This window comes from Pseudoalteromonas sp. PAR1 (assembly GCF_947311895.1).
Classification (GTDB): Bacteria; Pseudomonadota; Gammaproteobacteria; order Enterobacterales; family Alteromonadaceae; genus Pseudoalteromonas; species Pseudoalteromonas lipolytica_C.
In genome coordinates, this window is the sequence record NZ_CAMZMY010000007.1 from 115,344 (window position 1) to 173,014 (window position 57,671).

At 42.4% G+C, this 57,671-nt stretch carries 43 protein-coding genes and 1 riboswitch (2 of these 44 cut by a window edge); of the genes, 27 read left to right on the forward strand and 16 right to left on the reverse strand.

Features of this window, described 5'->3' with window-relative positions; all coding sequences use genetic code 11:
- From QL229_RS07895 to QL229_RS07905, 3 genes are all read left to right on the forward strand, one after another.
- Positions 1-515: the 3' portion of a PQ-loop domain-containing transporter gene (locus QL229_RS07895; protein WP_135923013.1), read on the forward strand. The gene continues 100 nt to the left of window position 1, outside the view; only the last 515 of its 615 coding nucleotides appear in the window; the start codon falls outside the window, past its left edge; its stop codon occupies positions 513-515.
- A gap of 75 nt (positions 516-590) precedes the next feature.
- A complete protein-coding gene (locus QL229_RS07900; RefSeq protein ID WP_281546729.1) occupies positions 591-1,412 on the forward strand; it encodes a hypothetical protein in 822 nt (273 codons plus the stop codon).
- Positions 1,409-1,891 (forward strand): pilin, encoded by a 483-nt coding sequence (locus QL229_RS07905; RefSeq protein ID WP_175082627.1) that lies wholly within the window; start codon positions 1,409-1,411, stop codon positions 1,889-1,891. Before QL229_RS07900 ends, QL229_RS07905 begins: the two co-directional genes overlap by 4 nt.
- Before the next feature lie 50 nt (positions 1,892-1,941).
- Here the strand turns inward: QL229_RS07905 and QL229_RS07910 are convergent, their stop codons facing one another.
- Positions 1,942-4,452, reverse strand: a complete 2,511-nt coding sequence (locus QL229_RS07910) for a zinc-dependent metalloprotease (RefSeq protein WP_281546730.1) — start codon at positions 4,450-4,452, stop codon at positions 1,942-1,944.
- Between the two features lie 263 nt (positions 4,453-4,715).
- Between QL229_RS07910 and QL229_RS07915 the strand changes: the two genes are divergently transcribed.
- The 5 genes from QL229_RS07915 to QL229_RS07935 all read left to right on the forward strand — a co-directional run bounded on the left by QL229_RS07915 (position 4,716) and on the right by QL229_RS07935 (position 12,752).
- On the forward strand, positions 4,716-5,888 hold the full coding sequence (locus QL229_RS07915) for an efflux RND transporter periplasmic adaptor subunit (RefSeq protein ID WP_135923011.1): 1,173 nt from the start codon (positions 4,716-4,718) through the stop codon (positions 5,886-5,888).
- Positions 5,889-5,897: 9 nt separating this feature from the next.
- Positions 5,898-9,035 carry an efflux RND transporter permease subunit gene (locus QL229_RS07920; protein WP_135923010.1) on the forward strand — a complete coding sequence of 1,046 codons (3,138 nt, stop codon included), beginning with the start codon at positions 5,898-5,900 and terminating at the stop codon, positions 9,033-9,035.
- 131 nt (positions 9,036-9,166) lie between these two features.
- Positions 9,167-9,251: riboswitch (cyclic di-GMP riboswitch) on the forward strand.
- Between the two features lie 109 nt (positions 9,252-9,360).
- Positions 9,361-9,930, forward strand: coding sequence for a chitin-binding protein (locus QL229_RS07925; RefSeq protein ID WP_135923009.1), 570 nt, complete (start codon positions 9,361-9,363; stop codon positions 9,928-9,930).
- 275 nt (positions 9,931-10,205) lie between these two features.
- The gene (locus tag QL229_RS07930) at positions 10,206-12,284 is read left to right on the forward strand and encodes a S9 family peptidase (RefSeq protein ID WP_281546731.1); all 2,079 of its coding nucleotides are present in this window, start codon (positions 10,206-10,208) and stop codon (positions 12,282-12,284) included.
- Positions 12,285-12,350: 66 nt separating this feature from the next.
- Positions 12,351-12,752 (forward strand): hypothetical protein, encoded by a 402-nt coding sequence (locus QL229_RS07935; protein ID WP_135923007.1) that lies wholly within the window; start codon positions 12,351-12,353, stop codon positions 12,750-12,752.
- A gap of 42 nt (positions 12,753-12,794) precedes the next feature.
- On the opposite strand, the gene QL229_RS07940 is transcribed toward QL229_RS07935, so the two are convergent.
- Positions 12,795-13,268 carry a Dps family protein gene (locus tag QL229_RS07940; RefSeq protein WP_054552310.1) on the reverse strand — a complete coding sequence of 158 codons (474 nt, stop codon included), beginning with the start codon at positions 13,266-13,268 and terminating at the stop codon, positions 12,795-12,797.
- A gap of 366 nt (positions 13,269-13,634) precedes the next feature.
- On the opposite strand from QL229_RS07940, the gene QL229_RS07945 reads away from it, so the two are divergent.
- Positions 13,635-13,844 carry a hypothetical protein gene (locus QL229_RS07945; protein ID WP_054562952.1) on the forward strand — a complete coding sequence of 70 codons (210 nt, stop codon included), beginning with the start codon at positions 13,635-13,637 and terminating at the stop codon, positions 13,842-13,844.
- A gap of 4 nt (positions 13,845-13,848) precedes the next feature.
- On the opposite strand, the gene QL229_RS07950 is transcribed toward QL229_RS07945, so the two are convergent.
- Both QL229_RS07950 and QL229_RS07955 read right to left on the reverse strand, forming a co-directional pair.
- Positions 13,849-14,454 carry an alpha/beta hydrolase gene (locus tag QL229_RS07950; RefSeq protein ID WP_281546732.1) on the reverse strand — a complete coding sequence of 202 codons (606 nt, stop codon included), beginning with the start codon at positions 14,452-14,454 and terminating at the stop codon, positions 13,849-13,851.
- 8 nt (positions 14,455-14,462) lie between these two features.
- Entirely contained in the window at positions 14,463-14,999 is a 537-nt protein-coding gene (locus QL229_RS07955; protein ID WP_281546733.1) for a YaeQ family protein, read from the reverse strand.
- A 272-nt stretch (positions 15,000-15,271) separates the two neighbouring features.
- On the opposite strand from QL229_RS07955, the gene QL229_RS07960 reads away from it, so the two are divergent.
- From QL229_RS07960 to QL229_RS07980, 5 genes are all read left to right on the forward strand, one after another.
- The gene (locus QL229_RS07960; RefSeq protein WP_281546734.1) at positions 15,272-17,656 is read left to right on the forward strand and encodes a TonB-dependent receptor; all 2,385 of its coding nucleotides are present in this window, start codon (positions 15,272-15,274) and stop codon (positions 17,654-17,656) included.
- 36 nt (positions 17,657-17,692) lie between these two features.
- Positions 17,693-18,370, forward strand: a complete 678-nt coding sequence (locus tag QL229_RS07965) for a response regulator transcription factor (RefSeq protein ID WP_199527233.1) — start codon at positions 17,693-17,695, stop codon at positions 18,368-18,370.
- On the forward strand, positions 18,370-19,596 hold the full coding sequence (locus tag QL229_RS07970) for a HAMP domain-containing sensor histidine kinase (RefSeq protein ID WP_206769165.1): 1,227 nt from the start codon (positions 18,370-18,372) through the stop codon (positions 19,594-19,596). The genes QL229_RS07965 and QL229_RS07970 overlap by 1 nt, the downstream gene beginning before the upstream one ends.
- Before the next feature lie 108 nt (positions 19,597-19,704).
- Positions 19,705-20,658, forward strand: a complete 954-nt coding sequence (gene ylqF / locus QL229_RS07975) for a ribosome biogenesis GTPase YlqF (RefSeq protein WP_138558098.1) — start codon at positions 19,705-19,707, stop codon at positions 20,656-20,658.
- Positions 20,659-21,079: 421 nt separating this feature from the next.
- Positions 21,080-24,529, forward strand: a complete 3,450-nt coding sequence (locus tag QL229_RS07980; RefSeq protein ID WP_199527201.1) for a PAS-domain containing protein — start codon at positions 21,080-21,082, stop codon at positions 24,527-24,529.
- Here QL229_RS07980 and QL229_RS07985 read toward each other — a convergent pair.
- From QL229_RS07985 to QL229_RS08020, 8 genes are all read right to left on the reverse strand, one after another.
- Positions 24,513-25,802, reverse strand: coding sequence for a HAMP domain-containing sensor histidine kinase (locus QL229_RS07985; RefSeq protein WP_281546735.1), 1,290 nt, complete (start codon positions 25,800-25,802; stop codon positions 24,513-24,515). The genes QL229_RS07980 and QL229_RS07985 overlap by 17 nt on opposite strands.
- Positions 25,803-27,179, reverse strand: a complete 1,377-nt coding sequence (locus QL229_RS07990) for a sigma-54 dependent transcriptional regulator (protein WP_281546736.1) — start codon at positions 27,177-27,179, stop codon at positions 25,803-25,805.
- Positions 27,180-27,235: 56 nt separating this feature from the next.
- On the reverse strand, positions 27,236-29,686 hold the full coding sequence (locus QL229_RS07995) for an ABC transporter permease (RefSeq protein ID WP_281546737.1): 2,451 nt from the start codon (positions 29,684-29,686) through the stop codon (positions 27,236-27,238).
- Positions 29,686-30,438, reverse strand: coding sequence for an ABC transporter ATP-binding protein (locus QL229_RS08000; protein ID WP_281546738.1), 753 nt, complete (start codon positions 30,436-30,438; stop codon positions 29,686-29,688). Before QL229_RS08000 ends, QL229_RS07995 begins: the two co-directional genes overlap by 1 nt.
- Positions 30,435-31,712, reverse strand: a complete 1,278-nt coding sequence (locus QL229_RS08005) for an HlyD family efflux transporter periplasmic adaptor subunit (protein ID WP_281546739.1) — start codon at positions 31,710-31,712, stop codon at positions 30,435-30,437. Before QL229_RS08005 ends, QL229_RS08000 begins: the two co-directional genes overlap by 4 nt.
- A 160-nt stretch (positions 31,713-31,872) precedes the next feature.
- On the reverse strand, positions 31,873-33,378 hold the full coding sequence (locus QL229_RS08010; protein WP_281546740.1) for a beta-lactamase family protein: 1,506 nt from the start codon (positions 33,376-33,378) through the stop codon (positions 31,873-31,875).
- A gap of 162 nt (positions 33,379-33,540) precedes the next feature.
- Positions 33,541-34,203, reverse strand: a complete 663-nt coding sequence (locus QL229_RS08015; RefSeq protein ID WP_054552322.1) for a response regulator transcription factor — start codon at positions 34,201-34,203, stop codon at positions 33,541-33,543.
- 112 nt (positions 34,204-34,315) lie between these two features.
- The gene (locus tag QL229_RS08020) at positions 34,316-36,607 is read right to left on the reverse strand and encodes a TonB-dependent receptor (RefSeq protein WP_199527208.1); all 2,292 of its coding nucleotides are present in this window, start codon (positions 36,605-36,607) and stop codon (positions 34,316-34,318) included.
- Positions 36,608-36,902: 295 nt separating this feature from the next.
- On the opposite strand from QL229_RS08020, the gene QL229_RS08025 reads away from it, so the two are divergent.
- From QL229_RS08025 to QL229_RS08085, 13 genes are all read left to right on the forward strand, one after another.
- Entirely contained in the window at positions 36,903-38,204 is a 1,302-nt protein-coding gene (locus QL229_RS08025) for a GntP family permease (RefSeq protein ID WP_054552324.1), read from the forward strand.
- A 9-nt stretch (positions 38,205-38,213) separates the two neighbouring features.
- A complete protein-coding gene (locus tag QL229_RS08030; RefSeq protein WP_063527829.1) occupies positions 38,214-39,401 on the forward strand; it encodes a homoserine O-acetyltransferase in 1,188 nt (395 codons plus the stop codon).
- 4 nt (positions 39,402-39,405) lie between these two features.
- Positions 39,406-40,167 (forward strand): 3-hydroxybutyrate dehydrogenase, encoded by a 762-nt coding sequence (locus tag QL229_RS08035; RefSeq protein ID WP_281546741.1) that lies wholly within the window; start codon positions 39,406-39,408, stop codon positions 40,165-40,167.
- 9 nt (positions 40,168-40,176) lie between these two features.
- Positions 40,177-40,884 (forward strand): CoA transferase subunit A, encoded by a 708-nt coding sequence (locus QL229_RS08040; protein WP_063527828.1) that lies wholly within the window; start codon positions 40,177-40,179, stop codon positions 40,882-40,884.
- 11 nt (positions 40,885-40,895) lie between these two features.
- Positions 40,896-41,555 carry a 3-oxoacid CoA-transferase subunit B gene (locus tag QL229_RS08045; RefSeq protein ID WP_281546742.1) on the forward strand — a complete coding sequence of 220 codons (660 nt, stop codon included), beginning with the start codon at positions 40,896-40,898 and terminating at the stop codon, positions 41,553-41,555.
- Positions 41,556-41,783: 228 nt separating this feature from the next.
- Positions 41,784-43,025 carry a porin gene (locus QL229_RS08050; protein WP_281546743.1) on the forward strand — a complete coding sequence of 414 codons (1,242 nt, stop codon included), beginning with the start codon at positions 41,784-41,786 and terminating at the stop codon, positions 43,023-43,025.
- A gap of 18 nt (positions 43,026-43,043) precedes the next feature.
- On the forward strand, positions 43,044-44,003 hold the full coding sequence (locus QL229_RS08055; protein ID WP_281546764.1) for a tripartite tricarboxylate transporter substrate-binding protein: 960 nt from the start codon (positions 43,044-43,046) through the stop codon (positions 44,001-44,003).
- 9 nt (positions 44,004-44,012) lie between these two features.
- Positions 44,013-44,477 (forward strand): tripartite tricarboxylate transporter TctB family protein, encoded by a 465-nt coding sequence (locus QL229_RS08060; protein ID WP_063700962.1) that lies wholly within the window; start codon positions 44,013-44,015, stop codon positions 44,475-44,477.
- Between the two features lie 3 nt (positions 44,478-44,480).
- A complete protein-coding gene (locus QL229_RS08065) occupies positions 44,481-46,019 on the forward strand; it encodes a tripartite tricarboxylate transporter permease (RefSeq protein WP_138558111.1) in 1,539 nt (512 codons plus the stop codon).
- Positions 46,020-46,033: 14 nt separating this feature from the next.
- Positions 46,034-47,656, forward strand: coding sequence for a sensor histidine kinase (locus tag QL229_RS08070; RefSeq protein ID WP_281546744.1), 1,623 nt, complete (start codon positions 46,034-46,036; stop codon positions 47,654-47,656).
- A gap of 36 nt (positions 47,657-47,692) precedes the next feature.
- Positions 47,693-48,421 (forward strand): response regulator, encoded by a 729-nt coding sequence (locus QL229_RS08075; RefSeq protein WP_135922982.1) that lies wholly within the window; start codon positions 47,693-47,695, stop codon positions 48,419-48,421.
- Between the two features lie 209 nt (positions 48,422-48,630).
- Positions 48,631-50,718 carry an elongation factor G gene (gene fusA, locus QL229_RS08080; RefSeq protein ID WP_135922981.1) on the forward strand — a complete coding sequence of 696 codons (2,088 nt, stop codon included), beginning with the start codon at positions 48,631-48,633 and terminating at the stop codon, positions 50,716-50,718.
- A gap of 398 nt (positions 50,719-51,116) precedes the next feature.
- Positions 51,117-51,515, forward strand: coding sequence for a hypothetical protein (locus tag QL229_RS08085; RefSeq protein WP_135922980.1), 399 nt, complete (start codon positions 51,117-51,119; stop codon positions 51,513-51,515).
- Between the two features lie 70 nt (positions 51,516-51,585).
- Here the strand turns inward: QL229_RS08085 and QL229_RS08090 are convergent, their stop codons facing one another.
- The 4 genes from QL229_RS08090 to QL229_RS08105 form a co-directional block, all read right to left on the reverse strand.
- Entirely contained in the window at positions 51,586-54,348 is a 2,763-nt protein-coding gene (locus tag QL229_RS08090) for an ExeM/NucH family extracellular endonuclease (protein ID WP_281546745.1), read from the reverse strand.
- Positions 54,349-54,473: 125 nt separating this feature from the next.
- The gene (hemB, locus tag QL229_RS08095; protein ID WP_235383731.1) at positions 54,474-55,490 is read right to left on the reverse strand and encodes a porphobilinogen synthase; all 1,017 of its coding nucleotides are present in this window, start codon (positions 55,488-55,490) and stop codon (positions 54,474-54,476) included.
- Positions 55,491-55,503: 13 nt separating this feature from the next.
- Positions 55,504-57,360, reverse strand: coding sequence for a diguanylate cyclase (locus tag QL229_RS08100; RefSeq protein WP_281546746.1), 1,857 nt, complete (start codon positions 57,358-57,360; stop codon positions 55,504-55,506).
- A 1-nt stretch (position 57,361) separates the two neighbouring features.
- On the reverse strand, positions 57,362-57,671 hold the end of the coding sequence (locus QL229_RS08105) for a TatD family hydrolase (RefSeq protein ID WP_281546747.1). 473 nt of this gene lie beyond the right edge of the window; 310 of the gene's 783 nt are visible here — the last part of the coding sequence; its start codon lies off the right edge, out of view; the stop codon is at positions 57,362-57,364.

Here is a 57,671-nt window from a genome sequence, read left to right on the forward strand (position 1 = left end):
CGTTATTAATGATGAGCTTTGGTGTTGCGCAAAGCGTGTATTTCATTACTTATAATCTGTTCTTTCAGCGCTTTTATATGGCACTACCATTTATTGTTACTGGTACGCTAAGCGCACTGATCCTTTACTACTTTGCTCGCTATAACGCAGCTCGTGCGCAGCGGTTACAATTGGTTGGATTGCTATTGCTGTCGATGATCCCTTTTTCTTTATTACTTAGCCCATCTCTTGAAACTGCAACAGTACTCAATTGGTTAACCTATGTGGGGTTAGTCATGAGCTCTATTCGTGTTATGCCGCAGACTTATAAAACCATTAAAAGCGGTGATATTAGTAATTTAAGCGCCCGCTACTTTAGCCTGCAATTTGTTGCTGGAAGCTGCGGCCTCGCTGCCGAGCTTGCTATGGCGACACCGAGCGTGTCTCACATACTGACCTTTGTAATGATATTACTGACTAATGCTGCACAACTAGGGTGTATTCAGTATTATAAATCGCGCCCTGCAATGGCTTAAATGTCTAAGTAATATTCCGTTTATTAACTTGTTGCTTTATGGCACAGTATCTTATCGCTATCGAAAGGATAAGATATGAATTGGAATCAATTAGGCTATTTATGTCGATTATTATCGCCAATGAGTGGCCTAAATAAAGCACAGCAAGAAGCGCTTAGCGCCCCGCAACACTTAGAAATTTATAATGATGGACAAAAGAATAGTCCATTAGCCACTAAGCTTGCAAAAAACCTTAAAGAAGCTGAAGGTGAGCAGCAGCGAAGGTTAGCGTTAAGTTATGCAGCGTTATCATCAACACTAAAAGAGCACTCTTTCGACTATAAAACCAAGTTGCTTTATCTGGGTGTACTTTTCTCCGTTTTCATCCTTGTTAACTTTATTTACCAGCAATTTGTTATTCCTTCGTTCTCAAATGTGTTTAGCCAATTTGATGTGCAAGTTACAGAGCACATGGCTAATTTAGCTAGGTTCTGGCTGGTAGCAAGTATTGCGCTCGGCTTGTTCTTGATGGTTATTATATTGACTGTAAATGCGCTTCGACAGTTTGCAAATCTGACTTTACTGAGTGCTTCATCAGCCCAATTAGGGCTAATAATCCCCAAACAAATTAGGCACAATTATGACGCTTTAGTCGCGTTAATTGAGTTTCCATTGTATGGAACACTACAGAACGATAATCGTGAGTTATCTCATTTAAAAACATGTCAAAGTAATGGCTTGGATATTGCCGAAGAGCTAGAGCTCCTCGTCGCCAATAAACTTGAAGGCCTACGCGATGAAATCACAGCGCATATCAACAGACTCATTACTGCATTTAGTATTTTATTGGTGATATTAATTGCCCATTTCTTAATGGGAGCATATGAGCCTCTATTCTTAATGGGAGAGATAGTATGAAAAATAAAGGATTTACGCTGATTGAGTTAATGGTTGTAGTCGCCATCATCGGCATTTTAGCTTCTGTTGCATTACCACAATACAGTCAATATATTCAGCGCAGTGAACTAGCGGATCCCTTAGCTATGGCGTCAACTATTCGAGAAGACGTTACAACCTTTTATTTGGAGCACGGCCGCTTTCCAAAAAACAATGAGCAAGCAGGTGTCCCTGCAAGTAAGTTTTTAATTGGTAATCGGGTTACGGGGATCACTGTTGAAGACGGAGCGATTCATATTAGTTTGGGTAATAAAGTATCGATGCCTTTGCAAAATACAGTGTTAAGTTTTCGCCCTGCCGTTGTTGTCGGAAGCCCAACAAGCCCTATCGCTTGGCTTTGTGGTTTTGATAAACCTGTAACGGGCATGCAAGCGGTTGGTGAGAATAAAACGACTGTGCCAAAAGACATATTACCCTCGTCGTGTATTGATAGACGTTAACTTTAAAAACAAAAGGCTGCCAATTGGCAGCCTTTTTTGTGTTGCTTTGCTTATGCTTCGAGGGCTTTACTAATTAAGCGATCGATATATTGCTTATGCGCTTTAGCTGCGGTGTCTGCACCCCATGGCACGCTCATATCAGCAATTTGATTTAACTGATAAAGCGCAGCTGCTTTGGCTAGGTTGTCGTGCTTACTCGCTTTACCTAAACCAGCAATCGCGATTAGCTGATTCACATATTCAACTTGTAGATTGTGACTTAAGGTATTTGCTTTTTTGCTGTCTACAAAAATGCTTGCTGTTAAGTCATTCATAAATTGGTTAAGTGAATACTCGTTGCCATACATAGCGCTATCTGAAATACGCAGCATGACAGCCGGGTGTAATAACTGAGCAAGTACCAGCTTTTGCATGCCTAAAATCATGCCATGTGGTTTAGGGTCTTCGTTTTTACCATAATGGTTAAAACCACGACGTTGTTGTAGCAGGTAGTTATAAATTGGCTGCATGCTTGAAAGCACATTTGGTGAGAACACTTTGTCAGCTAAAATTTGCATTGCATGTTGCTGACGCTCAAGTGGCACTGGCGTAAATGGTGCGCCATTTTTGTCATCGCCCACCACATTTCGCTCTACATAAACACCACCAATTTGACGAGATACTACGCCAGCTTGTGTGCGGTAGCTTCTAAATAAAATGTTGGCTGAGGTAACAAGTTGTTGGTATGACTCACCATCAACAGTGGCTTTGTCTTTAAGCTCAGTAAACAGCTTATTGATAAGCTCCATACGATCATCAGCATAAGCGGCAGGGTTAGATGACATATCGCCAATCATCACACGAGGGTCGATATGACGCCCTGGAGCACGCATGTCATCAGCATCATTACCAAAAGCTAAAGCGTGCTCAGATGAACGAGCGAGAATTTTTTCAAGGCGCTGTTGTTCGGCATCTTTATCAGCTAAAGCTGGGCTATAGCCGTATTCAATCGCCCAGTCGTCATAAGGGCCAGGTTTTGTTTGGAATATATCACCTTGCTGCATGCCAATAGGGGCAATGTTTGCTGGTGCATAATCCATCACCGAGCCAGTTACGATACCTTGGGTTTTACTTTTATCGTGAACTTCTTTTTCATCCCACAAAATTGACGATTTCATATTGTGGTTAAGGCCAAGGGTATGACCTACTTCGTGTAACACCAGTTGAGTTAAGCCTTGGCGTAAAATTTCTTTGTCTTCAATGCTTGCACCTGTGCCTAAGCCTTTAGCAAGTATCATGTTTTCTTGAATACTGTGACCCAGTGAACAATGCAGTTCTGAGGTGCTTGGGCTGCTTTGAAGTGTTGCTGCACCTTGCGTGTATAAGGTGTCGTACATCCAGCGGTTTTTCATGAAAACATACTCTAACATGATGTCAGAGCCTAAGATCTCACCGGTTAATGGGTTCGCAAGAGCAGGGCCATAACCGCCAAATGGAGGGCGTGGTGATGCAGTCCAGCGCAATACATTGTAGTTAATATCGCCAGCATCCCAATCAGCGTCATCAGGTTGTATTTTTACTTCGATAGCATTTTTAAAGCCTGCTTTTTCAAATGAGCTGTTCCAAGCTAATACTGCATCACGAATAGTATCTCGCCACTCAACTGGCGTAGTATTTTCAATCCACCAAGTAATTGGTTTAACTGGTTCAGAAAGTGCGGCTGATGGGTCTTTTTTCTCTAGGTCCCAGCGCTTGATTACATCTTCATACGGTGCCCAGTCTGCAGATGTCATATTATCGAATTGATTGGTGAAATAACCAATTCGTGCATCATCTAAACGTGGTTGATAGTTGTTGCTTGGCAGTGCGACAAATGAGTGTTGTACTTTAATTGATACATTACGTGGATCGCTTACTGCACTTGAGCCACGTACTTTTGGCTCGGCATTAGTAAACACGTAATCAACAACAACATCGAGATTATTTGGGTAAGGGCGTTGCGTGGTGATGCGTGATTTTTTGTCGTCTAATTTTCCAAGTTTAAAGCGTTTGCTAGCATCTTTATCTTTTGGATTTACCCAAGGTGATACCTTATGCAGTGCTTCACTTAAAAAAAGCTTATCAACGTTAAATGCTATTTTGCCGTTTTCTTCTTTTTCAATTTTAATACTAGCAAGTACAGCTTCGCTTATGTTGGCATCGGCAGCGCGAGCAAGCGCTGAGTTTTCGTCAAATTTGTAGCGAGGAGTTTTACTTACAATATCAATACGGTCAAAATATTTACGAAATTCAATTAATTTTGTTTCACGGTATGCCCCTCTGAAATGACCCGCATCTGTAACACCGTCAACTGTGTGGGCAAAGTATACAAAGGGTGTATCAAGCTGAGATTGGTCTATAACCATTAGGTTATTACCGGTCTTGTCATCTTGGTAGAGAGTAAAGATACCAGCATATTCACTTTTATCTTTGATCATTTCGGCAAGTGTTTCTGGCTTTTTTTCTTCTTTTTTAGCTGCAATAGCATGGCCATTCATGGCAAGCGCTAGGCTTAATGCCAAAGCAATATTTGTTATTTTCATTCTAATTGTTCCTTTAATTATTTCTCAAATCAGTTTAATGAAATAAACCCATGATAAAAGGTTATTTGTTAACAAGTGTAAGGGCTGCTTTGTAATTCTTTGATATTATTTTACTTTTGTTTGTAACAAATTGTTCTTAATTGGCGTTTTTTAAATTTGTTGCCAATTTTGCCTGTTTTGTAACAGTTACTTACAAATGTCACATTAATGTTTCTGTCAGCTTTGGTATGATATGGGCAGTTAAAATATTAAAGGTGTAAGTTATGAGCACGAGATTACTAAAATGGATATTGCCAATCGTTGCTTTAGCGGTCGGTATTATTGGCTTTATGGGTATCAATGCTATTGCCCAAGAACCAAAAGACAAGGAAGTGGTAGATGTTCGACCTCTTGTCCAAGTTGAACCTGTTGCCAGCGATGATCATCAAGTGGTTATTAATAGCTACGGTGAAGTGAAGCCACTTGAAAGTACATTATTGGCATCGCAAGTCGCAGGCGAAGTGACCAGTTGGCACCCAAACTTTGTACCCGGTGGAATTGTCGCTCGTGGTGAAGTGTTATTCACTATCGAGAAAGACAACTACGAAGCCGCTGTACTTCAAGCTGAAGCATCATTAGCAAGTGCTCAAGCAGCTCTGATTGAAGAGCAAGCACAAGCTAAAGTTGCATTGGATGAGGCAAGACGCTATCCAGAGCGCGAGCGCACGGACTTATTCTTACGTAAACCTCAAGTTTTAAGCGCGCAAGCAGCTGTTAAATCAGCGCAAGCAGCACTTAAACGTGCTGAGCGTGACCTTGCGCGTTGTGAAGTGAGAGCACCTTACGATGCGTTAGTGATCAGCCGTGAAATTGGTGTCGGTCAATACATAAATGTAGGTAGCCAGGTTGCTGAGCTAAATAACATTGAAAGTGCAGAAATCATTGTACCAATTGCTGGCTTTGACAGCGTGTTTTTACCTAAGCGCTTAAAAGGCGTTAAAGCGACCATTATCAATAAAGGCTTAAACAGCTTTACTCGTGAAGCAGAGATTGACCGCGATCTAGGCGTTGTAGATAACGCGACACGTATGAGTAACTTAGTGGTTCGTGTTGAAGACCCATACGGTTTAAAGCATGACGTACAACCAATTAAATTTGGTGCTTATGTACAAGTTAACTTTGCAGGTGCCATGTTACAAAATATCTATCGTTTACCGCAGTCTTTGGTAAATAACCAAACAGTGTGGATTGTAAATGATGAGAATAAACTTGAACCACGAAAAGTAACTGTAGTGCGTGAAGAAGGTGAGTACTTCTACATTAGTGATGGCCTTGAAGTGAATGACCAGCTTGTTCTTACTTTACCTGAGTACCCTCAAGCGGGTATGGAAGTAAAGATTGCTGGTATGAAAGAAATGACAAGCGATGCAGAAACTGCAGCGGTTGAAAAGCTTTAAGGTAACACTATGACTGATACAAACACAGAAAAGCAGTCAGGCCTGATAGCCTATTTTGCTAATAACTCGGTCGCTGCTAACTTAATGATGGTGTTTATCATCATCATGGGGATCATTAGTTATTTCACTATTCAGCGTCAGATGTTCCCGAATGTTGAAATTAACTATATTGAGGTGCAGGCGAATTATCCGGGTGCATCACCACAAGAAATTGAAGAAAGTATTCTGATCAAAATTGAAGAGTCACTAAAAGATGTTACCGAAATTAAGCGCGGTGTTTACCGCTCGTTTCGAAATAGTGGCCGTGCCAGTCTTGAGATAAACACAGATGCTGAGCTCACTGATGTGCTCGACAAAGTGAAGTTACGCGTCGACAGTATTGCCACGTTCCCTGCGGGAATGGAGCCTGTCACCATTAGTCAGGTTGAATTTCGTCAAGACGTGATTGGTATGACGCTCGTTGGTGATATTCCGCTGACAGAGTTAAAGCCTGTAGCAAATCAAATTGAAGATGAGTTGCTGCAATTATCAAACGTATCGCTGGTGCAAAACGATGTGCCGTTAGATGAAATAGCGATTGAAATTGACCCAGACTCACTGCGCCAATACAACTTAACGTTAAGTGATGTCGCTGGTGCTGTTCGTCGTTATTCAGCCAACATCTCTGCCGGCCAATTACGCACTGATGCAGGTATTATCTCTGTTCGTGTTGAAAACCAATATTACAGTGGTGAAGAGTTCCGCCAAATTCCAGTCAAGGTGGGGGCTAATGGTGCGAAGGTATTGTTGCAAGATATCGCTGTAATTAAAGATCAATTTATTGAAGGTGAACGCTACTTTAAATTTAACGGCGAAAATGCGGTTTATTTGTCTGTAAAAGCAACCAAAGAACAAAACATGATCCCGGTTGCAGATTCAGTGAAAGCGTATATTGATAAGAAAAACAAAGAGCTGCCTGCGGGCTTGCGTCTTGAACCTCTTATGGATATGACCTATTACCTTAACGCACGGTTAGACATGATGAAAACCAACCTAATTCAAGGGGCTATCTTGGTTGCCATTATGTTGTCTATCTTCTTACGCTTTAAGTTAGCGCTTTGGGTAATGATTGGTTTACCTGTGTGTTTCTTGGGCGCAATGATGATGATGCCATTATTTGGTATCAGTATTAATATCGTGTCGTTATTTGCATTCATTATGGTGCTGGGGATCGTGGTCGACGATGCCATAGTCATAGGGGAAAGCGCCTACACCGAAATTGAGAAAAAAGGCGGTGGTGTTGTCAATGTAGTGAATGGTGCAAAACGTGTTGCTACCCCAGCTACATTTGGTGTATTGACTACGATTGCTGTGTTTGCACCGTTTACATTATCAAGCGGGCCAGAAAGTGCATTTTTCTTTGGTATCGCGGTGGTGGTTATTCTGTGTCTAATATTCAGTTTGATTGAGTCGAAGCTTATATTACCTGCTCATATCGCCCACACTAAATTTCCGCCTATTAATCCAAACAGCTGGCGTGCTCGTTTTAATAAGCGCTTTTTTAAGTTTGTAAATGGTCCTTATAAAGCATTTATCGTACGTTGTGTTGAATGGCGCTGGCTTGTTTTATTTTCTTTTGTGGGCTTATTAATTATGACGTTTGGTTTGATTTCATCAAATCAAGTGCGTGTTGTTCCAACCCCAAAAGTACCGCATGATTTCCCGCAAATTCGTTTAGAAATGAATGAAAATGCGTCGGATATTCAAACCATTAACGCAATTCGAGAAATTGAAGCGATGGTGGTTAATGTTGATAAAGAAACCGAGCGTGAATTTGGTCAAAAACTTATTCGTGACATTTTAGTCTTTAACCAAGGGCGTACTGAAGCGCAGCTTTTAGCGCCACTTGTTGATGAAGATCTTCGTCCATACAACGCATTTGAATTATCTCGTCGCTGGCGTGAGCAAATGCCAAGTATTGCCGGTGTCAAATCATTACAAATTTACGATGATGTGAATGGTGGCGGCATGGATGGTGAGTTTGGTTACTTACTGTATGGGCCTGACATCGATACATTGAACGAGGCAGGTCGTCGCTTTATTCAATTACTGCAACAGCAAAAAGGCTTATTTGATATTAGCTCAACCATCGACCCGGCGAGCAAAGAAGTGCAATTAAGCTTAAAACCTGTGGCATATGATTTAGGGTTAGATCTTGCCAATATCGCAAACCAAGTTGGCGCAAGCTTCTACGGTGGTGAAGCGCAACGTGTTATTCGCCGTGGCGAAGAAGTGCGCGTAATGGTGCGTTACCCTAAACTGACACGTGAAGCATTTGCATCTCTTAAACATGCAGTAATTACAACACCTGAAGGTAAAGAAGTACTATTAGGTGATGTTGTAGAGCTGACTGAAAAGCCAGGTATTAGCTATATTCGCCGCGAAGGAGGTTATCGAACTGTGTATATTTATGGCAGTATCGATGAAGAAGCGATTGAGCCAGGTGAAGTTGTTAAGCAAGTTAAAGAGACTCTTTTACCGCAACTTAAAGAAGAGTATCCATCAGTAAAAACTGAGCTAGGTGGCTCAATTGAAGAGCAGCAAGCACAAGCTAATGAGCAAATTATGTTCTTCATTGGTGGTATGATTTTAGTGTATATCTTGCTTGCAGTACCGCTTAAGAGCTATTCGCAACCACTCATTGTAATGTCGGTTATTCCATTTAGCTTAACCGGTGCAATTTGGGGTCACTTATGGTTTGGTCTAGACATTAGTTTAATGTCGGGCTTTGGCTTAATCGCTGCTGCAGGGGTGGTGATCAATGACTCACTGGTCATGACTGACTTTGTAAACCAAGCGCGTCGCGAAGGGCTTTCTACACGTGAAGCAGTTATAGAAGCAGGGTGTGCACGTTTTAGAGCAATCACACTGACTTCAATTACGACCTTTGCCGGTGTATTACCAATTATGTTTGAAACCAGCTTACAAGCTAAGTTCGTAATTCCAATGGCAGTAGCACTTGGTTTTGCGGTAATGTTCGCAACCTTAATTACATTAGTACTTGTTCCATGTTTGTACATTGTGATGAGTGATGTGGGCAATGGTGTTCTTAATATCTTCCGTGCAGGTTATAGAGTGGTTACCAGAACAAAGCCAGCTCATAATTAGTACAGACTAGCTATTTAAAAGCCAACCAAACGGTTGGCTTTTTTGTTACTAAAATATAGTAACTATTTGCTATATATAATGTTTGATTACATTCTTTTGTTTGATTTGTTTTCTGGTCGCGATTATACTCATTTTGTTTTTGGCAAACTAACTGAAAGGTTAGGACGCAAAGTTTCCGGTCTAAGGTTTTAAGACTATGATAGCGGGACCGCTGATAAGCACATAATCTACGTGCTTTGGTTCTTTTGCCTCAAACTTTACATAAATATTTTGTTCGATTGTTACTATAGTACCTATTCGTTGCTCTTAGGGTGATATTTTGTTTATGCATACGTCAATGGCCTCTGGAAGATGGTTGCCAATTGGTTGCTTAAATCATCATACCCAACTTTTTGTTGGTGATAAGGTGATAGTGACCTTTTATGACATGCAAGGAGAGCTAGTCGATTTATCATTCGAATATGCAATTGTGAGCTCAGATGATGGAGAGCCTCATAATTGGCCTCGCTCTGTGGCTGAACATATTAATGTGCATATTCCGTTGGTTAAAGCGGGCAAAATGACAGAGCAAGGTTTGGTGGTTGCATACCGTTCAAACCAAATTTATGCCCTAGAAGGTTCGGGTATAACGCATGTAAAAGTGGCGTTTAATTGCATCGCTAAATGTGAAGAGCGAGTACAAGATAGATTAAACGAGTATGACTATGTCTACCCACAAGCATGCAATGATTACAATGCAGGTGTAAAAGTACTTCAACCTAAAACGGGTCATATTTACATGTGCAAGCCATGGCCGTTTAGTGAGTTTTGCCGTGTTAAAGATTCACATAACCCACTCTTTGAACCGGGAGTTGGGAAAAGTTGGGCTATGGCGTGGCAACAAGTGTCACATTAACAGTTTCCCCCTAAATGCTATTTTAGCATTGCTTAGCCCACTCAATTTGAGTGGGCTTTTTTAATACCAACCCGCAATAATACTTAATCATTTTGAGGGATTAAACCTGTCGCTAACTGCGTTAAAAATTTCTCATTTAGAACAACTAAATAACGAAATTTTTGCCTTGTTATCAACGAGGTTTTATTGCCTCAAAATAGACTGCTTAATTAAGCTGATTGGTATAATTCTGTGATAAACTGCCAGCAATTCGTTTTTTACTTTGGTTTTTCCCTGTGTCATCAAAATCGTATTCTTTGTCTTTATTAGCGCATCCACCTGTTGCCAAAAAACACCCTCATCAATTAACTGCTCACCAACAGACTCGCACCGATAATTATTATTGGATGCGTGATGATGAGCGTGAAAATGAGGATGTATTAGCGCACCTAAATGCCGAAAACGATTATTGCGACAAGCAACTAGCAGACATAAAACCTCTGCGCGAACAATTATTTAATGAGTTAAAAGACCGTATTGTAAAAGACGACAACACGGTACCTGTGAAAGATGGTCAGTATTGGTATCACTCAGAAGTACGTGGCGATGATGAATATGCGCGCCATTATCGCAGCAGCTCAATAGAAGCGCGCGATAAGCACTTGTTGTTAGATGTAAATCAATTAGCCGGCGATTACGAATTTTATGAGTTGGGCGAAGTGGCTATTAGCCCTGACGAACAGCTACTTGCTTACTCAGAAGACACCGAAGGTCGCCGTATATATACCGTGCGTTTTAAAAATATTGCCAATGGTGAGATGTTTAGTGATGTTATCGAAAACACCGAAGGTCAAGTGGTATGGGCTAATGACAGTAAAACCGTTTTTTATGTGAAAAAAGACTTACAAACTTTGTTGGGTTTTCAGGTTTACCGCCATGTTTTAGGCACCTCGCAAGCTGATGACGTATTGGTTTATGAAGAACAAGATAAAAGCTTCTTCATGGGGCTTGGCAAAAGCCGCGATGAAAGCCTTATCATTATTGACCTTGCGACCACAGAAACAAACGATACTTGGGTGCTAGATGCTAATAACCCAGAGGGGGTGTTTAGCGCTTTAATGCCACGCGAAGAAGGCCATGAGTTCGATGTCGATAAGCTAGGTGATACCTTTTACATTGTGACTAACTGGCAAGCGAAAAACTTTCGCTTAATGACTGCGACACAAAGTACCGTTGGCGATAAAAGTCTTTGGCAAGAACATACCCCGCATCGCGAAAACGTGTTGTTAGAAGGGGTTGAGATATTCGATGACTACCTTATCCTCACTGAGCGAGAGCTTGGCCAAACACGTTTTGTGGTAGTTAATCAGCACGATCAGCGCCTTACTTTAGAGTTTGATGATCCTTGTTATTATGCCGCAATTGCAATGAACCCAGAGCCGAATGTGAGCACTGCACGCATTTACTATTCGAGCTTAACAACGCCGGGTTCTTTGTATGATGTCGATTTAAAAACCGGGAACAAAACCTTATTAAAGCAACAGCAAGTACTCGGCGAGTTTGACCCGCAAAACTACCGTTCAGAGCGTTTAATGATCACCGCAAGAGATGGCGAAAAAGTACCGGTGTCTTTGGTTTATCGTATTGATAAATTTAATAAAGATGGCACTAACCCACTACTGCAATATGGCTATGGTGCGTACGGAATTACCATCGATCCTAGCTTTTCAAGCAGCTCATTAAGTTTGCTAGACCGTGGCTTTGTTTATGCGATTGCGCATATTCGTGGTGGCGAAATGCTAGGCCGTCACTGGTATGAACAAGGTAAAAAGCAATATAAACAAAACAGCTTTAGTGACTTTATTGATGTTACGCGTGCTCTTACTACGCTAGGCTATGCACACCCAGAAAAAGTATTTGCCTCTGGTGGTAGTGCTGGAGGGTTACTGATGGGGGCTGTAGTAAATCAAGCTCCTGAGCTTTATTTAGGTATCGGTTGTCATGTGCCATTTTTAGATGTGCTAACCACTATGCTTGATGAGAGTATTCCTCTTACTACGAATGAATATGACGAGTGGGGCAATCCAAATGACCCTGCGTTTTATGATGTGATTCAGGCATATTCGCCGTACGATAATATTAAGCCGCAGGACTACCCTAATATTCTCGTAACTACCGGCTTTCATGACTCTCAAGTGCAATACTGGGAGCCAATGAAGTGGGTGGCAAAACTGCGTGAATTTAAAACTGATGACAACATTTTGGTGTTTAAAACCGATATGGATGCAGGCCATGGCGGCGCATCTGGTCGTTTTAAAAGCCTTGAAGAAAAGGCATTAGAAATGGCGTTTTTTATTGCTTTATTACCGAATTAAGGCTTAGATAAATAAGTAAATAACGTTTATAAGCGTAAACTTAAGTTGTATTTCAAAGGGGTAAGCATGTTTAAAGCCCATGGTGATTGGCGCTATTTTGTTGAGCCGCCAGTGATTTATGTGGAAATGAGCGGCAGCTTTAACAAAGAGGCGGTTGCTTCATTTAGCATTGAAGTCGGTCAAGAAATCATGAAATACCCTGAACAATCAATTCAGTATGCGGTAGTGAATTTGGAGCAATTTGAATTAGCGACGGCTGATAGTATTGAGATTGCAAAGGCTTACTTTCAGGCCGTAAAAGCGCGGGGCTACAAACGTGTTGATTATATTAAAGCAAATATCATTGCCCGCAATTTGTTAGAGGTAGTTTGGTCGGGGGTAGAAATGGATATTTATTTTCACCCAGATGCCGAGAGTCTTTTTCAAGCAAGGCCCGAGTACGAAAATTTAAGAAAGTGGTTAAAGTAAAAAAGCCCTCAATTGAGGGCTTTTTAGTCTCTGTTCTAAACATTAACCAAGGTAAGCTTTTAACATCCAAACAAGTTTCTCTTGTTCTTTAATGTAGTCGCCCATTAATGATGCTGTACCTTCGTCGTCCGCATCACCTGCTTGCGCTAAGATTTCACGCTGCATCTGAATAAGCGTGCTGTAACCCGCTAAAAGATTTTCAACAGCAGCAGTACCTTCAGTGATATTTTTAGCTTCACTGATCTTGCTTGCTTCAATGTACTCAGAGAATGCATGCACAGGTGTACCACCTAAGGTTAAAATACGCTCTGCAATCTCATCTACTTTCTCAAGTAGTAAGTTATAAATTTCTTCAAATTTAAGGTGTAATTCAAAAAAGTTTCGACCTTTGATATTCCAATGAAAACCACGTGCGTTCATGTATTGAATTTGGTAGCAGCTTAGTAAAGAGTTTAGTGAATTTACGATGTCTTCACTTTTTGCGCTGTTTAAACCAATTGCATTTACCTGTGACATAGATTGCTCCTTAAAAAAACCGTTAATTGTTTACTTTCTAGTGCTTGGTGTTAAGTATTAGCCATCTTGGTTAATCTGTAAAATGGTTTAATTCGAACACCGTGATAGGTTTTAGCTATCAAAGGCGGTTTTTACCCGCTAGTGCACTATCAACATAACATTGAATTACCTGTTATATAGACTTGGGGTAACTGAGCAAAAAATCTACCTTATTTTGCAGATATGCAAAAATTAAGCAGAAAGTATGATCTAAAACAAAGTTTGTATTAGCTGATAAACACGCCGATTTAGAACTTGATTTAGGTCAAAAAAGCAACGAAATAGAAGCGCATAATGACCTTACCGCATTTAATCAGGAGAATAAAAATGGACGGTAAAACAGTTAAAGAAAGTAAAGCTGAAATAGTTGTTGTAGTGATTGCATTACTTGCATTTGTTATCGGTTTAGTAGGTCATTTAGCCGGCGCTAGCTTCGCAAACTTTGATACCTTTGGTTACATTGCTGCACCAGTACCACTGATTTTAGGGATCATTGTATTAATCTCATACAAAGTGGCTGCAAGTGCTGAAGATTAAAGTATCACTCACTTTGATTTATAAGCTTAATAATGTAATCCATCACTTGGCGTGAGTAGATCATACTGGTGTGACTCAAATGAAACACCTTATGCTCTGCCATGCCATTGAGCTTGGTTTCATCTATCAAAACCGTACCATCAGAAACACTGCCTTTGGCAATCAGTGGCATTAGCCCTATTGGTAAGTCGCCAGCAATACTATAAAGCTTGGCATTAAACGGCCAATCGCCATTCTCTGATAATAAAAATTCCACACTGTTTTTTAACAGCATTTCAAAGCCTTTTTGCTGCATTTGCTTAGCAATATGGCTGCCTTTATGTGGAGTGCCTAAGGTGATTACCTTTTCGACATGGCGACTTTGTAGTGAATTGGCTTCAAGGTAAGCGCGGGCGACTAACCCCCCCATTGAATGGCAAACCAAGGCGGTTGGCTTACCATTAATAAAGCGATCAATCTTATTGAAAATTGCAGCTCTATCGGGGGAGAGTGTATTGTAGGTCAAATTGAGTATTTTAAGCCCTGACTTTTCGAGACGCGCACACAGAGGGCGCATCACAAAGCCTGACATATAAAGTCCGTGTAATACTACAACCTGCCTAATTGCCATCGCATTCCTTACATTAACTGTTGCGGTTTAATTTCGATATTTGCTGTATCTGAGCTAACCCATACTTCGCCATCTTGAACTGTGATGGTGAGCTTAATATTGCGATCGGCTAACTCTGCTAGTGCTTGGGTAGCAGTATAATCGAGACTAAAAATACTCAAGTTTTTAAAATCATACAACTTAGGCTGATGTTTTTGCCACCAAATTGCTTGGTTATTTTCACCGTAAGTATATAAAACAACTTGCTTGGCTTTATTGCAGGCTTTTTTCAGACGTTTTTCATCAGGTAAACCTAGCTCAATCCATAATTCAATTTCTTCGCTGTAGTTAATGTGCCAAAGCTCTGGCTCGTCATCGGCGCATAAGCCTTTCGTAAACTCTAAGCCTTCACGAGCATTAAGTGCAAAAGCTAACAAGCGGATCATCAAGCGTTGTTCGGTTTCTGATGGATGTTGTGCCAGTGTTAAATTGAAATCTTGATAAATGTGGCGGTCCATATCGCTTAGCGATAATTGCGCTTTAATAATGGTTGATTTAAGAGCCATAACTGCTTACTTGAAAAAATTTGCGCCATTATAGCGCAATTAATCTTACCGACGCTTAAATATCTCCAGCGAAACTTTTGGTTAATCCTTATTTATTATCACGAGCAGCTTTCATAAACCTAAATTACGTCGGTGACATTTTAGTCACATTTACTTTGCTAACGTCTAAAGTTGATTAATTCGAATTCAATAATTAGGGCTATTTGGGAGGATGAAAGTATGTGCAAGTTATTGAAATCAAGATCATGGTTGATGCCAAGAGGGACGCAATTATGAAAGAACAATTTAGACAGATACTCTGGTCATTTGCATGGCTATTGTTGAGTAGTTTGGCATTTTACTCTTACGCAGTAGAAGAGCCAGGGGCAATAACGGTTATTGTTAAAAATCAGACTACAGATCGACCACTTCCAAACGCACAAGTCATACTTAAGGAACGAGAAACCTCAGCAATACAAACCTTACAAACTGATCTACAAGGGCGTATTGTTGTTGAGCAACTCGACCCGGGCCTTTACTCAATAAAGATTACAAAAAGTGGCTTTGCGGCTTTATACGAACCAAGTATTCGTGTTGTAACTCGTAAAAATACGAAGGTTGAATTTGACCTTAGAGAACAAGCCATAGAAGTAGTTGAAGTAAGAGCCCAACAAGCTGATACATTTACTTCAGGCTCTAGCACCTATCTCGACAGAGAATCTCTGCGAAGTGCCGTGGGAGGAGGTGCAGATCCACTACTTTCTCTAGATGGATTGCCAGGTGTCGCATCTGACAGTGAATTTGCAAGTTTTAGTGTGCGTGGTCGAGGCCCAAGAGATAATTTACTCTTTGTTGATGATTTTCCTTTTGATAAAGCTATTCACTTTGATGCGACGTTAGGTGAAGAGGAAGATGTAGGCGGCGGTGGTCGCTTTTCTATATTTGCCCCCAATGTGATAAATGGAGCAGAATTTTCACCTGGCGGGTGGCAAGCAGCTTATGGTGGTCGTGCAGGGTCTTTACTTAAGCTAGAAGTGGCCGATGGTAACCCTAGCCCATCTGCCAGTTTTCGCTACGACCTTGCTGGTTATGAAGTTGGTTATGACGGCCCTATAAATATCACTGATGAAGCAACTATGCTTTTTTCTGCAAGGCGGTTAGATTTTGGTGCCTTGTTTGAAACTATCGAAGAGCTAGATATTGGTGAACCTGTTTTAAGGGATATTATTTTTAAATCAGTGATACCCATTAATCAAAATAACACTTTTGAAGTGTTACTCATGGATACGCATGAGAAATATACTCGTGGCGTTGAGCATGTTTCTGAATCACCTAATTTTGAAGATACTGCATTGCAAAATGCCGAGCAAGATAGTGACTTGTATGGTTTAACATTGACCACGTTACTTGGTGAAACCGCTGTTTTGACTAATAAAGTTTACTACCGAAAAAGTGATAAATTGAGCTCTGAAGGTGAGGCTTATCCAGATCTTGTGCCCGAGGGAACGCCAGCTTCTGAATACCCTATTCGAGAAGACATTATCACTATATCTGAAGGTGAAACAGAAATTGGTTGGAGAAGTGATTTCGAGGTAGAAAATCAATTAGGGATGTTGAGCGTCGGTGCCCGAATTACGCAAATTGAACTAGATTACAGCACCTTTTTAGATGGTGAATGGAATCGGTATGTTTATGATAGTGACGATTATAGACCAGACCCACAGCAAAAGTTTATTGTACTAACCCCTGAAAGCCTTAATTCAGTCACGTCTTTGAAAGAAGTAAACTATACAGGCTACATAGAACAAATTTTTGAAATGGGTGATTGGGATTTTGGTACAGGTTTACGATTTGAACGAGATGGGTTTGCTGATGAAAGTTTTATATCACCTCGATTCAGCATCAACTGGATGCCAAGTCAAAAGGTAAGGTATTTTGCAACGGCGGGGTTATTTCATCAGTCACCGCGATATTTAGAACTTGCAGCTAACGAGACTAATAATCTTAAAACTGAAAAAATTACCCATACGAGTGTTGGTTTTAAATATTTCCCTAATGCCAACTGGTCATTACTAACGGAAGTTTATTATCAGCAACTTAGCGACTTAGTGGTTGACCTAGACCGTACCAGTGGAACTTATGCAAATGATGGTGATGGTACTTCATATGGTGCTGATTTTGTGCTTAATGCTACTATTTTCGAAGGTCTTTACGCCAGTGCAACCTATTCTTACAATGATGCGGTCGTAGACCGAAAGGATGGTTTTGGTGACGTAGCTGCTGAATTTAGTCGTGAACATGTTGCCACGTTAGGGCTGACATGGGAGATAAGTGACCGTTGGAAGCTTGCTGGACGATATAAATACCTTTCTGGCAGACCAGATGACATATTTATTGTACATGAAGATGTTTTGGGACCAGGACAGCCTTTGCGTTACTCTAAGGAAATTACAGAGCGTAATGTTGGCCGTAAAGAAGGATCAGGCTCATTGAATGTTCGTGTAGATTACCGACGTGCCTTTGGTCCTATTGATGTTACCGCCTTCCTTGATGTTATAAATGTCACGGCAGCTTCATCAGCTGATGACACTGAGTTTGATTACCGCCGAGGAATTGAAGTCGTTGACGATAGCGAAGCTGAACCGCTGATCGGATTGCGATTAGATTACGCTTGGTAAGGAAGAAAAATGCTAGATGCTTTGAATACTGAGCCGATCAGAGCTTTGATTGTTGAAGATAATCGTGACATTAGTGCGAATATTGCTGCGTATCTAGAAAGGCACTGTTATCTCTTGGACTTTGCTTATGACGGTATAAGTGCAATGCAACTAGCGATGAACAACAAGTTTGATGTCATTGTTTTAGACTTAATGCTTCCAGGGATGGATGGCTTACACTTTTGTCAAAAGTTGCGAGCTGAAGCTGACGTTGAAACACCTGTACTTATGCTCACTGCGAGAGACACGCTTGATGATAAACTGAGAGGGTTTGCAGTCGGAGCCGACGATTATTTGGTAAAGCCATTCGCATTGCAAGAGTTACATGTGCGCCTGCAAGCTCTTTATAAGCGGAGTCACGGCAATACCAACAAGGTATTGACTGTGTCTGATCTAACGATGAATAAGTCCACCTTGCAAGTACATCGTGCAGGCCAGCTTATTGAGCTTAATCCTGCAAGTATGAAGTTATTGCAGCGGTTAATGGAGGTATCTCCTTCTGTTGTTACACGCGATAGTCTCGAAACTTTATTATGGGCAGATGAGCCTCCCGATGGTGACGCGCTTCGTTCGCACATGTACAAGTTAAGACAGGCAATTGATAAACCATTTGATACGCCATTGATTCATACTGTGCACCGTATTGGCTATCGAATTGCAAAGGACGTGCAATAATGTATCGGCATAGTTTGCACAAACGTGTCGCTATCGCATTTGCAATGTGTGTGGCTGTGCTCAGTATTGCATGGGGGTTTGCTTTCTTTGCTGCAATAAGATTGAGTGAAGATCGTGTGCTAACCCAGCAATTGCAAGTTGCATCAGATAACTACCCTGCTATTACTACAAATCTTAAGGCGTACGATAAAGTAGATAACTTACCTCAATCACTTCATGCGTGGGCGCAAACAAATCCAGCAGTAGGCTTGTATGAATTTGATAGCGAAGAATTACATGTTGCCGTAATTGATACAGGCAATGAGCAGTCACCTGGGTTTGTAGTGTTTGATGTCGCGCAGATTGAGGCTTCTTCGTCAGAGGATTGGTGGTTATTACTTATTATTAGCAGCCTTGTAGGAACATTGGGGTTATTAGGCTTTGGGCTTGGAATTGTTGTGATGCGTCGAGCTTTGGCTCCCGTAACTCAACTTGCTAAAGCTGTGGCCGACATTGATCCTGAGCAATTATCAAACGAAGAGTACAAGCGTATACATGCTAACCGATATACAAATGATGAAGTTGGCATGCTCGCAAATACAATAGAGCAGGCTTTTGAGCGAGTGAGTGCATTCATCGCAAGAGAACGCTATTTTACAGACTCAGCAAGCCATGAATTGCGCACGCCAGTGACAGTCATTACCGGCGCCCTAGAGCTTTTAGAACAAAGCCAATTGACTCCTGCCGATATGAAGGTGCTAGATCGTGTAAGGCGGGCAACACACGACATGAATACAATGATCGAAATGTTTTTGTGTCTTGCTCGTGAAACTGATGATGGCTTGTATGATGAGCAGTTTTTAGTAATGCCACTGGTAAGAAAAGCAGTAGAGCAGCAACGCTATTTGTTAAACGGTAAGCTCGTAGGTGTTGAACTTGATGAGCTCGCCAATCCCATAATTTATGGGCATGCACAGGCATTTTCTATTGCGGTTAATAACCTGGTGCGAAACGCGTTTGAGCATACCCTTACAGGACAGGAACCGATTGCAATTTTGATTAAAGAGCATGAATTATTAATCACTAATCAGTTCAGTGGCGGTGATACCCAGTATACGGCGACTGAAACAGCTTCTCACGGCTACGGCTTAGGTTTAGGTATTGTGCAACGCTTATGTGAGCGCAATGGTTGGTCATTCTCACTGCATGCAGATACAGCGCATGTAGTCGCTCGTCTTTCGTGGTGATGGAAGGCATGATTTTATTTTTAAACAATCCTGCTTGATGTAGTAAACTATACCTATCAGCAAAATCCCCATGGCGTTAGCCTTTAAAATAAAGAGCTTAATAATCTAATGAGTAGAGCAGGAATACAGTGGTTCCCGGGTCACATGAACAAAGCCCGCAACGAAATTAAAGAAATCATGCCACAGATGGATGTGATCATTGAGGTACTTGATGCCCGTATTCCTTACAGTAGTGAAAACCCAATGGTTACTGCGCTTCGTGGCGATAAACCGGTGATCAAAATCATGAACAAGGCGGACTTAGCTGATCCTAAGTTGACGCAAGCTTGGAAAGACTACTTTGAGCAGCAAAGTGGCGTGAAAGCGATTGATTTTGGTAATGATAAAGCGGGTGAAGTACACCGTATTAATGAACTTTGTAAAAAATTAGTGCCGCATAAAGTGGGTGCTGATAAACAAATTAAAGCCATGATCATGGGTATTCCCAATGTTGGTAAATCAACACTTATTAATACCTTAGCTGGCCGTATTGTGGCAAAAACAGGTAATGAGCCTGCGGTAACAAAAGCGCAGCAACGTATTAAGCTTGACGATGGCATTATGCTTTACGACACGCCGGGCATGTTGTGGCCTAAAGTAGAAAACGAAAACTCAGGTTATCGTTTAGGAGCAACCGGTGCAATTCGTGATACCGCTATCGATTACGAAGAAGTGGCTAGTTACACCGCTGAATATTTACTGCATGCATACCCAGAGCTTTTAAAAAGCCGTTATAAAATTGACGAGCTACCAGAGTCTGACTGGGAGTTTGTTGAAATGGCAGGTAAAAAGCGTGGCTGTATCCGCGGTGGTAATCAAATCGATACTTACAAGATGTCTGAAATTCTTATTAACGAATTACGCGATGGCATTATTGGTCGTATTACCATGGAAACACCGGCCATGCGTGAAGAAGAAGAGCAAATGGTTGCACAGCTTCGCGCTGCTGCAGAGGCAAAAAAAGCCGCAAAAGAAGAAGAGAAAAAACAACGCCGAGCGCGTGCGCGTAAGAACCGTCGATAAAGTTAACGCATTAACTTTTAGACATAAAAAAAGCCCTGCAAGGGCTTTTTTAGTTTCATATCTACCGTCACCGATATGAGCAATGTAGCAAGTAAAATAGTAGGGCGATCACCTGTTGCCAATATCAAGGGGCGTTGCGATTAGCAACAGGCGATCTTAGCTTTATCGTGGGCCACACGTGTTTCAGGGTCGAGAAACAAATCAGTTTATTCCGAACAAGTCATAACACTTTACTGTCTTGTTGATAGTGATTATCAATTAGATTTACGTGTCTGTCAACACTCAATTGAAAATAATTCTCATTTCTTTGTGTTTGTTTTTTAAACTTCAGCAATACAATGCATTAGCACTAAAGTTAGGCTGTAAATTACGCGCAATAAAAACTATGCTGGTGCTATAACAATTAAAATAAAAACACACGATGTTCTCAATTTGGTCAATAAGCCTTCTTGCAATTGTATATCTGGCAATTTTATTTGCGGTTGCAGGCTGGGCTGATAAAAGAAAAGTATTGCCTTTTAAAGGCTTAACCTATGGTTTATCGCTTGGAGTTTACTGCACCTCTTGGGCGTTTTTTGGTACCACAGCACAAGCTGCATATAATGGCTGGTGGCTAGCACCGACTTATGCCGGCACTATTTTGCTATTTATTTTTGGTTGGCAAGTGTATTGCCGTATAGCGCATATTTGTAGGCAGCAAAAAATAACCTCGATGGCAGATTTTATTGCTACGCGATATGGTCAGTCGTCGAGCTTATCTGGGCTCATTTCATTGATTTCAGTGATTGCCATTGTGCCTTATATCTCTTTGCAGCTAAGTGCTACCGCACAAAGTATTAATTTATTAACTAACCGTTCAATGATGCAAAGCCATGAAGTATGGGCCGATAGTACTTTTTATATCACGCTTGTATTAGCACTGTTTGCTATTTTATTTGGTGCAAGGCGCTTAAAGCCTAGCGAACATAACCCCGGTCTTATTGCAAGTATTGCCTTTGAATCTGTGGTTAAGTTATTGGCATTTTTAGCTGTGGGTTTGTATGTGTGTTTTGCGCTATTTGATAGCCCTGTGGCACTGTACGATAAAGCCTATGAACTAAATATTGATCAGCAAGTGGCTGCTACACAAAGCCCGACCTATGTGTATGTTGCCCATACTTTACTTGGTATTTTGGCGACCTTATGTTTGCCAAGGCAGTTCCACATGAGCTTTATCGAGAAAAATAACGATAAAGAATTGGCCTCGGCACGTTGGCTATTCCCGATTTACTTATTACTTATCAACCTGTTTATTCTACCAATTGCATACGCTGGATTAATTTACTTTCAAGGTCAAGAAGTCGGTTACGACACCTTTGTATTGGCGCTACCTATGGCTGCTGATGATGCCTTTGTGGCGCTATTAGCGTTTTTAGGCGGCTTTTCAGCGGCAACCAGTATGGTGATTGTGTCATCCATTGTGCTTTCAGTGATGATCACCAATGACTTTATTAATCAATTTATTTTACGCCGCTCACAGCTCACATCGAGTAGTCGCGGACTTGATAAAAACAACCTATTACATGCGCGTAAAATCGTTATCGTACTGATTTTATTGCTTAGTTATTTTACTCACCGGGTTCTTGGCGAAAGTACAACCCTTGCCAATGTGGGTTTAATGTCGTTTACCTTAGTCGCACAATTTTCACCGGCCATGATCATTGGCTTATGGTGGCGACAAGCATCCTGTCGCGGTGCACAATTGGGCATTTTAAGTGGCTTTATCATTTGGGGTTACACACTCTTACTGCCAAATATTGCTGGAGGTTTAGGTCGCGATAGCTTATGGCTTGTGGATGGGCCTTGGGGAATTAGCTGGCTCGCGCCTACCGATTTATTTTCTTTAGGCATGGAAAGTATCAGCCAAGCCTTGTTGCTGTCGTTAGGTGCGAACTGTTTAGTGTATTTTTTAGTGCCGCTATTTAGTCGTGCAACCTTGGCAGAACGCTTACAGAGCAATAAGTTTGTATCGCAGCTGAGTGATTCACGGGTGAGTAATCATCTGCAGCCCTTGAGCTATCACGACCTAGGTGCACTTTTGCAGCGATTTGCCGAAAAAGAAGCGGCGCAGTCTTTGGTTAATCATTACTTTCCTGATGATAAAAGTAAGTGGAAGCGTCCCGCCAATGTTGAGTTAGAGCTACTGGTTGAGCGCGAGATGTCAGCGGTGATAGGTGGTGCATCGGCGCGGCTTATTTTAGATGTAGCCAAAGATGAGCAGCGTCAGCCGCTAGAGCAGGTTGCTGAATTTGTAGATGAGGCAAGCCAAGTACTCAAATTTAATCGTGATTTACTGCAATCAACAATCGAAAACATTCAACAAGGGATCAGTGTAGTTGATAGTGAGCTGCGGCTGGTAGCCTGGAATCAAGGCTACAAAAACATGTTCGCCTACCCAGATGATGCGCTCTACATAGGCCGCCCAGTTGCTGACATTATTCGTTTTAATGCCGAGCGAGGCTTATTTAGCGGCGAGAGCATGACCAGCGAAGTTGAAAAACGCTTAGCCTATTTACGCCAAGGCAGTGCTTATAAATACCAGCGCTCGCACAATGATGGTCGCGTGTTTGAAATGCAAGGTAATCCACTGCCAGGTGGCGGCTTTGTAACAACCTATACCGACATCACCGAGTTCGTAAAACAACAAAAAGCGTTAACCGAAGCAAATGTTAGCCTTGAAGAAAAGGTAGCAGCACGCACCTTGGCGCTAACACAGGCAAACCAAGAGTTGTCGATGGCAAAGCAAGTGGCAGAGCAAGCAACGGTCAGTAAAACCCGGTTTTTTGCGGCTGCCAGCCACGATTTATTACAGCCTTTTAATGCCGCGAGTTTATTTTGTTCTTTAATGAATGAAAAGGCCCAAGACACCGAGCTTAAAGAGCTGGCGATGAATATAAAAAATTCACTGGGCAGTGCAGAAGAGTTGTTATCGAGTATTTTAGAGTTAACCAAACTTGACTCTGGCTCGTTTAAAGTACAAATGAGCGAATTTGCAACCAGTTCTCTTGTTGAACCACTTCGCAATGATTACGAAGCTTTAGCGCGTGAAAAAGGTTTGAAATTTATTGTTGAAACCTGCGATGTGCGCCTGCATACCGACAAAGCGCTATTACGCCGAGTACTGCGTAACCTTTTGAGTAATGCGATTCGTTACACTGAGCAAGGTGAAGTGCGCTTAAAAATGCAGTACGAAGATAATCATGTGTCGTTTATTGTTGAAGATACCGGTATTGGTATTGCTGCTAATGATCAGCAAACGATTTTCCAAGAGTTTAAACAGCTTGGTGCAAAACCAAGTGCTGAAGGCTTAGGTTTAGGGCTGGCTATTACCAAACGTATTTGTGATTTGCTTAAAATCCCCCTAGTGATGGGATCTGAACTTGGTAAAGGTACGCAATTTACCCTGACTTTACCTTGTAAAGTCAGCGCTGCACCAGCGCAAGCCAAAGGTGCAGAGGCATCACAAGAAACAGAGCTGGGGCAATTGCGTATTTGGTTGCTTGATAACGACCGCAACGTGTTAGAGGCATTAAAACAGTTACTTGAGAACTGGGGCTGCGAAATCTCAACGGCCACTAACTTAGCGGAGCTTGAGCAGCTAAAGGCAAGCCAAGCCCTGCCGCAATTGTTGATTATTGATTATCAGCTGGATGATGGAGTAACAGGCCTTGAAGTAATTGAGCAAGCCGCACTAACACGCTTACCAGCTATCGTTAATACCGCAAATCATGATGAAGGCATACGCGAGTTAGTGCTCGATGCGGGCTATCCATTGCTTTATAAGCCTCTGAAAGCGCCCGCCTTAAAACGCATGATTAAGCGACTGACTTAGTCACAGTAATTGTAGCTTGTGTGCCTTGCTGGGGTTTTGAGTTTATTGATAACTCAAAACCTTGGTTGCGCACAAGTTCTCGGGTGATCACCAGCCCTATACCTGTGCCATTTGCTTTGGTTGAGTAAAATGGCACGAACAAGTTATCGGGGTTTTGAATACCACAACCTTGGTCGCTAATTGCAATACTTAAGTTATTACCTTGTCTCGACCAAGTGAGGGTTGGGGCTGAGTTGCTACCTGCTTCAAAGGCATTTTTTATCAAGTTGATTAACGCTTGTTCTAGCTGACCTAGGTCGGCATTAAAATGTAACTCTTCGCTGCTATTTATCACTAGTTCAGGAAAGATAGCGCTTAAACGTGTGTTTAATTGCTCGCTACTTATTGCCTGCTTTTGTGCGGGTGGTAGCTTGGCAAACGCACTGTAACTGGCCACAAAATCAAGCAAGTGCTGAGCGCGTTTTTCTATTACTTGCAGCATATCTTGGGCGAGATCATCGTGACTGCTAATTTGCCCTTGGCGTTTAAGAGTTTGCAATGACTGACTCATTGAATAAATCGGCGTGAGTGAGTTACGCACTTCATGATTTAACACTCGAATTAACCGTTGCCAAACAAGTTGTTCATTATCGCGAAGCTGTTGCTCAATTGAAAAGAAGGTTAGTAATTCAAAGTTTCTGCCAGTCCGCCAAAAAGTCTGCGATGAGATTTGAAAGCGTTGTTTAAACGGTGAATCACTGTTTTGTTGCCACTCGCCATCATGCAGGGCGATGCCTAAGTCGCTGGCCGATTTACCCTCAATCTGGTGATGGTTAATACTGTTTTTAAACGCCTTATTACTAAAATAAATCAAGCTATGGGGGTCTAGGATAACGATGGGTAAGTCCAGCATGCTGGCAAACTCAAAAACAAACTCTTCTGTTTGCATGTAATGGCGTTTGTTCTTGGCTATTTTATTGCTGAGCTTGGCAAAATCTTGTTTAAGTGCTGCGACTCGCCCACTTTGATAAGACGCTAAATGCCAACTATTACTTTCGTCATTTGCCAGTGCATCTAGTTGCAGACCAAAGCGTTCAACCACATCGGTGATCACACGGTAGCTTTTAATTAAAGCAAAAGCGCTTATCCCGATAAACGGCAATAATAGACTGATACTGGCAAACCAATCTAGTTTTAAGCTGAGCGAAAGGGCAATACCAAGCGTTAATAGCAGCGCTATAACCATATAAAAATAGCGTCGAATACGCTGCTCTAACGACAACTTGCTACTCATTTAGCGTTCTACTTCTTTTAAATCGAGCTGATGTTTATCAATGCGACGATAAATCGCCGATTTACTTAATCCTAAAAATTCTCCTGCGGCGATAACATTGCCATTAAATTGCAGCAGCGCTTTTTGAATCATTTGTTTTTCAAGTTCTTCAAGGGGCAATAGTGGCAAAGCCTGTTCGGCATTGCTATTCGGTTGCTCGCAACTTGGTTGATCTAAAATGAGGTCATTGGCTTGAATATTGTTGTTATCGCTCATGATCACCGCGCGTTCAATACAATGGCTTAGCTCACGAATATTACCAGGCCAACTGTAATTTTTTAGCGCCTTTAGGGCATCATTACTGAGCGCCATATTTGCGCGTTGATATTTTTTACCATGCACTAACAACAAGTGTTCAGCTAAGGGAGCGATGTCGTCTTTTCTGTCGCGAAGCGGTGGAATGTGCAGTTCAATGGTATTGAGTCTAAATAGTAAGTCACGGCGGAATTCACCCTGCTCAATGGCCGAAGCTAATTCACTATTGGTAGCAGAAATAATGCGAACATCGGCGGTTTTGGTTTGGCTTGAACCTAGCACTTCGAATTCTTTGCTTTCTAGCACACGGAGCATTTTACTTTGTAGCTCGAGGCTTAACGTTGCAATTTCATCTAAAAATAAGGTGCCGCCTTCGGCAATTTCAAACCGTCCTAAGCGGTCTTCTTTGGCATCAGTGAAAGCGCCTTTCTTATGACCAAATAATTCGCTTTCGAATAGCGTTGGGGCAATGGCGCCAACATTCACGCTTACATAGCGTTTATCAGCTCTGAGTGAATGCTGATGAATATAATGTGCCAATAAGCTTTTGCCTGTGCCATTTTCGCCGGTAATTAAAATACTGGCATCGGTTTTTGCAGCGCGCTCAGCTTTGGCGAGTAACAGCTGCATGATTTCTGATTGGGCTATGTAATGTGCTTGTGAGTCACTGGTAAGTGCCTTTAAGCACGCGTTGTCGTGATTACTTTGCTTAAGTTTTAGTTGTTGTTGCACAACGGCGGTTAAGCGTAGGTTATTCCACGGTTTTTCAACAAAGTCGACAGCCCCTAATTGCATGGCTTTTACGGCAACATCTATGCTAGCCCATGCGGTCATTACAATGACAGGTATGGTTGAACCTAATTGATTTAGTTGCTTTAAAAAGCGTAATCCCTCTTCACCTGAGGTAGTGTCGAGCTTGTAGTTCATATCGAGCAAAATCAGGCTAATGTGCTCGGTTTTTAATAACTCAAGCGCATGTTCAGGGCCTCCGGCCTCAAGGCATGGTAAGCCTAGTTGTTGTAATGCAACAATAGCAGCCAGACGTACATCAGCTTGATCGTCTATGACTAAGATTTTGTCCATGATGTTTTCTTATTATCCTGTTGAGGTGGCTTAAACTTAAGCCACCATTTGTGCTGTTAATCGTTACGCAGTGCAGCCATAGGTTTTGCTTTAAGTAGTAAAACCAAAGGTCTAAAGCAAGCAAATAGCGCAATACATAAGGTAATACTCCAAGCGAGTAATTGCAGTCTTACATCAAGCACCAGCCACGACATTAGCTGCCCTTGTAACATGTAAAAGCCCACCATTACCGCAGCGAGCGCAACTGCAAAGCCAATGAGCACAGGAATAATGGCTTCAACACTCATCAGCTTGAATAAGCGCGCTTTTTTCGCACCTAATGCCATGCGAATACCAAACTCATAACGGCGCAGACCAAGGTTATAGCTCAGTACCCCAAAAATACCGATTGCTGCTAATAATAGAGTAAATAACGCTAAGGTACTACACAGAACCACAGTCAGACGGCTCATATACAGTAAATTGTCGTACTCTTGCTGTAAGTCGTTAAACTGCCACATGGTTAAGTCGCTGTTCTTTTCTTTCAGCGTATTAAGTATTTGTTTATTAGTCAGCTTAACGCCATCAGTAGCTTTAATAGTAAACATGTAGCTATATGGTGTCGCTGGCCACCAAATGTGACGACCAAACGACTCATCGTAGTATTTAGGGTGATTAAAATCTTCGGTTACACCCACCACTTCATACATCTTTTCTTCTAAGCCTTGGTAGCTCTTGCCGATAATATTTCGATAGTCTTGGCCTGGTAATAAGTTTTCTGCCACGCTGACTGATACCAGTATCTCGTTAGTTTCACCGCGTATAGCTTGCTCGGTAAAGGTGCGGCCAGCGAGAATTTTGGTATTAACTAACGCAAAGTAATCAGGCCCTACCCACTGACTAGGGAAGAAAACTGAGCTTTTGCCGTTTACATCTGTCAGGGTGTTGGCGTTTTGTCTTTGCGAAACAGGGCTGTGACCCAGTGCAACATCATCAATGCCTTGGCTATCAAGCAAAACCTGCTTATATTGCAGCATATGTTCGTAGCGCTCAGCCAATGACATCTGATTATTTGGCTGGAACAGGTTGGCAAAATACAGGTTTTCGGTATCACTACCGAGTGGACGGTTTATCGTGCCCATGGCTTTACTGACTACCATCACAGAAAAACTAACAAGCAGCGCGGCAACAAACATTTGTGAGCCAATTAAAATCCGTACTGTGCGGCCTGATACCTGCGAAACTCCGCCTTTACCACTGTTCTGCATTTGCGTATTTAGGGTTTTGTAATTTACCAAACGCGCTGTAATTACAGAGAAAATATAAGCAAGAGCAATACATAGTATGATGGCAACAATGACCAACGTGCTATCAACCGCCAAGCTGTTAACCAGTGGTAATCGTCCTTCTGCTAATACTTTAAATAAACGTATGCCCCATACCGATAAAAACAGTGCTATGCTTACCGATAAAGTCATTAAAATCAGTGACTGTAAAAAGATACTTTTAAATAACGTGCTGCGTTTAGCGCCTAACACTGCCTGCAAGGCGAGGGTTTTATGTTGAGCAAGAGCGCGCGAGAAGAATAAAGTGCTTACATTAAGTACCGCAATAATCAGTAGCCCTACTGCACCGGCTAACATCATTAAGCTTAAGTCATCGTTATTACCCAGCTCAACGTCACGATAGGGGGTTACTTCAGGTTTTACATCGGTGATACCACCATTGTTTAGCCACTCTGATTTAACCGTATCAATTTGCTGTTTTAAATCGACTTTAACTTGATCTATGGTGACCCCAGGCTTTAAAACTGCAATCAGTTTTAGGTTTTTAAAAGTGTTTGTCCATGGACTTTGCCAATCGTCATTGTGAAAGAAACGGCGGTCCGCACTTGATGGAAACCATACTTCAACATCACTTGCTTTAAACATGTAAGGTGGGCTGAATGAATCATCAACAACACCGACAATACGGTGAACATAATCGGTTTCACCCGCCATGACTGAAAGTGTTTTACCAATAATGTTCGGGTCGCTGTTGTAATGCTTGCGCCAGAAGTTAGCAGAGATAACAACCCGATCATCAGGTGTTTCTAGCGTTTCTCCAAGGTCAAAACCCTGTCCCATTAAAAATGGCGTGTTTAATAAGTCAAAATAGTTGCCGCCAACATACAGCACAGGCTCTTTTGGCTCGCCATCGAGGTTTGCAAAAATTTGCTCACCCGCATTGATCATCATACTTTGTTCAAAGCTTTGATTATGCTTAAGCCAATGCACCATCGACTGATAGCTTTGAAAGCCGGTGGCATCGTAGTCATCATAAGTAAGTGATTGCTCAACCACTACCATGCGGCTTTCATCGTACACATCAAGGGGCTTTAAAAAGTAGCTGTTAACAAGGCTAAGCACTACAAACAAGGTGGCAAGTGTTAAAGCAAGCGTTGCGATAACCGCAGTGACAAAGCCCGGTGCATTCATTAATGATGCCCACGCTAAGCTCAGTTGGGCGCGTGTTTTGGTTAATTTCATTACATCACCTCGGCGCTTTCGAGTACTTGCTCTGTGGTGTCGCTGCTAGGTGCTTGGCGAGCTTCTGAGTAGGAAACAATTTCACCATCTAGCAATTTAAGTTGCGTTTTAGCACGTCCGGCATAACGTAAGTCATGGGTTACCATACAAATGGTGGTGCCTTTTTTATTCAGCTCATCAAGCAAGTCCATGACGGCATCACCATTTTTTGAATCTAAGTTACCGGTTGGCTCGTCCACTAATAAAATACTTGGCTTGCCAGCCAGTGCGCGGGCAATGGCAATACGCTGTTGCTGACCACCGGATAATTGATTGGGTTTGTGCTGGGCACGGTGGCCCATTTCAACTTCATCAAGGGCTTGTTTTACTGCAAGCTCTATTTCGCTAGGGCTCATGGCTGGCTCTCGGTAAGTGAGCGGCAGTGCCACGTTGTCAAAAACCGATAATTCATCAATTAGGTTAAACGACTGAAATATAAAACCAATATGAAGGTTTCTAAGTTCAGCTTGCTGATCCATATCGAGGGTTTTTGTGTCGACTTCTTTAATGAAATAGTCGCCAGCAGTTGGGCTATCAAGTAGGCCTAATAATGACAGCAGTGTCGATTTACCACAGCCAGATGGGCCGCTAATACAGATATAGTCACCTTGGTTAATATTCAGGCTGATGTCTTTTAATGCATAGGTTTCAACATTTTGGCCGCGATAAACTTTGGCGATTTTGTTTAATGAGATAAGCGTATTGGTTTTCATAAACTGTCCTGTTCGATTTTTATTGTTGCCAAATGCTGCCATTTAGAAAGGTCTGAAATGATCAGCTGTTCGCCCACGGTGGCACCGCTTAAAAGTTGAATTTGATTGTCACTGAGTGTACCAAATTCGATATTGGTTGGCGTTGCTAACTGGGTATCTGGATTAAGTTTAAACAGCGTGGCTTCGCTATTTGCTTGTGCTTTTTGTGGCACGTTAATGGTTAATGCATCGGGAATAATGTTGCTAACCACATAGCCTTCAATGCTTAAATCGGGGCGGGCATTGGCAGGCAGTGTGCCTTGTAAATCAAGTTCGATAATAACTCGACCATCGGTAACGATAGGGTCAATTCGGGTGACTTTGGCATCAACTTCACCGTGGCTTGCTTGACTAAAGGTGTTTACTTTTGCTGCCATATTAAGTGCCACTTTTTCGGCATCAGCTTGCTTCACGCTTAGCTCTGCTTTAAGTGCTTTATTTGAGCCAACCACCGCAAGGCGGGTACCCGGCACGAGATTTTGGCCAAGTTCAACATTCAATTCTTGCAGCATGCCATCGATACCTGCCGTTATTTGCAGCTGATCAAAAGCTTGTTGCTCAACCTGATAATTAAGCTCAAATTGGCTTAATAGTTCTTGCTGTATTTTGCTGCGTTGTAAGTGCATTTCTTTAAGCTGTGCAAGGCGTTGCTGCTCGATACTTACTCGCTCTGTAAGCTGTGCTACGTTTAGTATGCTTCGTTTGTAATCGAGGCTTGAAACAATTCCTTGTTCGATCAGTTTGCTTTCGGCATCGACTCTAAGCTCTGCGCTTTGCAGCTCACTTTTTAAAATGGCGAGATTTGCTTGGCGCTCAAGTAGCTCACTTTGCTGATTAATTCTTTGCTCATTAACACTGGCTTTTTGGCGAGCAAGTTCTAGCCTAGCGACCGATAAACGCTGCGCTTGCTGTGGGTTGACGAGGCTTAAAATCACCGTGTCTTTTTTAACGATAGTGCCGGGGTATACATGGATAGCTTCGACCATTGCGGTGTCGGTATTGGTTAAATAGCGTTGATACTTTGGCTTTAAACGACCAAAGCCACGTATTTTCACCACAAAATCGGCTTGTTCTACGGTTGCAATTTGCAGTTGGCTTGCAGCAACCACGGTGGGTGTAGCCCATTGATATACCATTAAAGCGCCAAGAGCTGACACGCCAATAGCTGCACCAAAAAGCCATTTTTTAGCTTTTGATTGCTGAGGTTTGCGTTTTAGTGTGCTGTCTAAATCCATTGGCTATATTTCATTGTATTGTAGGTTTAGCAACACAAAAGCGAGGAACGTGCCAAGGTTTAATTTATTGATTTTAAAGGTTTTGTTATTTTTCGGTGAGATGGGTTTTCCCACTTTTGGGATTAATAAAATCAAAAGTGGGACAGATATAAAGTGCAGTCTACTGTAGTAACTTTGCAAGCTTAGCCAGCTGCTTTTTAGCATGTGTGTTATCAGGTTTAAGCTTTAACACATGGTTATAATTGGCGGTTGCTTGCTTGAGATCACCGAGGTACCAGTATGCCTCTGCTAAGCTATCAAAGGTATTGTAACTATGTGGGTAAAGGTGCGTATTTAGTTTAAAAATCGCTAACGCTTCATTGAGTTTGTCTTGGTTAATAAGCGAATAACCCCATAAGTTAATATCGCTTTCAGTAAATTGGATCTGCTCGTCTTTAGCTAATTGATCCGCAGCTGTAATTGCATTTTCATAGCCTTGCACTTCAAGAACTTGCCATAAGCGTTTAATATTTTTCGCTAAACCAAAGCCATTTTCTTGTTTCATTTCAGGGATATAAAAGCCCGCAATTTCATCTACAAATTGCGATGGCATTGCGCCAATCAAGTTGGTTAAGATTACTATCGACATATTATCTTCAGGGTAAACAAAGATACCTGCTCTGTTACCACCTATGGCAGCTAATGCCGGATGTTCTTCTCGTCCCATTACAGGCCAACCAAGACTGTAGCCATTTAAGCGCTGATTAAAGCCTTGAGTATGACCATTTTTTAGTCGAGTCGGGGTCCACATTTGTTGAATACTTTGTGCATTAATAAATTGATTTGTTTGTAATGCCACTAGCCAATTTGCTAGCTCAGTTGCTGTTGAGGCCATACCTGCGGCGGTTTGTAGCATTGGTGAGAAAATGGCTTCTCTTGAATTTATTAGTTCATTACCTTGTGTTTCGTATCGTCTAGCCGAGTGTTTTACAACATTGTTGAGATTGCCAAAGCCCGCTTGAAGTGTTCTGTTCATCTCAGTTTTTTGTAACTGGTTTTTTGCTATAAATTGCTGAAATGGCATCCCAGATAACTTATTAATTAACTTACCAATAATGACGTAGTTTGTTTGGTTATATTTAAAACGGGTGCCGGTTTCGAACTCTAATGGTTTAGTTTGTACTTGTTGCCATGCGTCATCGGGTCCTTGATCTGAGATTAGATTGGCAATTTCATCTTTTATGATGTCAGGTAAACCTGATGTATGGCTCATTAATTCTCTTGTTGTTATAGCATGCCACTGAGTTGGCAGCTCGGGTAGGTAAGTGCCAATAGGTGCATTAAGGTCTAACTTCTTTTGCTCAACAAGTTGCATCAGTGCGACACCAACGAAGGCTTTAGTTGCGGAATTAATCACAAATAAAGTGTCGGCATCAACGGCGATATTATCTTCAATATTTGCAACTCCGTAGCTGGCAACTTTAATTACTTTATTATCTCGAACGACAGCAAGTTGTAGCCCGGGAATATTTCTTTTTTGCATTAACTCAACCAGCCATTGGTCAAGCTCATCTGCATGTGCAGAAAAGGCACTTAAAATAAGCGATAGAAGAGTAATCGTTGGAAGGATTAATTTTTTGCCAAGTTTTTTGCAAGCTGTGTACACGATGTTGTCCTTAGTGTTCATTTGTATCTATTATTTTTACTTAGATAGTTTTTGATGTGAGCACTAAAGCGAGGAGTATGCCAATCTTCAAGGTATTGAAGTTAATAGCTTTTATTGTTTTTCTTGGTTTTAAAATTCCCATTTATGGGAATTTCAAATTAAAACTGGGAGTGATTGCTTAAATTAGCTTTCTTCGATTTTGCCAACTTGCGAAAGCTGATTAAACAAAATGCCTGCCTGGGTGCGGTTATAGACATTGAGTTTACGTAAAATCGCTGACACATGTTGTTTGATTGTGGTTTCTTGAATCGACATTTCAAAGGCGATTTGTTTATTCAATAAACCGTCGGCAATCATCGCGAGTACGCGGTATTGCTGTGGAGTTAGTTTTTCAAGGTTGCGAGCAAATTCACTTTGTTCGTCGTTGATCACTACATCGGTTAAATCTACTTCAGGTGGTAACCAAGTGTCGCCGTTGAGTACATGACTAATAGCTTCGCTGATGACATCTAAAGAAGATGACTTAGGAATGTAGCCTGCAGCACCAAGACTCATTGCTTGTTTTATGATGGCTGGTGTCTCATTGGCAGAGACCATAATCACTAAAATATCTGGGTAGTGGTTACGCAGTTGCGAAAGGGCTTGTAGGCCATTTGCACCAGGGATGGTGAGGTCTAAAAATATCAGTTCAATCTCAGGGTGAGCGCTTAACAGTGCAAACAAACCATCAATGTCACTGGTTTCTTTGATATGTTCTTCTGGCACTGATGTCGCGGCAGCTTGACGCAATGCACTTCTAAATAACGGGTGATCATCGGCGATTATGGTGTTCACAGCTAAAGACATTCCCTCGATTCTCCAATGCGTTATGTTATAAGTGATTTTGCGTTTTGAAACAAGGTTTGCCTGAAGGGAAGTTTCAGACAAACCTTTCTCACACAAGGATTTAGGTTCTTTTTTAGAAACGGTAACCAACAGTGAAGGCTACAGTGCGAGGGTCGCCGTAGTAACCGATCAGCGTATTATCACCACCTAAACCTGGGGTGTATTTGCTGGTATCTGTTGGGTCTGTTGGATCAGGCGCTACGAACTGGTAACCACCAATCATGTACTCTTCATCCGTTAAGTTTTTACCGTAAAGACCAGCAGTCCAGTGGCCATCAGTGCTGTACCAAGTGATACCCATATTAAAGATACCGTAAGCATCTTGCGTTAATAGGCTATCTTCTTCGAATAGTGCGTAGTCACCTCTGTGGTAGTAGTTACCATTGATAACAAAGTCACCCATTTCTGTGTACATACGGTATGTTGCACCCAGATTAAAGGTTAAGTCAGGTGTGTTTGATACACTAAAGCGATCTGATTTATCGAATGCTTCACCCGTTTCTGGGTTGTAGTCAATTACGTTATCAAAGCTACTATCGATGTAACCTACTGACGCATCAAAACTGAGTGACTCTGTTGCAACATAGTTAAGCTCAAGCTCAATACCATCTGATGTTGACTCACCAATGTTACCTAAGCGTTGGTTTAGATCTGCTGCGCTGTCGCCCGGTAATACCGAAATATATTGACGGTCTTTATGATCAAGGGTGAATAGCGTTACGTTTGCACGTAAGTTGTTGTTCCACTCACTCTTCATACCGATTTCGAATGAATCAACGATTTCTGGTTTTGCTGCTGGCTCTGCAGTAGTTGCACGTGGGTTGAAAGTACCTGACTTAAAGCCTTGCGCGTAACTTGCAAAGAACATGATGTCGTTTGAATATTGATATTCAACACCTGCACGCGGTGTGAAACGTGACCACTCTTCTTCATCATCGAGTACCGTTGGTACAAGTTGGCCTTCTGGTCGAGTGTAACCTGGCACCCAACCTGACTCTGGATAAACAATGTCAAAGATGAGGCCGTTGTTAACCTGTGCTTCTTTTTTATCTTTGGTGTAACGCGCGCCAAGTGTCATTGACCATTTATCGGTTAAATCAATCGAGCCTTGAATATAGGCTGCTTTACTGTTTGAGTTACTACAACCGCTTACTTCACGAGTCAGGCCTGGTGCACCTAGGCTTTGACCTAAGATACCTAAAATAGCCTCAAATTGACCACATGATTCACCATCATAATAGTAAAGGCCTGATACAAGCTTGTAGTTATCCCCTTGATGATTTAGCTGTAACTCGTGAGTGGTTTGCTCATCATCGTAAATAGCCGGTACATCGAAAATTGGCAACGAGGTATTGTCAAAGTCGATATTTGTTGGAGAGTAACTTTCGCGGCTTGAACCTATGTATTTAATACTTGTGCTATCACTCATATCCCAACGTGCAGTCAGGCTGTAGCCTTCAAGTTCAACTTTGTTCCATGTAGGCAAGCTGGTGTATGAGTCATACACGCTGTTTGGCACTGGCGCATCAGTTAGTAGACTAGGCAGTAAACGATAGCCGCCTTTCGCGTTAGATTTATCTTCTGTTTTATCCCACGCTAAGCGGAAGAAAAGATCATCGGTCGGTGTGTACTCTAAGGTAACACGAGCTGCGGTTACGTCTTTGTTGTAGTTTTCGCGGTCTTGGTTATCAAGAGCCGATGTTAAAAACTCACCAAAGCCATCACGATTTAGCGTTGCAAAACCAAACCCTACGTAAAGCTTTTCGTCAACAATCGGTAATTGGCCGGTAATTTTTAAATCTTTTTGGTTATAGCTACCTACAGTGCCTTGAATGTTTAACGTCGCATCACCGCTCATTTCTTTGGTGACGTATTTAATTGCACCACCAATGGTATTTTTACCGTAAAGCGTCCCTTGTGGACCACGTAATACTTCGATTTGTTGCACATCAAGAAGGTCAAGTACGGCACCTTGAGGGCGAGCAAGATAAACATCATCAATATAGATACCTACACCCGGCTCATAACCCCAAAGTGGATCTTGCTGACCTACACCACGAATAAACGCAGTAATTGTAGAGTTAGTACCACGACTTGCTTGCAAGGTGGTATTTGGCGAGAACTGCTGAACTTCGGTCATAACGACGATGCCGTTTTCTGCCAGTTCTTCAGCACCCACTGAAGTGACTGCGACAGGAACTTCTTGCAGGTTTTCAACAGTTTTACGTGCTGTTACCTGAATGCGTTCAAGTTCCCCTTTTTTTGCTGCAGGTTCGGCTTGTTCTGCCGCTTGAGCACTGACACCTGCCAAAGCAAGTGATACAGCCAGAGTAAGTGGCGCGACTTTTGGGTTAAGCTTTATCATGTTGTATTCCTTGTTATTGTTGTCATTAGTCTTATGGCCACTCACATTGATGTTGCCGAAGACTTAATAAGATTTGCCCGTGTCACCTGTCAGTTAATGTAGAAGATAGTTGCAAAAATTGAATTAGTACCATAGTGCTATACCCGCCACAGCCCTTTATTTATCAAGCAATTAAGCTATTTTTAAAGCAGATAGTACCTTAGTGTTATGTATTTTTTGAACGCTTAGGGTAAGACTGAAGGCATTATTCCGATGTCACCTCATCTGTGTAATAACAATAATTATAGGAATGTCTATGCTGAGCATGATAGGACTGTTAGGCGGTTTGATACTGCTGATCATTTTAACGCTGCGTGGGGTAAATTTATTTATCGCTGCGCCAATCTGTGCACTATTAGTTGCACTTAGTAGTGGCATGGCCATTTTCCCTGTATCGGCAGATACAAACTTTATTAACGCCTATATGGATGGCTTTGCAGGCTTCTTAAGTGCGTGGTTCTTTATGTTCTTACTGGGTTCGTTATTCGGTAAGTTTATGGAAGACACCGGTGCTGCAGACAGTGTTGCAAGCTACATTGTGGGTAAACTAGGTATGAAGCACGCGGTTCTTGCGGTTGTGATTGCCTGTGCAGTTTTAACCTACGGTGGCGTGAGCGTCTTTATCGTTGCGTTTTCTGTTTACCCAATGGCATTAAGTCTGTTTAAAGATGCAAATTTACCGCGCCGCTTTATTCCAGCAACGCTGGCATTTGGTTCGGTGACCTTTACCATGACCTCGGCAGGCTCGCCAGAAATTCAAAACTGGATCCCGGTTAAACACCTTGGTACGTCACCTTATGCAGCATGGGAAGTGAGCTTAGTGGTGGCTATTTTCATGGCGACAGCAGGTTACTTTTGGTTAAACAAGATGATCAAAAAAGCCGTTGCTAACGGCGAGACCTTTGAAGCGCGTGATGATGATCCTGTCATTATTGAGCGTCGTCGTCCGCACCCAATTACAGGTGTGATCCCGCTGATCGTGGTGCTACTTTTATCATTTACACTACATGATGTACTACAGCAAACAGCGCTTATTGTTGCCTTGCTTGGTGGTGTGTTGAGTATTGTGATTATCAATTTTAAGCATTTTCACGATATGGGTAACGCTATTAATGTTGGTACAACTGGCGCTTTAGTAGCAATCGGTAACACCGCTGCTGTGGTTGGTTTCGGCGCTGTGGCGAAAGTATCACCGGCATTTACCGCCGCTGTCGATGTGATGACCCATATGCCGGGTAATGAGTTGGTTGGTGCTGCGGTTGCGGTCAGTGTAATTGCTGGCTTAACAGGCTCTGCTTCAGGCGGGCAAGCCATTGCATTACCACTTGTCGCACCGGGTTATTTAGACATGGGTGTAAACCCTGAACAGCTGCATCGTGTAGTGGCAATTAGTTCTGGAGCCCTCGATACCTTGCCGCATAATGGTTATGTGGTCACAACAATACGCGCTATCTGTAAAGAAACACATCAACGAGCGTATTGGTCAATGGCAGCGCTGACTGCGGTTATTCCGCTTATCGGTGTCGCATTGGCACTCGGACTCTTTATTTTCTTTTAAGGAACAGCAATGAAAACCAAATTAATAATTTTGCTATGGCTAGTTGTATTTAGTAGCACTGCGTTTGGCGCTGCCAACAAAGCCGACACCATGCTGGTGGAAAAACAGCATTTTACGACAAAAGATTTTACCACTGTGTCTGGTGTGACTTTAGAGCAAGTGGACATTGGTTGGGAAAGTTACGGAAAACTAAACGCCAATAAAGATAACGTGATTTTAATAACCCATTACTTCTCTGGTACTTCTCATGCCGCAGGTAAATATAAAGCGGATGATGCCTTACCGGGTTATTGGGATGCGATTATCGGCCCAGGTAAAGCTATCGATACCAATAAATATTATGTGATTAGCTCAGATACTTTAGTGAATGCCAACTGGCATGATGAAAATGTAATTACTACAGGCCCTGCGTCAACTAATCCAAAAACAGGCAAACCTTATGGTTTAGATTTTCCTGTGGTTACGATTACTGACTTTGTGAATGTGCAAAAGCGCTTACTCGACAGCCTAGGTATCACTAAATTACATGCTGTGATGGGCGCATCAATGGGATCGTTTCAAGCACTTGAGTGGGCAACACGTTACCCAGATAAAGTAGAGCGTTTAATTCATGTGATTGGCGCTGCAACTATGGATGCATGGACAGTCGCGGCCCTTGAAAAATGGGCGTTACCAATTCGTTTAGATAAAAATTGGCAGCAAGGTAATTACTACGGCAAAGAGCGCCCATTAGATGGCTTAGCGGCAACCATGCTTAATATTACGCAAGATGCGATGCATCCAATTATTTATAACGCGAGCTTCCCTGACTTTAATGTATTGGATGAAGGTGCATTAAAAGATATTCGTACCTTGCCTAAGTTAAACCAAGTACTCGCTCAGCGCGCAATGGCACGAGCTAAAACGCAAGATGCAAACCATGTACTTTATTTGGTCCGGGCATCACAATTATTTACCGCTGGTATGCAAAGCGATTTAACAACGGCACTTAAAAATGTCTCTGCCAAAACATTATTACTACCCGCAACGAACGACTTACTGCTTCGCCCTGAAAACATGCGCACCGTGTTTGACACCATGAAAGCGGCAGGTAAAGACGTTGAGATTTCAGAAATTGAAGGGGGTTGGGGACACCTTGATGGAATTTTCTCAATCGCCCCGAAAGCGCAGCTTATCAGTGAGTTTTTAGAGGAGTAGCCCGATGAGCAAAACAGTTTTAATTACCGGTGCAGCCAGTGGTATTGGTTTATATGTTGCACAGCAACTGGCGATGCAAGGTCACACTATTATTGTGACTGATTTAAATCAGCAAGCAGCACAACAAGCGGCAGCAGGCATTGTTGAACAAGGCGGCAGCGCTGAAGGGTATGCACTTAATGTGGCAGATAGTAATGCAATAGAGCAGTTTTTCATTGAGCTTAATCAGCCAATTGATGTACTTATTAATAATGCGGGTATTCAGCACGTTGCGAAGCTTGAAGATTTTCCGGCTGATAAATGGCAGTTCTTACAGCAAGTTATGCTGGTTGGCCCGGCGATGATGACCAAGGCAGTACTCCCTCGCATGCGTGAGCAAGATTTTGGTCGCATCATTAATATTGGTTCAATCCATGCGATGGTGGCGTCTAAATATAAGTCGGCTTATATCTCTGCAAAACATGGCTTAATCGGCTTTGCTAAAACCATGGCACTCGAAACTGGCGATGCCAATATCACGATTAATACCGTGTGCCCAGCCTATGTAAAAACGCCGCTTGTGGAGCAACAAATTGCCTCGCAAGCCAAAGAACATGGCATTTCTGAGCAACAAGTGATCGAAACAATTATGCTAGCACCGATGCCGAAAAAAGCATTTATCGGCTTAGATGAGATCCTGCATACCGTTAGCTTTTTAATGGCCGATGCAGCTCGCAATATTACCGCCCAAGCAATCGCCATTGATGGCGGTTGGACTGCACAATAGGAGGAGCCAATGGCAGGTTTTGATAAAGTAGTTACAAGTTATAGCGAAGCGATGGCTGGCCTTGAAGATGGCATGACAGTGATAGCCGGTGGTTTTGGTTTATGCGGCATTCCTGAAGGGCTGATTGCGCAAATCAAACGGCAAGGCACCCGAGATTTAACCGTGGTATCGAATAACTGTGGTGTTGATGGTTTTGGTTTAGGTGTGCTGCTTGAAGACAAGCAAATCAGCAAGATGGTTGCTTCTTACGTTGGTGAAAACGCGCTATTTGAGCAGCAACTATTAAATGGTGAACTTGAAGTTGAGCTCACTCCACAAGGCACCTTAGCTGAAAAAATGCGAGCTGGCGGTGCGGGCATTCCTGCATTTTATACCGCAACTGGCGTGGGTACCCCGGTGGCTGACGGTAAAGAAACCCGCAATATTAATGGTCGCGATTATTTATTAGAGCCAAGCATTACTGGCGACTTTGCGATAGTTAAAGCGTGGAAAGCAGATCGCTACGGTAACTGTATTTATCGTCATACGGCGATGAACTTTAATCCGATGGCAGCAACCGCAGGCAAAATTACGGTTCTTGAAGTTGAAGAAATTGTTGAGCCAGGGGAGCTAGAGCCAAGCCAAATTCACACGCCGGGTATCTATATTGACCGAGTGATTAAAGGTGAATTTGAAAAACGCATCGAGAAAGTTACCACTAAGCAAGAGAATCAATAAGGAGCACGCTGATGGCATTATCACGAGAACAAATCGCTAAACGCGTGGCGATGGAACTACAGGATGGTTACTACGTTAACTTAGGCATAGGTATTCCAACCTTGGTCGCTAATTATGTCCCTGATGGCATCGAAGTGATGCTGCAATCTGAAAATGGTTTACTCGGTATGGGGCCATACCCAAGTGTAGACCAAGTTGATGCCGATATGATCAATGCAGGTAAAGAAACGGTCACTGCAGCAAAAGGGGCGGCTATATTTAGCTCCGCAGAAAGCTTTGCCATGATCCGCGGCGGCCACGTTGATTTAACCGTGCTGGGTGCGTTTGAAGTGGACCAAAACGGCAACATTGCCAGTTGGATGATCCCGAAAAAGTTGGTTAAAGGGATGGGCGGTGCGATGGATTTAGTAGCCGGTGCTAAAAACATTATTTGTACTATGACCCATGCTAACAAGCATGGCGAATCAAAACTGCTGACCGAATGTAGTTTGCCGTTAACGGGCGTTGGTTGTATCAATAAAGTGATCACCGATTTGGCACTTTTAGAAATCAAAGACGGTGCATTTCATTTATTAGAGCGTGCGCCAGGTGTCTCGGTTGATGAGATTATTGCTAAGACACAGGGCAAACTTATTGTCTCTGGTGACATTCCTGAGATGACTTTTAGCTAGTTTTGCAACTTTTAAACAGCTAATTTGCCTAGATTTTATACTAACCCCCAGTAATGTGCTTTTTGTTCATGAGTTTTATGAACAAAAAGCCATTTATCACCATCAATGCAACTTACCCCCCTAAACATTTCGTTAATCTATCGTTAACACTATGCTCCAAACCAGATCGCCATTTGCAGTAGGCCGATCAATGACAACAAATAATTATAATCTGGTGTGGAGTAATTCATGAAAGCAAGTAACACACAGCTCGCTTTAGCCGTTGCAGCGGCGTTAGCAAGTACATCAGCATTCGCACAAAGCGACACTGAACAACTACAGCAACAACTCGATGCACTTCAAAAAGAAGTGGATTCATTAAAAACATCTAGCGGCTTCAACCTAGAATTTGGTGGTCGCGTGCAACTTGATTACAACTATTTCGACGGTGCTTACAATGCCGACAATGATGGCGCTGGAGGCAGCGACTTCTTCCCTCGCCGTATCCGTACTTATGTTGAAAGTGAACATGGCAACTGGGATCACAAATTACTACTCGAATTTTCTGAAGGCACGGCTGAAATCGTGTTAGCGCGGGTACGTTATGCATTCGACAACGGCTTAAAAGTAAAAGCCGGTAAGATCCGTGAAGACATGTCGCTCAATGCGCTAACCAGTTCTAAACACATTAATACTATTGAGCGTAGCACCCTTGCTAATACCTTCTCGCCTTTCTTCCGCTGGGGTATTTCAGCTTCTCAATACTTTAAAGACTCAGGCTTACGTTACGCGGTGGGTGTTTACAAAAACGATGCGTTTGGAGCTTCAGGCCATGACGAAAATGACAAACTGACATTGGCTGTAACAGGTCGCTTAACCTGGTCAAGTGCAGCGCCGGGTGATGTTATCCATTTAGGTGCTTGGCACTCTTATCGTGATATGGGCGGCAATGATTTAAGTGCTCGTTTTGCCCGTGGTGAAGTGCGTGAAACCAATGTTCGCTTAGTGGATTACGCAGTCGGTGGTGAAACGGCAGCGCTTGATAGCATGTCGCAAAGCGGTCTTGAATTTGCCTACCAAGCTAATGCATTCACTCTAGAGGCTGAATATGCTAGCCGTTACCTAGATACTGTTGATAGTAGCAATGAACTTGATGGTGAGCGATTTGATGGCTTTCATGTTTCGGCAAGTTACTTCTTAGGCGGTGAGCAGCGTCGTTATAAAGCAGGTTCAGCGTTATTTGTACAACCAAAAGGGATTAAAGACGCATGGGAACTTGTTGCCCGTGTGTCACAAATGAATGCCAGCAGCAAACAGCAAGGTACCGACGTTACCACTTATACATTAGGCACATCTTATTACCTAAGCAGCGATATCAAATTTATGGGCAACCTGATTTACAGCGATGTTGATGGTACCGGTGCTTCTACGCTGGTTGGTGATGAAGATTCAGGTATGGGCATCAGCGCTCGTATGCAGTACTTATTTTAGGAGTCGTGCATTATGACTATGTTTAAATCATTAAAAAGATCTGTTTTAGCAGCTTCATTATTAGTAGCCAGCCCACTGGCATTGGCAAACTTACACTTTTTGGTACCGGGTGGCCCAGGCGGCGGTTGGGATACCACAGCACGTGGTGTCGGCGAAGCAATGGTGAAAGCGGGCATTGAAGACAATGCATCGTTTCAGAATATGTCGGGCGGCGGCGGTGGTCGTGCAATTGCTTACTTGATTGAGTCGGGCACTAAAAAAGGCGATATGTTGATGGTTAACTCAACACCTATAGTTCTGCGCGCATTATCAGGCAAAATTCCTTACAGCTATCGCGATTTAACGCCAGTTGCCAGCATGATTGCTGATTATGGTGCATTTGTTGTGCGCAATGACTCGCCATTTAAAACATGGCAAGACGTTATTGATGCCATGAAAAAAGACCCAGGCTCTGTAAAAGTGGCGGGTGGCTCTGCGCGCGGCAGCATGGATCACTTAGTGGCAGCACAAGCGGTGAAAGCGGCGGGTATTGATGGCCGTCGATTACGTTACATTCCTTATGATGCCGGTGGTAAAGCGAAGGCAGGTTTATTGTCGGGCGAGGTCAACTTACTTTCAACAGGCTTAAGTGAAGCACTCGAAGTCGCAAATGGTGGTCAGGCACGTATTTTAGCGGTTACTTCTGCCGATAAATTGCCAGATTACCCAGCAATTCCAACCTTAAAGTCGCTAGGTTACGACATGGAATTCGTAAACTGGCGCGGCTTTTTTGCAACTCCAGATTTACCAGCAGACAAACTAGCCCAGTACACAGAAAAGCTACGAAAGCTGCAGCAAACCCCAGAGTGGGAAGCGGTTCGTGCCCGTAATGGTTGGCTAAATCTATTTCAAGAAAAAGAAGCGTTTATTAAATCGCTTGAGCAGCAAGAAGCGCAATTACGCGTTGTAATGAAAGAACTTGGTTTTATCCGAGGCTAAGGTTAGACGATGTTAAACCGTGAACTAATTGGACCAAGTTTATTCTTGGTCCTCTTTACCCTCTACGCCCTTGTGGCTTGGCAAATTCCACTTATGCCATTTGAAGAGTACGAAAGCGTTACTTCAGCAACCTTACCAAAAGTGTATGCGGTATTCGGTATTGTGGTGTGTGTACTCTCGATTGGTGCCAACTTATTAAAGCAAGCACCAGCAGAAAAAGCAGAGCTACTCAGTAAGGGCAACTTACTACGTACCTTTGCACTGTTGGTGTTGATGGTTGCTTATAGCGCCATGCTTGAACCGTTCGGCTTTTTAATTGCCACCAGTGCCTTTTTAATTGCTGGCTTTTTTATTATGGGTGAGCGCCGTAAGAAGGTGTTGTTGTTTGCCTCTGTACCTGTGGCCGTGGTTTTTTGGTTTTTAATGACACAAGTACTGGGCATTTACTTAGTACCTGGCAATCTGTGGAGTTAAGTTATGCTTGATGGAATTATGTTAGGTTTGTCGACCGTACTCGACTGGAACAACTTGTTATATGTGATTGTTGGCTGCTTTGTTGGCACGTTCATCGGTATGCTACCTGGGCTTGGGCCAATTACTGCGATTGCGTTGATGATCCCGATCACTTACAGCATCGGTGCTGATTCGGGCATGATTTTAATGGCGGGTGTTTACTACGGGGCTATATTCGGTGGCTCTACTTCTTCTATTTTGATTAATGCGCCGGGTGTGGCGGGGACAGTAGCGTCATCGTTTGATGGTTACCCGCTAGCAAAACAAGGTAAGGCAGGTAAAGCTCTGGCTATTGCAGCTTATTCATCCTTTATAGGCGGGACGATTGGCGCCATTTTACTGATGGTGGCGGCGCCATTATTAGCGAAAGTGTCATTAAGTTTCCAATCGCCTGATTATGTTGTACTGATGTTTTTAGGCTTAACGGCCATTGCTGCATTCTCTAATAAAGGGCAATTTTTAAAAGCCATGATGATGACGGTATTTGGTTTAATGCTGGCAACGGTTGGTATTGATCCCTCTTCAGGTACCGAGCGCTTTACCTTTGGCCAAGCTGATTTATTAGATGGGATTAGCTTTTTATTAGTGGCAATGGCAACGTTTGCGTTGGCTGAGGCACTGATTAATGTGGCGCGCCCTGAAGCTGAGCCAGATAAAAAAATTGATGATCCTGATACGCCAAAAATTGGTTCAACAAAACTGACTAAAGAAGAAGTAAAAGACATGGCTCCTGTGGTTGGTCGCTCATCTTTACTTGGTTTTATTGTCGGTGTGTTACCGGGCGCAGGGGCAACCATTGCCAGCTTCATGGCCTATGCTACTGAACGTAACCTTGCTCCAAAGGCACTGAAAGATAAATTTGGTAAGGGCTCAATGCGTGGCTTAGCGGCACCTGAGTCTGCTAATAATGCTGCCTGTACGGGCTCATTTGTACCATTACTGACTTTAGGTATTCCAGGCTCTGGTACGACTGCGATTATGCTAGGTGCATTAATTGCCTACGGTATTCAGCCGGGCCCTATGTTAATGCAAGAAAACCCAAGCGTGTTTTGGGCTGTCATTGTTAGTATGTACTTTGGCAATATTGTACTGCTGATTTTGAATCTGCCGTTGATCCCATATTTCGCTAAAGTGTTGGCAATGCCTAAATCTGTGCTGACAGTAATGATTTTATTCTTCAGCTTAATTGGTGTGTATTTAGTGTCATTTAACACCTTTGATTTATTTATGATGGTGGGCTTTGCGCTGGTGGCTTTGGTGCTTCGATTATTAGCTTTCCCGATGGCGCCTTTATTACTGGGCTTTATTCTCGGTGATATGATTGAGCGAAACTTCCGCCGTGCAATGATGATTTCAGATGGCTCGCTGAGCTTTTTATGGGACCGCCCATTAACACTGAGTATTTTTGTGATTTCGATCTTAGTGTTGTTGTTCCCACTGAAAGACTATATTGTCCAACGTCGTAAAGACAAAGCAGCTACGCAAGCAGAGCAACATGCGTAGAACAAGGCACTGATATGAGATACACCAATAAGCTAAACCCATTTCAGCATATGGTTAAAAAACCTAAGCGCTTAGAAACGCGACTCATCATTTGGGTTACCGGTCTATGTGTTTTGCAAGCTGTGTTGTTTGGCGCTTTGGTGTATCAGATCACTGCAGAAAGCTTGCATAGCCACATGGGTGATAAAGCACTTTCGCTCGCAACCAGCATTGCCTCACGAGATGACGTGCAAAATGCATTACAAACCAAGCAAGGGCTTGATGAGTTAAATACGCAAATAGAGCATATTCGTGAACTCACCGCAGCGAGCTTTATTGTTATCGGTGATAGGAATACCCGCCGTATTGTTCATCCCGACTCTGACAAGCTGGGTAAGCCTATGGTGGGTGGTGATAGTAAAGCGGCGCTACGTGGTGAGCGGTATGTCTCGATTGCAAAAGGGAGTTTGGGCGAATCTATCCGTGGCAAAGTACCCGTGCTTTCAGAGCAGGGCGAAGTTATCGGCTTGGTTTCGGTTGGCTTTTTAGTGCAATCAATTGAACCGCTTATTCGTGCTCGTAGTGCTGAAATCATGCTTTGGGGCTTGTTGTTAGTTGGTTTAAGTATTTTGGCTGCGGTGTATATCGGTCAACGGGTACGTAATGCTATTTTTGGTTTACAGCCTGACGAAATAGCACGGTTGTTCTCTGAGCAAGATGCTATTTTGAATACCGTTCGTAGTGGCATTATCGCCCTCGATCCTGAAGGTAACGTACGTAACTTAAACCAGCGCGCTTGCGAAATCCTCGGTAAACCGACCAGCTGTATCCATCAGCCACTTAAGCTTGAAGATTTGCTTCCTGAACATGCTGAATTTTTAATGCATAACCAACAGCGTCCGATTGTTGGTTTTGAATTATTTGCCGCCGATAAACGCATTGTGTTGTCGCGATATGCATTGCAAGTGCAAGGTGAGGCTGATGGTATTTTGCTGAGTATGCGCCCTGCGGATGAGCTTGAATATTTATCGCAGCAATTAACCAAAGTACAAGCTTTTGCTGAGTTATTACGAGTGCAAACTCATGATTACTCAAACAAGCTAAACTTAATTGGTGCGTTAATTCAAATGGGGCAAACAGAGCAGGCCATTGAGTTAATTGGTCAAGAAAGCAAAGGCTCGCAAGCGCAGATCCATCACTTACTCGAAAGGATCCAAGATCCAGTGCTAGCTGGTTTACTGGTCGGTAAATACCACAAAGCCCGTGAACTTAATGTAATCCTTGAGCTTAATCCAGACAGCTTACTAGGATCGATCACCCGTAAAGATATGCTAGAGCGGGTTGTCTCGATACTTGGCAATTTGATTGATAACGCAATTGAAGCTGCTATTAGAGCCAGTGATACACGTACCCCTAAGGTTCGTGTTACGGTTGACGAAACCAGTAAAACATTATTGTTTGATGTTGAAGACAGTGGCTTTGGTTTAGGCGATGACAAGGATGTAGTATTTACACCACAATACAGCTCTAAGTCAGGGGCTGAACATGGTATTGGCCTTTATTTGGTTAAAACCAACTTAGATTCGTGTCGTGGTAGTTTAGAAATAGGTGAGTCTGATCTCATGGGTGCACGTTTAAGTGTCTACATTCCAAAATAATAAAAACGATCAGCCTATAAATAAAAGGTAAAGAACATGACTTACTCGGTTGTCATTGTTGAAGACGAAGTAGAAGTTGCCCAGTTATTGGCGCAATACTTATTACTTCCTCATGGCGTTGCTGGCCAACAAGGGGCACGGCAAACACTGCGTCAGGGGCAATATCAGGTTGTGGGTATTGCAGGCAATCTTGCCACAGCGAAAGCACTGTTATCGGCAATTAATGCTGATTTAATTTTGCTAGATATTCATTTACCTGATGGCAATGGTCTTGATTTACTCAATGAACTACGCCGCGAAGAAATGAAAAGCGAAGTAATGCTGTTAACTGCAGCAAAAGAAGTAGAAACTCTTGAAAAGGCTATGCAGCTTGGTGCCTGTGATTTCTTGGTTAAACCATTAATGCTAAATCGCTTAGATCAAGCGCTGGCAAGATTTGAAGCGAGACAACAATGTTTGTTGGGTGCTGATGAAGTTACCCAGTCAATGGTTGATACTTTATTTGGATCGCAAGAACAATTAAAAGCGCCAGTTAGGTTACCAAAAGGGGTGGATCAGCTCACTTTGCAAAAGATCTTAAAGGCTTTTAAAGCGAATATTGGCACGGCTTTTACTGCTCAGCAAATGGGTGATTTAGTGGGGGTTAGTCGCTCAACAGCCCGACGTTATCTGGAATATCTGCTTGAGGCTGAGCAAGTCAGTGCTGATCAAAGCTACGGAAGTATTGGCCGACCCGAGCGCTGTTACAAAATGACAAACAGCTAATTGCATCATTTATCGGGTAAATTACCGTTCAATTAACGATTTTAGTCATATAAATTCATTAATCGGCACGATAAAAAGTGCCGCTTATCCTGAGCATAGAAAAATTTTATAAAATTGATTGCATTTTAAGCGACTTCGATGGTGATGTTCGCTTTAAGTAATGCTATACTCCCGCCGAATAATTTTTCGACTTTATTAAGAGTAAAATAATGGCAGATTTATCGAAGTACAGAAATATTGGTATTTTCGCCCACGTTGACGCGGGTAAAACTACCACCACTGAGCGTATCCTTAAGCTTACGGGTAAAATTCATAAGACTGGTGAGGTACACGACGGTGAGTCTACGACTGACTTCATGGAACAAGAAGCTGAGCGCGGTATTACAATCCAATCAGCAGCTGTAACTTGTGAGTGGAAAGGCCACCGCTTAAACGTTATCGATACTCCGGGACACGTTGACTTCACAGTAGAAGTATACCGTTCACTTAAAGTATTAGACGGTGGTATCGGTGTATTCTGTGGTTCTGGTGGTGTTGAGCCACAGTCAGAAACTAACTGGCGTTATGCGAACGAATCAGAAGTTGCACGTGTAATCTTCGTAAACAAACTAGACCGTATGGGTGCTGACTTCTACCGTGTAGTTGGTCAAGTTGAAAAAGTACTTGGTGCTAACCCACTAGTTATGACTTTACCAATTGGTATCGAAGACCAATTCTGTGGTGTTGTAGACGTACTTGAGAAAAAAGCATACGTTTGGGACGAGACAGGTCTTCCTGAAAACTACGAAGTACAAGACGTTCCAGCTGACATGGTAGACAAAGTTGAAGAGTACCATGAGATGTTAGTTGAGTCTGCTGTTGAGCAAGACGACGACCTAATGGAAGCGTACATGGAAGGTGAAATGCCTTCACTAGAGCAAATCAAAGCGTGTATCCGTAAAGGTACTCGTGACCTTGCTTTCTTCCCAACTTTCTGTGGTTCTGCATTCAAAAACAAAGGTATGCAATTAGTACTAGACGCGGTTGTAGATTACCTACCTGCGCCTACAGAAGTTGATCCACAGCCTCTAACTGATCCTGAAACAGGTGAGCCTACTGGTGAAGTTGCAACTGTTGATGCAGATGCGCCACTTAAAGCGTTAGCGTTCAAGATCATGGACGACCGTTTCGGTGCACTTACGTTCATCCGTATCTACGCTGGTCGTATGAAAAAAGGTGATACAGTACTTAACTCTGCAACTGGTAAAACAGAGCGTATCGGCCGTATGGTTGAGATGCAAGCTGACGAGCGTACTGAGCTTACTGAAGCACAAGCGGGTGACATCATCGCTGTTGTTGGTATGAAGAACGTTCAAACTGGTCACACTCTATGTGATCCTAAGCACGAATGTACTCTTGAAGCGATGATCTTCCCTGATCCAGTTATCTCAATCGCTGTTGCTCCTAAAGACAAAGGCGGTAACGAGAAGATGGGTATCGCGATCGGTAAGATGGTTGCAGAAGATCCTTCATTCCAAGTTGAAACTGACGAAGATTCAGGCGAAACCATCCTTAAAGGTATGGGTGAGCTTCACTTAGATATCAAAGTAGATATCCTTAAGCGTACTTACGGCGTAGACCTAATCGTTGGTCAACCTCAGGTTGCTTACCGTGAAACTATCACGAAAGAAATCGAAGATAGCTACACGCACAAGAAACAATCTGGTGGTTCTGGTCAATTCGGTAAGATCGATTACCGCATCAAGCCAGGTGAGCCTAACTCAGGTTTCACATTCACGTCTTCAGTTGTTGGTGGTAACGTTCCTAAGGAATTCTGGCCTGCAGTTGAGAAAGGCTTCGCATCAATGATGCAAGAAGGTGTTCTAGCTGGCTTCCCAGTGTTAGACGTTGAAGTTGAACTTTTCGACGGTGCTTTCCACGCAGTTGACTCATCAGCAATCGCGTTCGAAATCGCTGCTAAAGGCGCTTTCCGTCAGTCTATCCCTAAAGCGGGCGCACAACTTCTTGAGCCAATCATGAAAGTTGACGTGTTCACTCCAGAAGACAACGTGGGTGACGTAATCGGTGACCTTAACCGTCGTCGTGGTATGATCAAAGACCAAGAAGCAGGCGCAATGGGCGTTCGCATCAAGGGTGAAGTACCACTTTCAGAAATGTTCGGTTACATCGGTCACTTACGTACTATCACGTCTGGTCGTGGTCAGTTCTCTATGGAGTTCTCACACTACGCACCATGTCCACAGAACGTAGCTGAAACTGTAATCGCTGCAGAAAAAGAGAAAAAAGCTGCTAAGTAATTAGCCTTTTAACTTCTTTAAAAAAACCCGCACTTGTTGCGGGTTTTTTATTTCCTCAAAATCGATCACTTAATTAAGTGTACTGGTATTAACCTTTTATTCAGTCCTTCTTGATTATTGTATCCACCGCAACTCATCCTTTAGTTATTATTTTTGTTTTTCGTTGATTCTAAAGTGTGGGTTGGTGTTTTTTAATATTATTTTCATACAAAATTAATGTTGAGATAAAAGACAGTACTTTTAGGGAGTTGCACTCTAAAAGTAGAAAGACGCAGGCTAAGTCGTTTTTATTCGCTTGTGTACCTATTTTGACCTGTGTAGAATTGCAAAATCAACCTGTTTTTTAGTTATTTTGTATTAATTTTCACCTTTTAACTATCAATTAAAGATTTATACTCATGAAAACGATTAAGTTAGGTCCGAATTGGATTTTACAAGGAAGCACGATCGCACTGGCTATACTTATTGCATTGATAAGCAGTTTTTTTGATGCTTCGTTATTAATTTTTATATTACCTGTGTTGCTTTTTTTTCCGGTATTGAGCTTGTTAGGGATGCGTTTTTTGTATTGTTACAATGCGGGAATATGCTATTCATTGGGCATAGGCAAGCGTTATATCAATGCTGAAGACATCAAGGGTGTAGAGTTTAAATCAACGACCTTTATGACAATATTTAAGGTTTTTCTTGAGAATGGTAAAACATATAGCTTTTTTAATTGGCAAATCGATGAGCAGCAACAGAGCGCAATAACAGCTCTCTACCAACCAGATGAGCAACGTAAAGAAGCAATTTAAGCATCCTGTTACTCCATTAAAAAATTAAAAAGGCCGCAAAAGCGGCCTTTTTAGTTATTGATTTTGCAGTCTATTTTTTCATACGACGGCGTAATACAAATGGTAAAGAAAGTAAGCTTAACCAAGCAAATGAACCTGAATCATTATCTTTCGGCTGTTCTTCAACTTCGTCAGGAGTATCATCTGCTTCATCGTTAGTGATATTGATGTTAAGTTGCTGCTCTTGTGACAAGTTACCCGCACTATCTTCAGCACGAACCATGAGTGTTAATGTATCTTGTTGTTCGTAATCAAGTACTTTAGCTACAGTGATTTCACCTGTTGCGCTGATTGCGATTGCATCAGCATGCTCACCAGTAATATTAAAGCTTACAACAGGTGTGTAATCAGCATCACCATCAGAGAATACAAGTTGTCCAATAACAGTACCTACCTCGCTATTTTCAACAATATTAAACGTTTGGTTTGCCTCGATTACTGGCGCCTGCTCTGCAGGAATAGGCTCTGCAGATTTAATATCAACAATCACAGGATCATGGTCTGATGCACGGTATGCGTTATCAGCATAAAGACCAGCTTGCTGTGTTGAAGACTTAAATTCAAGGTTATAGTCTAGGCTGATTGGTTCGTCCGCATTAATGTGCCAATCTGTCGCCGCAACGACTTTGCCAAGTAATGACTCAGATACTAGTGCGTGGTCAAGGCTACCAATTCTGCCAGAGAAGCTATAAGAGTAACCTAAGGTGTCGCCGTCTAATTCAGCAACTGCACTCTTAAGGCCTTTATCTGCAAATGCACGGATTGGATCTTCCATTGCATAAGCGTTCATATCACCTACTAAGATGATGTCTTCATCTTCAATGTCAGTTGGGTAAGTCGCTAACCAATCGGCATACGCATTGGCACCTGCAACACGGATTTCATTCCAACATGCTTGGCCATCACCTAAGTCAGCATTGTTGCCCTCAGCGCTGCCACAGCCACCTTTAGATTTTAAGTGTGCAACTGCAACCGTGAAGATTTCTTCGCTTTCAAGCGATTGGAAGCTTTGTGCAATTGGCGGGCGATTGCTGTAATCGAAAGGTGCTACTGTGGTATGAGCAGCCTTACCAACTTCAGTTACTTTATTTGAGCGATAAATCAGTGCTGTTGTGATTGCATCAGTACCAATTTGATCAACTTCAAAGTCCACAAAAGCGTAACTATTTTCTGTATCTTCATCATTGAGTGCTGCAACGAGGGTGGCGATAGCACTGTTTTCACCGAAACCATCGTTTTCGATTTCCATTAAACCGATTACATCCGCCTGAATAGCAGTGATTGCGCTAACGATTTTCGCTTGCTGACGAATAAACTCTTCTTCGCTGTCTGCTCCACGGCTTGTTGGGAAGCCACCGCCTTGACCGTCGCCATTAAAGTAGTTTAATACGTTAAAGCTAGCTACTCGTAAATCAGCACCTTCTGCAAGCTCTGGTGCATCTGTACGCGGGTTTGATGCAATAAACTCAGGTTGTACTGTCGGGTGAATACGGTAACGGTCGAAGCTGTAGCCCATCACACCGGTAATAGTATTAACAGTGTCACCTAAACGTAATGTGTTATAGGCATCAAGACCAGTGCCAGGATAGGCAATTGGGTCAAGATTTTGTTTTGTTGAACCATCATCAAGTAAGATTTGTTTTTTCAGGTTTTCAGTTTCAACAGCATTGGCTGCATCGCCTGGCAGCGCAACTTGAGTACCTTGGTATAAACGTTCAGTACCTAAGTCAACTTCACCATAGCGACCAAGACCGTAGTTGTTATTAACCACGAGAGGTTGCGCTATGGTAACTAACATACCTTCGTAAGCTTCAAGGTCTGCAACGTTGGCAACTGGCAGAGTGATAGCGGTTGCATCGGTAGATAAACCTGTCGCACAGATCTCTACTTGGCTAACATCGCCTAGCTGTGTTGCGCTGAAGTATTCAGCCACGCTACCTTTAACACGTACGTGGTCACCAACAGCAACGTCGGTATCTGCGAAATAAACGAATACACCTTCAGAGGTAAGTGGGTTTGTATCAACATCAGCAGCCAGTGAGCTAATGAAGAAACCTTTTAGTTGCTCATCACCTTGGAAGTCAGCTGTAACAACACCTTCAACTTCGACCTCAGTGTTAATTAGTGGGCTATCACCCCCTTCACCTTGAATTGCGCTAATTAGCGTTTTTGTTGCGCCACACTCAAGTGGTGTTACTGGATCGGGTTCAGGTGTTGGCTCTGTGCTATTACCGTATAAACCAATATTGCTGAAATCGTCTTGGTCGAATTGTTGCCACTCATCGCTTGGATTGAATGCTGATGTTGCATCAGTACGACCCGTGGTCACGCTTGCTTTACGGCGTAGAGTTTTATTTTGTGTAGAAACGCCGCCTTCATTCCATGCTGAACCTGGATCAACACCTAGTTGGCCAAAGCTATCAACAATTGCGCCGTCTTTAGTAAGAACTAATGCATCATCACCGTTGAAATAAGTGATTGTTGATTCGGTATTGCCTTTTGCTTTTAATTCATCTGCAGAGCTTGGGTTTACAATAACGTAAGTCGCATTTGCGGCAAGTGTACCAGTTAAATCTAAGGTGTTATTAGGAGCACTAAGATCGCCATTACCATTTGAGTATAAAGAAATGGTGTAACCATCAAGCGATAGTTCTGCACCTGAGGTGTTGTATAGTTCTACCGCTTTATTGTTAGAACTTCCTTCAACGTATTCAGAGATGATTAGGTTAGCTGAAGCCGGCGCGCTCAGGCTTGCAATTACAAGCGCGAGCGGCGTCAATTTAGTCTTTATCATTATTTTTCCCGTGTATGTAAGTTAATAGTCCCAAAATGGGACACATACTTTAAGGAAAATCTATGACAAATTAAATACAAATTGTTAATAAAACGGTAATAGTTGTACCGTTTTATATATCTAACTTAGCGTTGGTTGTTTTTCAACCATTGGGCTGCTTGTTTAGCAAAGTAAGTAAGAATGCCATCGGCGCCAGCACGTTTAAATGCTAATAACGACTCCATGATTATTGCTTCTTCTGCAAGCCAGCCGTTATCAATAGCCGCTTTATGCATGGCATATTCACCGCTCACTTGATAAGCAAATGTTGGTACGCCAAACTCGTCTTTCACACGACGTACAACATCTAAATATGGCATGCCAGGTTTAACCATAACCATATCTGCACCCTCTTGTAGATCTAACGCTACTTCACGCAAGGCTTCATCTGAATTTGCTGGATCCATTTGATAGGTTTTTTTGTCGGCACCTTTTAAATTACCTGCTGAGCCTACCGCATCACGGAATGGTCCATAATAGCTTGAAGCGTATTTAGCAGAGTAAGCCATAATGCGAGTATGGATATGGCCTTCGGCTTCTAATGCTTCACGAATTGCACCGATGCGACCATCCATCATGTCTGAAGGTGCAACTACATCAGCGCCTGCTTCAGCATGTGACAATGCTTGCTTAACTAAAATTTCAGTTGTTACATCATTAATCACATAACCATTTTCATCAATGATGCCATCCTGACCATGCACGGTGAAAGGGTCAAGCGCAACATCAGTGATCACACCAAGTTCAGGAAATGCTTCTTTTAATGCACGTACTGTTCGCTGCGCTAATGCATCTGGGTTATAGGCTTCTTCAGCCAGCAACGATTTTTTATCGCTCGGTGTTACTGGGAAAATCGCCACTGCTGGCACACCTAATTCAACGAGTTCTTTTGCTTCTTCAAGTAGTAAATCAATAGAAAGACGGTCAATGCCTGGCATAGACTCAATGGCTTCGCGGCGGTTTTTACCTTCTAACACAAATACAGGAAAAATAAGGTCATTAACGGTTAGTTGGTTTTCAGCCATTAGGCGACGAGAGAAGTCATCACGACGCATGCGGCGCATACGTGTATAAGGGAAAAGGTCGAGTCCTGATTGGGCCATTCGTTGTGTACTCCTAGTCTGGTAGAGGATAACTCACTACCCGATTACGCCCTGTTTGCTTGGCATGATATAAGGCTTTATCGGCATAGTCAGTAAATAAACTTGGATGATTGATGTCATCAGCTATTGCACTGTAAACACCTGCGCTTAAAGTAAATTTGAGCGTTGTTCCGGCCACTATTATATCAGCATTCTCAGCCGAATTGCGTATTTGTTCAGCAATTTCTATGGCTCCATCGAGTGGAGTATTGGGTAAAAGTACTACAAATTCTTCACCGCCATAACGAGCAACTTCATCAAGTGGCCGTTTTAAATGTGCTTTGATGATATTGGCAGCTGCTTGAATTGTTTGATCACCGGTTAAATGGCCATAAGTATCATTAATTGCTTTAAAATGATCGATATCGAACATAATAATGGCCAATGGCGTTTGTTCTCGGCGAGAGCGACGAACATCCATTAGTAGTTTCTTATCAAAGTAACGGCGGTTTTTGGTTTTGGTCAGCGCATCTTCCATATTGAGCTGTTCAAGTTCGCGGTTTTTCTCCTCAAGCTCGCGCAGAGTGACTTGTAGCTCGAAAGTACGTTCTTCAATATTGGCTTCTAGGTTTTGTCGCGCTTGTTCTTGAAGCTCTAAGCGTTCTTGCATCAGGATATCTTGTGCTTTACTTTGCGCCAAAGCTGTCTGTTGTGCGGCTACTTCTGCATCTCGTTGCATTATAAAAAGCTTTATAACAGCATAGCTCAAACTCAAGCTGCAAATTAAAAAGAAAATGAAGATCAGAGATTGCTCATTGATATATAAATTGAATGGATTAAATACAGCAAATGCACTGTAAATAATGGCAGAACAAAATGCTAATAGCCCAATAATAAAGGCAATACATGGCTGTTTATAGTCGCGATTAAACTGCTTAATTGCTATCGCTGTGAAGGCAAATAGCAGAATAGGTAAGCTTAATAAGCATAGCGAAATTGCAACATAAACAGGTAAAAGCCATAACACGAAAGTGGTGGCAACAACACTCCATGCAAACCAATTTTGCACGCGGCTTAAGCGAGTCTTTTCTGCTCTAAAAATGTAACGTTGTAAGGGGACAAACAGTGCACAGCAAATAAAAAACAAGCTTGGAATTGTTAATTGCTGAAATGATGCCCCACTAGGTTGCAGGTAACGATAGCCAAAGCCATAAAGGTAGGCGAGTGATAGCCATAACAACATCAGCAAAAAGCCAGTATAGGCAAAATAGCTGCGCCTTGAAAAACCATAAAGCACTAAATTAGTGATTGCTAAAGAGAGAATAAAACCCACCAGTAAACCATAAAGTAAATTGAATTTACTCTTATGTTTTAGGTACTCAGAGGGTTCCCACAGACTTAAAGGCACTCTTAGGCCGCCGTTATTTTTAACTCTTAAATAAACAACTGAATGACTTGCTTTAGGAAGCGTCAAAGACACGAGGAGTGATTCATTCTTAATTTGTCGATTTTCTAAAGGAAGTGCATCACCAATTCGCGTGCTGAATTTGACATGATCACCTTGCAGGTGAAATACACTCACTTCGTCTAGTAACGGGTTATCAATAGATAAAATCAGCGGCAAGTCATGTAACGATGTATTTTCAATTCGCAGCTTTAGCCACAAAGGACTTAAGTTCATACCTAGGTTGAGCGTTTTGCCATGGTTAGTTTGCCAAGACACGTTATGATTCGTTAATGCTTGTTGCTTTGTTATGGGATCAAGCGTGTACTCAACATTTAGCGAATGAAGAGACTTAAAGTGTGGGCCAACGGTAATCGAGTTAGCCAGCAAGTAGGGAGTAAAAAAAACAACGAAGAGTAAGCCACATAGTGACCATAGGCGCTTCATCTTAACCCTTAGTGGTAAATAATTGCTGAAAGTTTAGTGTAGTGTGTTTTGCGACATCAGTAAATTCACAGCCTTTTAAATCAGCAATTTGCTGACATATATAAGGAAGGTTCTGAGGCTCATTGCGGCGCGACTTAGGCTTTGGTCTGATATTTCGAGGTATTAAAAAAGGGGAGTCTGTTTCTATCAGTAATCGCTCGAGAGGAATAGCAGGAATGAGTGCCTGTAATTGCTCGCCTCTTCGTTCATCACAGACCCAACCCGTAACACCAATATAAAGCCCCAACGCTAGGTAATTCTGTAATGCAGTT

Excerpts from the sequence above, each read along its gene's own strand:
- QL229_RS07995 (WP_281546737.1), bottom strand. The coding sequence starts at position 29,686 with ATGAAATTAACCAAAACACGCGCCCAACTGAGCTTAGCGTGGGCATCA.
- QL229_RS07935 (WP_135923007.1), top strand. The coding sequence starts at position 12,351 with ATGTTTAAAGCCCATGGTGATTGGCGCTATTTTGTTGAGCCGCCAGTG.
- QL229_RS08070 (WP_281546744.1), top strand. The coding sequence starts at position 46,034 with ATGAGATACACCAATAAGCTAAACCCATTTCAGCATATGGTTAAAAAA.
- QL229_RS07980 (WP_199527201.1), top strand. The coding sequence starts at position 21,080 with ATGTTCTCAATTTGGTCAATAAGCCTTCTTGCAATTGTATATCTGGCA.
- QL229_RS08085 (WP_135922980.1), top strand. The coding sequence starts at position 51,117 with ATGAAAACGATTAAGTTAGGTCCGAATTGGATTTTACAAGGAAGCACG.
- QL229_RS08005 (WP_281546739.1), bottom strand. The coding sequence starts at position 31,712 with ATGGATTTAGACAGCACACTAAAACGCAAACCTCAGCAATCAAAAGCT.
- QL229_RS07940 (WP_054552310.1), bottom strand. The coding sequence starts at position 13,268 with ATGTCACAGGTAAATGCAATTGGTTTAAACAGCGCAAAAAGTGAAGAC.
- QL229_RS07920 (WP_135923010.1), top strand. The coding sequence starts at position 5,898 with ATGACTGATACAAACACAGAAAAGCAGTCAGGCCTGATAGCCTATTTT.
- QL229_RS08045 (WP_281546742.1), top strand. The coding sequence starts at position 40,896 with ATGGCATTATCACGAGAACAAATCGCTAAACGCGTGGCGATGGAACTA.
- QL229_RS07990 (WP_281546736.1), bottom strand. The coding sequence starts at position 27,179 with ATGGACAAAATCTTAGTCATAGACGATCAAGCTGATGTACGTCTGGCT.
- QL229_RS07915 (WP_135923011.1), top strand. The coding sequence starts at position 4,716 with ATGAGCACGAGATTACTAAAATGGATATTGCCAATCGTTGCTTTAGCG.
- QL229_RS07970 (WP_206769165.1), top strand. The coding sequence starts at position 18,370 with ATGTATCGGCATAGTTTGCACAAACGTGTCGCTATCGCATTTGCAATG.
- QL229_RS08060 (WP_063700962.1), top strand. The coding sequence starts at position 44,013 with ATGTTAAACCGTGAACTAATTGGACCAAGTTTATTCTTGGTCCTCTTT.
- QL229_RS08030 (WP_063527829.1), top strand. The coding sequence starts at position 38,214 with ATGAAAACCAAATTAATAATTTTGCTATGGCTAGTTGTATTTAGTAGC.
- QL229_RS07955 (WP_281546733.1), bottom strand. The coding sequence starts at position 14,999 with ATGGCTCTTAAATCAACCATTATTAAAGCGCAATTATCGCTAAGCGAT.
- ylqF (WP_138558098.1), top strand. The coding sequence starts at position 19,705 with ATGAGTAGAGCAGGAATACAGTGGTTCCCGGGTCACATGAACAAAGCC.
- QL229_RS07985 (WP_281546735.1), bottom strand. The coding sequence starts at position 25,802 with ATGAGTAGCAAGTTGTCGTTAGAGCAGCGTATTCGACGCTATTTTTAT.
- QL229_RS08090 (WP_281546745.1), bottom strand. The coding sequence starts at position 54,348 with ATGATAAAGACTAAATTGACGCCGCTCGCGCTTGTAATTGCAAGCCTG.
- QL229_RS08075 (WP_135922982.1), top strand. The coding sequence starts at position 47,693 with ATGACTTACTCGGTTGTCATTGTTGAAGACGAAGTAGAAGTTGCCCAG.
- QL229_RS07900 (WP_281546729.1), top strand. The coding sequence starts at position 591 with ATGAATTGGAATCAATTAGGCTATTTATGTCGATTATTATCGCCAATG.
- QL229_RS07905 (WP_175082627.1), top strand. The coding sequence starts at position 1,409 with ATGAAAAATAAAGGATTTACGCTGATTGAGTTAATGGTTGTAGTCGCC.
- QL229_RS07950 (WP_281546732.1), bottom strand. The coding sequence starts at position 14,454 with ATGGCAATTAGGCAGGTTGTAGTATTACACGGACTTTATATGTCAGGC.
- QL229_RS08000 (WP_281546738.1), bottom strand. The coding sequence starts at position 30,438 with ATGAAAACCAATACGCTTATCTCATTAAACAAAATCGCCAAAGTTTAT.
- QL229_RS08020 (WP_199527208.1), bottom strand. The coding sequence starts at position 36,607 with ATGATAAAGCTTAACCCAAAAGTCGCGCCACTTACTCTGGCTGTATCA.
- QL229_RS07910 (WP_281546730.1), bottom strand. The coding sequence starts at position 4,452 with ATGAAAATAACAAATATTGCTTTGGCATTAAGCCTAGCGCTTGCCATG.
- QL229_RS08025 (WP_054552324.1), top strand. The coding sequence starts at position 36,903 with ATGCTGAGCATGATAGGACTGTTAGGCGGTTTGATACTGCTGATCATT.
- QL229_RS08100 (WP_281546746.1), bottom strand. The coding sequence starts at position 57,360 with ATGAAGCGCCTATGGTCACTATGTGGCTTACTCTTCGTTGTTTTTTTT.
- QL229_RS08010 (WP_281546740.1), bottom strand. The coding sequence starts at position 33,378 with ATGAACACTAAGGACAACATCGTGTACACAGCTTGCAAAAAACTTGGC.
- QL229_RS08050 (WP_281546743.1), top strand. The coding sequence starts at position 41,784 with ATGAAAGCAAGTAACACACAGCTCGCTTTAGCCGTTGCAGCGGCGTTA.
- hemB (WP_235383731.1), bottom strand. The coding sequence starts at position 55,490 with ATGGCCCAATCAGGACTCGACCTTTTCCCTTATACACGTATGCGCCGC.
- QL229_RS08040 (WP_063527828.1), top strand. The coding sequence starts at position 40,177 with ATGGCAGGTTTTGATAAAGTAGTTACAAGTTATAGCGAAGCGATGGCT.
- QL229_RS08065 (WP_138558111.1), top strand. The coding sequence starts at position 44,481 with ATGCTTGATGGAATTATGTTAGGTTTGTCGACCGTACTCGACTGGAAC.
- QL229_RS08015 (WP_054552322.1), bottom strand. The coding sequence starts at position 34,203 with ATGTCTTTAGCTGTGAACACCATAATCGCCGATGATCACCCGTTATTT.
- fusA (WP_135922981.1), top strand. The coding sequence starts at position 48,631 with ATGGCAGATTTATCGAAGTACAGAAATATTGGTATTTTCGCCCACGTT.
- QL229_RS08035 (WP_281546741.1), top strand. The coding sequence starts at position 39,406 with ATGAGCAAAACAGTTTTAATTACCGGTGCAGCCAGTGGTATTGGTTTA.
- QL229_RS08055 (WP_281546764.1), top strand. The coding sequence starts at position 43,044 with ATGTTTAAATCATTAAAAAGATCTGTTTTAGCAGCTTCATTATTAGTA.
- QL229_RS07945 (WP_054562952.1), top strand. The coding sequence starts at position 13,635 with ATGGACGGTAAAACAGTTAAAGAAAGTAAAGCTGAAATAGTTGTTGTA.
- QL229_RS07925 (WP_135923009.1), top strand. The coding sequence starts at position 9,361 with ATGCATACGTCAATGGCCTCTGGAAGATGGTTGCCAATTGGTTGCTTA.
- QL229_RS07960 (WP_281546734.1), top strand. The coding sequence starts at position 15,272 with ATGAAAGAACAATTTAGACAGATACTCTGGTCATTTGCATGGCTATTG.